The following is a 57,671-nucleotide window of genomic DNA, read 5'->3' on the forward strand; positions in this document are numbered from 1 at the left end:
CTCCACTTCCTGCAACTGCCCCGGCAGCGGCCGCACCCGGACGATGGCCTGCAACTGGTAGCCGAAGCACTTCGGGTCGATCTCCACGGTGTAGCCCTTGAGCACGCCGCGCTCTTCCAGCCGTTTCAGCCGCTCGGCGACGCTGGGGGAGGAGAGGCCGCTGATCTGCGCCAGGGCCTTGAGCGAGCGGCGCGAGTCCTCCATCAAGGCGCCGATGAGGATCTGGTCGATGTCGTCGGTCATGGTGCGGTTCCTGATTAGGCGGTGGAGGGCATCCACCCTCGATAAAAAAGGCGGATCTTGAGTTTAGCCTTCTTTTTGCGCTGGAGAGATGTCGGCGTGGCTTGGCATACTTTGGCCACAACACAGGAGATTTGAAATGGACAAGACCCTGCGCCGCGGCTCACTCGAAATGACCGCCGCCATGCTGATTTCCGGGACGATCGGCTGGTTCGTGCTGGTGTCCGGGCAACCGGTGCTGGACGTGGTGTTCTGGCGCTGCGTGTTCGGCGCCGGCACCTTGCTGCTGATCTGCGCCGCGTTCGGCTTTCTGCGGCCGGGCATCCTGACCCGCACCACCTTCCTGCTGGCGGTGCTCAGCGGACTGGCGATCGTCGGCAACTGGGTGCTGCTGTTCGCTTCCTACTCGCGGGCCTCGATCGCCATCGGCACGGCGGTGTACAACGTCCAGCCGTTCATGCTGGTGGGGCTGGCGGCGCTGTTCCTGGGCGAGAAGATCACGCTGCAGAAGCTGCTCTGGCTGGCGGTCTCGTTCATGGGCATGTTGGCCATCGTCAGTGCCCACGGCGGGCAGGGCGAAAGCGGCAACGACTATCTGACGGGCATCGCCCTGGCGCTGGGCGCGGCGTTTCTCTATGCCATCGCCGCGTTGATCATCAAGCGCCTCACCGGCACGCCGCCGCACTTGATCGCGTTGATCCAGGTCTGCACCGGCGTATTGGCGCTGGCGCCGTTCGCGCACTTCTCCGCGCTGCCCCAGACGCCGAACGCGTGGGCCAGCCTGGTGACGCTCGGCGTCGTCCACACCGGGCTGATGTATGTGCTGCTGTACGGCGCGATCCAGAAACTGCCGACCGCGCTGACCGGCGCCCTGTCGTTCATCTACCCGATTGCGGCGATCTTCGTCGATTGGGTTGCCTTCGGCCATCGCCTGGAGACTCTGCAATGGCTGGGCGTGGCGGCGATTCTGCTGGCCGCCGCCGGCATGCAGCAGGGCTGGGGCCTGAAGTCGCGGCGCCTGGCCGCGCAGTAGTCCTCAAAGGTTCCAGCGCGGGGCGGATGTCGCCAAGCGCTGGCGCATGTCGCCGATGTTGGCCGCCAGTTGCCGGGTCAGCAGCCGGTAGCCGTCCAGCGCGCTGTAGACCGGTGCGTCGAGGCTCGCGTCCGGCAGCGCCATCGGCCGTCCCAGACGCTGGACGGCGCCGGACTTCAGCGCCCGGGCCATGCCGACCAACTGCACGCGGACATGCCGGTGTTCGGCCTTCAGCGCCGCTTGCAGATGGGCCATGGCATGCGGGTCGTTGGCGTCCGGCCGGGTGTTGCCGAGGATCTCCAGGGTGCTGATGCACAGGCGCAGGTTGCGCTGGATCGCATCCAGTTCGGTCATCGACACGTTCACTTCCTTGGACACCGACGGCATCAGCGAGCGCAGCTGCACCATCGCCGCGTTCAAGCGGTTCATCAGCTTCAGGTGTTCGTCGGCGTTGACCGGCTGGCCGCCGATGATCCGTCCGTAGACCGTCGCGCAGTCGCGCAAGGCATCGGCCAGGTTGTAGCGCCACGAATACACCGCGTACAGCGGCAAGGCGAAGGAAAAGGCCAGGGCCAGGGCGATGCCGATCAGGATGTCGACCCCGCGCCACAGCCCGTCGGTGATGGGGTTGTCGCCGTGGCCGGCGACAATGAAAACGGTGATGGCCGAGAGCAGGGCGGTGTAGCCGCCCTTGCCGATGGCGTGATAGGAGAAGAAGCCGCAGACCACGGCCATGGCGAAGTAGGTCAGCCACGGCAGGCCGAGCCAGGCCTGCTGCGCCACCAGCGCCAGGCCCACGCCGGCGCCGATCAGGGTGCCGGTGGCGCGTTCGGCGGCTTTCTTGCCGATGTTGCCGTGGTGCTGCAAACCGCCGATCACCACCAGCATGGTCACCGACGCCCATTCGCCGTGGGGCAGGTTGATGCCGGTGGTCAGTGCGATGGTCGCCAGCAGCCCCAGCGCCACCCGCACGGCATGGATCAGCCGGGCATGCCGGTAGCGCCGGTACGGGTCCAGCAGCGGCCGCAGGATCCGCCGCAGCAGCGGCGGCCAGCGGTGAGGGCTGAAGGTGCTCAGCGGCGTTCGCTCCTCAGAAGATGTAGTCGGTGGCGATGAAGTTCGAGTCCCGCCCGCGGATGATCTCGCTGATCAGATCCTTATTGTTGTCCTGGAACTTGGTCGCCACCAGGGTGCGGATCGAAAACACCCGCAATGCGTCGTGCACCGACAGCGTGCCTTCGGCGGAGTTTTTCCGGCCGTTGAACGGGTAGGTGTCCGGGCCGCGCTGGCACTGGGCGTTGAGGTTGATGCGGCCGACCTGGTTGGCGAAGGTGTCCACGAGCCGGCCGATCGCCACCGGGTTGGTGCCGAAGAGGCTCAACTGCTGGCCGAAGTCCGATTCCAGCACATAGTCGATCACCGTATCGAGGTGGCGGTACGGCACGATCGGCACCACCGGGCCGAACTGCTCTTCCTGATAGACGCGCATCTGCGGCGTCACCGGGTACAGCACCGCCGGGTAGAAGAACGACGCGCGGGCCTCGCCGCCGTTGGGGTTGACCACCGCCGCACCCTTGCTCACCGCGTCGGCCACCAGGCCGTGCAGGTAATCGACCTTGCCCGACTCCGGCACCGGCGTCAGCGCCACGCCGCTGTCCCACGGCATGCCGGGTTTGAGGCTGGCCAGTTTGGCGTTGAATTTCTCGATGAAGCGATCGACCACGTCTTCATGGACGAAGAGGATTTTCAGCGCCGTGCAGCGCTGGCCGTTGAACGACAGGGAGCCGGTGACCGCTTCGCTGACCGCGTTGTCCAGGTCCACCTCCGGCAGGACGATGCCGGGGTTCTTCGCGTCCAGGCCCAGGGCCGCGCGCAGGCGGTGCGGCTTGGGGTGCAGCTTCTTCAGGTCGCTGGCGGCCTTGTTGGTGCCGATGAAGGCGAAGATGTCGATCTTGCCGCTGGCCATCAGGGCGCTGACGGTCTCGCGGCCGCTGCCGTAGATCACGTTGATCACGCCGGTCGGGAAGCTGTCGCGGAACGCCTCCAGCAGCGGACGGATCAGCAGCACGCCGAGCTTGGCAGGCTTGAACACCACGGTGTTGCCCATGATCAGCGCCGGGATCAGCGTGGTGAAGGTCTCGTTCAGCGGGTAGTTGTAGGGGCCCATGCACAACGCGACGCCCAGCGGCACGCGGCGGATCTGACCGAGGGTGTCCTGTTCCAGCTCGAAGCGGCTGGAGCGGCGGTCGAGCTCCTTCAGGGCGTTGATGGTGTCGACGATGTAGTCGCAGGTACGGTCGAATTCCTTTTCCGAATCCTTGAGGTTCTTGCCGATCTCCCACATCAGCAGCTTCACCACCGCGTCGCGCTGCTGGCGCATGCGGCCCAGGAACGCCTCGACGTGCTGGATGCGCTCGGCCACCCGCATGGTCGGCCACAGGCCCTGGCCCCGGTCATAGGCGCGCACGGCGGCGTCGAGGGCGGTGAGGGCGGTGTCGGCGTCCAGCAGCGGCGTGCTGCCGAGGATCACCTGTTCGTCGCCGTTGTCGCCGTGTAGGTACACCGGGCTGCGCACGGTGGCGAGAGGGCCGTCCCAGCGGCGCAGCTCGCCGTCGACCAGGTACTCGCGCTGCTCGGTCAGGCCGTCGAGGCGGTATTTATCCGGGATGTCGCTGACAGATGGGAACAGGTTGCCAAGGATGTTTGCTGAGGTCATGTCACTACCCTGTAGATGATGTCGGCGTACGGATTGGAAAAGGCTTCAGTGGTTATACGCCTGAACGGCCCCGGAGTTAAACCCGTGCGGGTCAGGCAAAGGCGCGAAACAGAGCCGCTTGCTCGCGATGGCGGTGTGTCGGGGACTTGGCGGCTGGCTGACCTGACGCCATCGCGGGCAAGCCCGCTCCCACAAGGTTCTCTGTCGTTCACAAGTGTTGTATGCGCCGCATAGCCTGTGGGAGCGGGCTCGCCCGCGATAGCGCCGGTCAGGGCGCTGCAAGGCAAATGCCGTTCGCGCAACAGCGCCATGGCCCCGGATGCCCCCTCGCTGGCCCGCAATGCCCTCAACCCCCGCGCGGCGCTGGCTTAAGGTTGACCCTGCCTTGACCACAACAACAAAGGTGCCGCCGCCATGGGCGCGGTGCCACACGCGAGGATTGCCATGGGGGCCGCCCGATTCCTGCTTCCGCTGCTGCTGGCCGTTGCCGTGGGGGGCTGCGGCGATGACGCCAAGGCGCCTGCCGCCGCCGGCATCGCCAGCACCGCCACGCCCGCCGACCCGGCACTGGCGCAGATCTACGCCAACAGCTGCCAGCTCTGCCACGCCAACCCCGCCGCCAACGCGCCGCTGACCGGCGACCGCAAGGCCTGGGAGCCGCGCATCCGGCAGGGCGGCGACACGCTGCTCGACCACGCCATCAACGGCTACAACGGCATGCCGCCGATGGGCCAGTGCGTGGAATGCTCGGAAGAGCAATTCCTGCAACTGATCGGCTTCATGGCCGACCAACCGATCCCACAGTAAGGGTGCCCGCATGACGATGGATCTGACACGGCGTCAGTTGTTGCAACGGGCGAGCATCGTCGGCGCGTTCAGCGCGCTGGCGGCGAACCCGGCATTGGGCCAGTTGATGCGTGCGCCACGGCTGATTCCCTGGCGCAACTGGTCCGGCGGGCAGAGCTGCCTGCCGGCGGCGCGGCTGGCGCCCAAGAACCTGGACGAGTTGAGCCAGGCCATCCGCCAGGCGCCGGGCAAGATCCGGCCGGTGGGCTCGGCGCATTCCTTCAGCGCGCTGGTGCCCACCGACGGCACGCTGCTGTCGCTGAGCTACTTCAACGGCCTGCTCGGCCACGACCCGAACACCCTGCAGGCCGAGTTCGCCGCCGGCACGCCGATGTCGCGCATGGGCCAGCCGCTCAAGGACATCGGCCAGGCCCTGCACAACATGGCCGACATCGACTACCAGACCCTGGCCGGGGCGATTTCGACCTCGACCCACGGCACCGGCAAAACCTTCCAGTCCTATTCCGCCCATGTCTGCGGGCTGCAACTGGTGGGCGCCGACGGCCAGGTGCTGGACTGCGACAGCCAGCGCCACCCCGAGGTGTTCAACGCGGCCCGCGTCTCACTCGGCGCCCTCGGCGTGGCCACGAAGATCCGTCTGCAGAACCGCCCGGCCTACCGCTTGCGCGAACGCCAGTGGATCGCCAAGACCGAAGAGCTGCTGGAGGACATCGACAAGAACACCTCGGAAAACCAGCACTGGGAAATGCTCGTGGTCACCCATTCCGACTACGCCTTGTCCATCGCCCTCAACGAAACCAGCGACCCGGCCACGCCGCCGATCAGCCCCGAAGAGGAGGGCGGCAACGAGTTCGTGACCCTGATCGAGAAGCTCGACAAGTACGGCAGCGACTTCCCCGAGCTGCGCAGCTCGCTGCTCAACAGCCTGCGCCACCTGGCCAGTTTCGATGACCGGGTGGGCGACTCGTTCGACATCTACGCCAACGTGCGCACCGTGCGCTTCAACGAGATGGAGTACTCGATCCCGGCGGAACACGGGCCGGCCTGCCTGCGCGAGATCCTCAAGCTGATCCGCGACAAGGACCTGCGCACCTGGTTTCCCATCGAGTACCGCTACGTCAAGGCCGACGACATCCCGCTGAGCATGTTCGAGGGCCGCGACAGCTGTTCGATCTCGGTGCATCAGCATTACCAGATGGATCACCACAACTTCTTCGCCGCCGTCGAACCGATCTTCTGGAAGTACAACGGCCGGCCGCACTGGGGCAAATTGCACACGCTCAACGCCCGCACGCTGCAGCCGCTGTACCCGCGCTGGCGCGAGTTCATCGACGTGCGCCAGGCGCTGGATCCGCAGGGCAAGTTCCTCAATGCCCATCTGTCGTCGATTCTGGGGGTGAACTGATGGCCGTCGACCGACGCAATTTCCTGCTGGGCACCTTGGGTGTCGGCGTGCTGCTGGCCGGCGTGGGTGCGTGGTTGCGGCCCGGTGACCGCGGCGGGCCCTACAGCGACTATTTCCGCGAGCTGAACCGCGAACTCAAGGCCCGCGGGCCGATGCGCCCGGTGATGCTGATCGACCTGGACCGGCTGGACCACAACATCGACGTGGTGGTGCGTTCGGTCAAACGGGCGGGCAAGCACCTGCGGCTGGTGGAGAAATCCCTGCCGTCGCCGGGGCTGCTGAGCTACATCGCCCAGCGTGCCGGCACCCAGCGGCTGATGTCGTTCCATCAGCCGTTCCTCAACCACGATGCGGTGACGTTCCCGCAGTCCGACATTCTGCTGGGCAAGCCGTTGCCGGTGCGTTCCGCCGAGCTGTTCTACCAGACCCACCAAGGCCCGTTCGATCCGTCGAAGCAACTGCAATGGCTGCTCGACGGCCCCGAACGTCTGCAGCAGTACCTGGCGCTGGCCCAAGGGCTGGGCACGCGGATGCAGGTCAACATCGAGCTGGATGTGGGCCTGCACCGGGGCGGGGTCGGCGACCTGGAAACGCTGGGGCAGATGCTCACGCTGATCGCCGCCAACCCGCAGCATCTGACGTTCGCCGGGTTCATGGGCTACGACCCGTTCGTGGGCATGGGCGTGCCGGGGATCCTCGGCTCGCCGCAGGAACTGTTCGCCAAGGTGATGGCGATCTATCAGCGCTGCGTGGATTTCACCCGCCAGCGCTTCCCGGCCCTGTGGCACGACGGCCTGTGCCTGAACACCGCCGGCAGCCCGAGCTACCGCATGCACGAAAACGAAACCCTGAGCACCGAGGTGTCGGTGGGCACGGCGATGCTCAAACCGACCCACTACGACCTGCCGTCGCTGGTCGAGCACGAACCCGCCGCCTACATCGCCACGCCTGTGCTGAAAAGCACCGGCGCGGTGAACATCCCGGCGCTGGACGACAAGTCGAAGCTGTTCTCCTGGTGGGACACCAACCAGCGCCAGACTTTCTTCATCTACGGCGGCAACTGGATGGCCGAGTTCGAATCGCCGCCGGGGCTGCAAAGCAACGGCGTCTACGGGCGCAGTTCCAATCAGGAGATGGTCAACGGCTCCAGCGCCGTGGGGTTGAACGTGGAGGACCAGGTCTTCCTGCGCCCGACCCAGACCGAGGCGGTGCTGCTGCAGTTCGGCGATTTGCTGGCGGTGCGCGGCGGCAAGATCGTCGACACCTGGCCGGTGTACGGCTGACATCCTTTCACCATTCCCCCTAGCAGGCGCGAGCCTGCTCGCGAAAGCGTTCTGCCGCCCGCTGGCAAGACGCTTTCGGGGCGGGCGCCACGCCCTTGCTTCCGTCCTGCGGTGCCTTGGCCGGCGCCATCGCCAGCAGGCTGGCGCCCACATTTGATGGGTGCACGTCTCTTCGGTAATGAAGCTTTTGTGACAAAAGTTCGGTAGCACATCGCCAGTCCGGTCATGCCTATGTAACGCGCTTGAGGGGCCCTTCGGGGCGGTCATCGCAAGCCGAGGCGGGACGCCGGGAGTGAGGCAATGGGGACTATGGAACGCTACTCGAAAGTGGGCATGCAGGAACTCGATCAACGCCTGTCGAAGATCGTCGAGGCCGCGCGCAAGAAGCCGGTGTCGGTGTACCGCTACGGTGCGCCGTGGGTCTGGATCGTGTCGCAGGACGACTGGCAGGGCGCCTTGAAGGAGGTCTCCAGCTACATTCCGCCGGGCCATTCGCTGGTGTTGCTGCGTCCGCAGATCGATGACCTGCTCGACGAGCACCGCGACCTCCTGCATGAACTCAATGCCGAGCCCGGCAGGGTCATTCCCGCGCAGACCGTCATGCACATCCTGCTCCTGCAGCTGCTGTATTCGGTGCCCAGCGAGCAGCAGTTGTTCGAGCAGCTCAACTACAACCTGCTGTTTCGCTGGTTCGTGGGGCTTGGCCTGAACCAGAAGGTCTGGAGCTTCAACACCCTCGGCCGTGACACCGCCACGCTGCTCAACAACCCGCGTGCGGTGCAGCTCATCCAGAAAATCATCGGCGAAGTGTTCTGCGGCGCGCTGCTGCAGATGCCCGAGTTCTCGTTGAACTTCGCCCTGCTGCACACGTGGCTGGGCAAGCACGCCGGGACGCCTGCCGCCAGCAATTGACCGACGCAGCACACAAGGCGCTTTCGCGCCGTAGACCATCGCGAATTCAGGGGAATGGTGTGGAACGGATTTTCAAGTCACGGCTGGCGCTGTGGGGCTGGCTGCTGGTGACGGCCGGCGCGCAGCCTGCGATCGCCGAAGAGGGCGCCGCGCCGCAGCGCCTGGTGGACGTCAACGAATACTTCGTGCGCGGCAACACCGTGCTCGACGCGCGGGCCATCGAAGAGGCGGTGTATCCGTTCCTCGGCCCGCAAAAGGCCCTGAGCGACATCGAAGGCGCGCGGGACGCGTTGCAGAAGGCCTATCAGGACCGCGGCTACCAATCGGTGTTCGTCGAATTGCCGGAACAGGCGGTGGCCGACGGCATTGTCTATCTGCAGGTCAGCGAGACCAAGGTCGGCCGGGTGCGGGTGGTCGGCGCCAAGCATTACTCGCCGCTGGACATCCGCGACAACGTCCCGGCGCTCAAGGAAGGCGAGGTGCCGGACTTCGCCAAGGTGCAGGGCGAACTGGCGCAACTGAACAAGACGCCGGGCCGCCAGGTCATGCCGCTGGTGCGCGAAGGCCAGCGCCCCGGCACGATGGACGTGGACCTGCAGGTCGAAGACCAGAACCCGTGGACCGCCAGCGTCGGCCTGAACAACGACTACAGCGCCGACACCGAAAAGCTCCGGGCTGTCACCAGCCTGGGTTACAACAACCTTTGGCAGCTCGGTCACAGCCTCAGCCTGACGTATTTCACCGCACCCCAGGACACCGACAACGCCAAGGTCTGGTCGGCGTCGTACACCGCGCCGCTGAGCGACCGCTGGAGCGTGCAGTTCTCCGGCTACCAGTCCGACAGCAACGTCGCCACCCTCGGCGGCAGCAACGTGCTGGGCAAGGGCCATTCCTACGGGGTGTCGGCGATCTACACGCTGCCGTCCAGCGGCAGTTGGTCGAACTCGCTGTCGGCGGGCATCGACTTCAAGGACTTCGACGAACGCCTGACCCTGGCCGGCGACAGCGACAAGGTGCCGCTCAAGTACGCGCCGTTCACCTTCGCCTACAACGGCTACCGCTACACCGAAAAGAGCCAGCTGGGCCTTGGTCTGAGCCTGGTGGCGGCCACCCGCAGCATTCTCGGCTACGGCAGCTCCGACGAAGAGTTCGACTACAAACGCTACCGCGCCAAGCCGAGCTTCGCGGTGGTCAAGGGCGACACGAATTTCACCTGGACCTTCGACAACGACTGGCAGAGCGCAAGCAAGGCCGCGTTCCAGCTCGCGTCCGGGCCGCTGGTCTCCAACGAACAGTTCTCCGCCGGCGGCGCGACCTCGGTGCGCGGCTACCTGGCGGCCGAACGCACCGCCGACGACGGCTTCCTGCTCAGCCAGGAGCTGCGCACCCCGTCGCTGGCCAAGTTCGTCGGCGGCTGGATGCAGGACTGGCGCTTCTACGCCTTCGCCGAAGGCGCGCAACTGTACCTGCGCGACGAGCTGCCGGACCAGGACGCCGACTACGCACTGGCCAGCGTCGGCCTCGGCACCCGCGCCAGCCTGAGCAAATGGCTGTCCGGCAGCCTCGACTGGGGCTACCCGCTACTCGAAGGGCCGAACACCTCGAAACAGGAATCGCGCCTGCATTTCAACCTTCAGGCCACTTTCTAACAGGAGCACTTTCCATGCAGCGCCTTTTCCTATCGTTGTTGATCTGCCTGGGCTTCGTGCTCCCGGCCACGGCCCAGGCCTGGTGGCAGGACGACTGGCACTACCGCAAGCAGATCGCCGTGGACACCACGCCCCAGGGCGCAGGCATTCCGCAGGCCCTGGGCCGTACCGCGCTGCTGGTGCGCCTGCACACCGGCAACTTCACCTTCGACGGCGTGAAGGAGGACGGCTCGGACCTGCGCTTCGTGGCCGCCGACGACAAGACTGTGCTCAACCACCAGATCGAAAGCTTCGATGCGCTGATGGGCATGGCGTTGGTCTGGGTCGATGTGCCGAACGTCGAGGGCGGCCAGCGCCAGGACATCTGGATGTACTACGGCAACCCGAAGGCCCCGGCCACCGGCAACGGCCAGCTGACGTTCGATCCGAACTACACCGCGCTCTATCACTTCGACGGCGCCACCGGCACGCCGGCCAAGGACACCACCGCCTACGGCAACACCGCCCAGAGCGCCACCGGCGCAAGCATCGACGGCGTGGTGGGGCGCGCCTTGCAGTTCAGCGGCCAGCCGCTGCTGTTGCCGGCCAGCCCGTCGCTGCAGCACAGCGCCGGCAGCGCGTTCACTTTCAGTGCCTGGCTGCGGCTGGATCAGGCCAACGGCGAGCAGTTGATCCTGGCCCGCCGCGAGGGCGCCGCCAGCCTGCTGGTGGGGGTCAATCAGGGTGTGCCGTTCGTGGAGATCGACGGCCAGCGCGCCGTCGCCGGCCAGGCGCTGAGCCCTGGCCAATGGCAACATCTGGCGGTGACCGCCGAGGGCGGCAAGACCGCGCTGTACGTCAACGGCCGCGAGAACGTCGCGCTGGCGCAAGCGATGCCGGCGTTCAACTCGGCCATGGCCATCGGCGCCGACCTTGCCGCCGGCCCGTACTTGCCGTTCGCGGGCGCCATCGACGAGCTGCGCCTGTCCAAGGTCGCGCGCCCGGCGGCGTTGCTGCTGGCCGACGCCACCGCCCAGGGCGCCGAGTCGAAACTGGTCGCCTACGGTGTCGATGAAGAACAGTCCGGCTTCGGCTTCGGCAGCCTGGGCTTTTTGCTCAACGCGGTGCCGGCGGACGCCTGGGTGATCATCGCGGTGCTGGTGCTGATGATGTTCCAGTCGTGGATCATCATGATCCGCAAGAACCGCACCCTGGGCCGCGTCACTGCCGCCAACGAAGATTTCCGCGTGCAGTTCGCCAAGGTCGGCACGCGCCTGGAGATGTTCGCCGACGACACTCAGCTCGCCCAGCGTCTGCAGCATTCGCCGCTGTGGCGCCTGTACCTGGTGGCCGTGAAAGAGATCCGCACCCGCCGCGAGCAGGGCGCCGACACCTCGTCGGTGTCGGCGGCCACCATCGAGGCCATCCGTTGCTCCATGGACGGCGTGCGCACCCGTGAGAACCAGGCCCTGAGCGCCAAGCTCTCGACCCTGTCCAACGCCATCGCCGGCGGCCCGTACATCGGCCTGCTCGGCACCGTGCTGGGGATCATGGTGGTGTTCCTCGGCACGGCCATGGCCGGTGACGTCAACATCAACGCCATCGCGCCGGGCATGGCCGCCGCGCTGCTCGCCACCGCCATGGGCCTGTTCGTCGCGATCCCGGCGCTGTTCGGCTACAACCGGCTGATCACCCGCAACAAGGAAGTCAGCGCCGACATGCGCGTGTTCGTCGACGAGTTCATCACCCGTCTGGCGGAGATGCACGGCGAAGGCCAGTCCAGTGAGGCGGCGCAGGTGCGCGGCCATCACGTCAACCACTCCGTACCGGCCTGAGGAGCACTGACATGGCGTCCGTAAATGCCTCCCACGACGATGACGAAGACGCAGCGGTGGACAGCATCAACATCACCCCGCTGGTGGACGTGCTGATGGTGGTGCTGGTGATGTTCATCCTCACCGCCACCGCCCAGGTGTCCGGGATCCAGATCAACCTGCCCAAGGCCAGCGCGGCGGTGTCGCTGTCCGAGGCCAAGACCAAGGCGATTTCGGTCAACGACGGCGGCCAGGTGTTCCTCGACGCCTACCCGGTGACCCTGGCGGAGCTGGAGGAGCGCCTGCGCATCGAGAAGGCGCAGAACCCGGACTTCCCGGTGATCGTGCGCGGCGACGCCACGGTGCAGTACCAGAAAGTCATCGAGGTGCTGGACCTGTTGCGCCGGCTCGAGCTGTCCCAGGTCGGTCTCGTCACCGGCAAACCGAGCCAGGGCTGAGCCATGACCGCACACAACCCGATCGAGCCGTTGCCGGTGAAGAAGGCCTCGCCGCTGCGCTACGTGAAGTGGGGCGCGGGGCTGATCGTCGGCGCGCTCGCGGCATATTTGCTGTGGCAGTGGGCCAACGACATGAGCGGCATCCGCCGCGAAGCGCCGAAGGTGCCGACCATCATTCCGTTGCCGCCACCGCCGCCACCGCCCCCGGAAAAGCCGCCGGAGCCGGAGCAGCCGGTGGAGGAAAAAGTCGTCGAGCCGGAGCCGACCCCCGAGCCGCAAGAGGTCAAGCCCGAGGAGGAAGCGCCGCCGTCGCCGGCGGACGACCTGGCCAACCCGATGCAGATCGACGGCGACGCCCAGGCCGGCAGCGACGCCTTCAACATCGGCGCGGGCAAGGGCGGCGGCATGGCCGGGGCCGGCGGCGGGCGCCTGGGCAACGGCACGTACAGCCAGTTCCTGGCGTTCACCTTCCAGAAGCTGCTGCGCGAGAACCCCGACCTGCGCAACCTGGCGTTTTCGCTGCAGGCCGATGTGTGGCTCAGCGGCGCCGGCGAAATCACCCGGGTGGAACTGACGAAGTCCAGCGGCAAACCGGACATCGACGCCCAGGTGCTGGCGGCGCTGCGTGCCGCGCCGGCCCTGAGCGAACGGCCGCCGGCCTCCATCACATTGCCTGTGCGCCTGTCCCTGCAGGGACGGCGTCCGGGCTGACCGAATTACTCAAGATTTGCCAAAAGGAGTTGTGTGCAGATGATTTCCCACGTGAACCGGTTGTCCCTGGCGGTCGGCATGGTCGTCGCGACCCTGGTCGGTCAGGCCGCGGCAGCGCCCGCGCCTTCGGAGAACGCCACGATCAACCTGATCCGCTTGCTGGTCGAGCAGGGCATCCTCAAGCAGGACAAGGCCGACGCGCTGATCGCCCAGGCCCAGAACGAGGCCGCCCAGGCGAAGCTGGCCGCCGCCTCGGTCGCCGTGGCGGCAGGCCCGGTCGCCGCGCCGGGGGACGTGCGCGTGCAGTACGTGCCGGCCGCGGTGCGCGACCAGATCCGCGATCAGGTCAAGGCCGAGGTCATGGCCACCGCCAAGCAAGAGAACTGGGCCCAGCCCAACACCTTTCCGGAGTGGGTCGCGCGCATCAGTTTCGACGGCGACATCCGCCTGCGCGACGAGTCGCGCTACTACTCGGGCAGCAACAGCAACGAGATCGTCGACTTCGCCAAGCTCAACAACAACGGCCCGTACGACGTGAACCCCAACAGCAGCACCAACCTGCCGCCGTTGCTCAACACCCGCGAGGACCGCGAGAACCTGTTCCGCCTGCGCGCCCGGTTGGGCATGAAGGCCGAGATCGCGCCGCAGTGGACCGCCGGCGTACGCATCGGCACCGGCTCGGACAACAACCCGGTGTCCACCACCCAGAACCTGGGCGGCGGCTTCGCCAAGAAAGACATCTGGCTCGACCAGGGTTACCTGACCTGGAAACCGTCGGATGAGCTGACCCTGACCGGCGGACGTTTCGCCAACCCGTTCATGTCCACCGACATGCTGTATTCCAACGACCTGAACTTCGATGGCATAGCGGCGATCTTCGACCGCAAGCTCAGCCGCGACTGGGGCGTGTTCGGCACCGTCGGCGCGTTCCCGGTGGACTACACCAACGACACCACCACCAGCAACGGCTTCGACAAGGAAGAAAGCGACAACAAGTGGCTGTACGGCGCGCAGATCGGCGCCAAGTGGGCGATCAACAGCGACAACCGGCTCAAGGGCGCGTTGGCGTACTACCGCTTCGACGACATCGAAGGCCAACGCTCCAGCCCTTGCCGGCCCTGGGCCGGGGAGCCGGGCTGCGACAGCGACGGCACCCGCGCCGCGTTCATGCAGAAGGGCAACAGCGTGTTCCTGCTGCGCGACATCACGCCCAACCCGCTCAACCCGGCGGGCACGCCGCAGCCGCAGTTCGTCGGCCTGGCGTCGGAGTTCAACCTGCTGGACCTGAACCTGGTCTGGGACGCGGATCTGCCGCAGGACTTCAAGCTGCGCGGCCAAGGCAACTACATCCACAACCTGGGCTACGACGAAGGCGACATGCGCAAGCGCTCGGCCGGGCAGATCGTCAACAACCTGGGCAGCGACGGCCAGATCAAGAGCGGCGCCAACGCCTGGATGGTGCAGTTCACCCTCGGCAACGCGCTGGATCTGAAGAAGCAAGGCGACTGGAACCTGTTCGCCGGCTACAAGTACATCCAGCCGGACGCCTTGCCGGACGGCTTCAACGATTCCTCGTTCCACCTGGGCGGCACCAACGCCAAGGGCTACATCCTGGGCGGCAACTACGGGCTGGCCAAGAACGTCTACGCCACCGGCCGCTGGATGAGCACCGAGGCGGTGTACGGCGCGCCGTTCGACATCGATGTCATGCAGCTTGAGATCAACACGCGCTTCTGAGGCGCCGGGAGAGGGTAATGGACACGCGTTTTCTGTGGCTCGGTCTGGGCCTGTTGGTCGCCACCGGCGCGAGCGCCGAAGGCATGGAGGAGCGCCTGCGCACCCAACTGCGCAGCACCGCCCAGCAATTGCAGGCCCTGCAGAGCCAGCAGGCCCAGGCCAGCGCCGCGCAGTTGGCGGCGCAGAACGAGGCCAAGGCGGCGCAGGCGCAGATCAAGCAATTGACCGCCGAACTGGCCAAGGCCAAGGGCGTCGCCGAGCAGTTGGCCGGCCAGCAGCAGAGCCTGCACAGCCAGGCTCAGGCTCAGGTGGCCGCCAGCAACGAGCAGGTCGGCAAGTTCAAGAAGGCCTATGACGAGCTGCTGGCCATGGCCCGTGCCAAAGAGGCGGAACGGTCTAAGCTTCAGGCGCAATTGGCCGAACGTGACACACAAGTGCAGCAATGTTCGGTCAAGAATCAGCAAATGTACGGCGTCGCCAAGGAGATCCTCACCGCCTACGAAAACATCGATGTGGCCCAGGTGATGAAGATCCGTCAGCCCTTCGCGGGCAGCGCCCGGGTCAAGTTCGACGAACTGGCCCAGGGCTTCGGCGACGAGCTCTACAAGACCCATTTCGATGCGCCGAAAACGGCGCTCGCCCAGTGATTTGACAAGGAAGCGACCATGACTCAATTGATCAGCCACGTGACCCCGGCCTCGTTGACCGAAGTGCTGCAAGCCGCCGGTTACCGGGTCAACCGGACCGAACAGAACGGCATCGTCCAGTTGCTCAGCGCAAGCCAAGGCATCGGCTACGCGGTGCGCTTCGGCAACCCGGCGCCGGAGGCCGGCGGTTTCGTGGACTTCACCTTTAGTTGCGCGCTGCGGGTGCAGGGCGAGCTGCCGGCCGGGGTGGCCGAGCAGTGGAACGCCTCGCGCCGCTTCGCAAGGCTGTCGTTGCAGGGTGAATTCCTGGTGATGGAAATGGACGTGGTGGTGGCGGCGGGCGTCAGCGCGGCGCACCTGCGCGGCAACCTGGAACTGTGGGACCGCCTGCTTCAGGAATTCATCGTGTACCTGCGTGATTTCAGCCAGCAGGCTGCCGCGCCGGCGGTGAACGCCGAAGCGGCCGCGCAAGAGGAAGCCGTGCTGTGAAAAAGCCTGCCATGGTGATGGGCGCCGCGACGGTGGCGCTGCTGGTGGTGGCCGTGGCGTTGGCGGTGCGGCCGGGCAGCGACCCGGTCGCCGCTCAGCAGCCGGCGCCGTCGATGCAGGCCGAGGCGGGGCCAGCGCTGGCCCGCCTGGGCAATCAGCAGGTGTCGCCGCAGGAGGTGCAGGCGCTGTTGGCCAGCCTGCCGCCGGCGTCCCGCGCACAGCTGCAAGGCAACCGCGAGGCGCTGGAGCGCTGGATCCGTTCGCGGCTGGCCGAAAAGGCCGTGCTGGAGCAGGCGGACGCTCAGGGTTGGGCGCAGCGTCCCGACGTCGCCCGGCAGACCCGCGCGGCCACCGAGCAGATCGTGTTCCGCGACTACTTGCGGTCGGTCAGCGAGGTGCCGGCGGACTACCCGAGCGCCGCCGAACTGCAGCAGGCCTACGAGGCCGGCAAGGCCGACTGGGTGACCCCGGCGCTGTACCGGGTCAGCCAGATTTTCCTCGGCGTGGGCGATCCGCAGAACCTCGACGCCGTGCGCAAGCAGGCGTCGGAGCTGAGCAAGAAAGCCCAGGCCGCGCCGGGGGAGTTCGCCGCATTGGCCGGCCAGTATTCCCAGGATCGCACCACGGCCGAGCGGGGCGGCGACAGCGGCCTGCAACCGTTGCAGCAACTGGTGCCGGAGGTGCGTGGCGCGGTGGCGCGGCTGAAGGTCGGCGCGGTGTCGGAGCCGGTGCAGAGCGCGGCGGGCTTTCACGTGATCAAGCTCACCGAACTGCAGCCGGCCCGCACCGCGACCCTGGACGAGCTGCGTGACCAACTGACCCAGGCCCTGCGCGCCCGGCGCCAGGAGCAGATCGCGCAGGCGTACCTGGACGGCATGCTCAACACCGCGACGCTGAGCATCGACGGGGCTGAACTCAACAAGGTGCTGGAGGGAAAACGGTAATTCGGATCCACCGCTGAACCTTGTGGGCACTGGCTTGTCGGCGATGGCTGCGTGTCAGTCACCAGACAGGTTGGATCGGCCGACCGCATCGCTGGCAAGCCAGCGCCCACGAAGGACGAGTGCACAGGCAAACAACAAAGATCGACAGGGAGTCATCGATGTCATTCACCGAACCCGCAGGACGACAGGGCAGCCCCGAATACCGCTGGCCGCAGGACAAGGAGGAACCCTGGCAGGCCCGGGCCGCCGCCCTCGACGGCGACGTGGCGCAATACTTCCTAGTAAGCGCCCGCTGCGGTTGCTTCATGCAGGCGGCCCGCAGCCTCAACGTGCGTTCGACCTTGCTGCGCAAGCAACTGGCGCAGTTGGAGCAGCAACTGCAATGCGCGCTGTTCAGCTTCCAGGGCAGCGCCCTGAGCCTGACCCGCGAAGGCCAGCAGTTGCAGGCGCGGCTGATCGCCCTGGCCCACGAACGCAAACTGCCGGTGGTCGAGCAGCCGCTGGTGCGCCTGGCCGTGGCCGAGTCGATCCTGCACGACATCCTGGGCCGCGACCTGATCGCGCTGCTGCGCCGCAACGCCAGCGTGCGCCTGGAGATCATCTCGGTGGACAGCGAACTGGCGCTGCGGGCAGTGAGCGCCGACGTGGTGCTGTGGCTGGCCCCCGGCGACAGTCCCCATCCCGGCCCGACCTTCGCCACCGACGAACCGCAACGCCTGGCGACCCTGGACTACCTGCCGCATATCGCCAAGCGCTATTCGCGGGTGACGGCGCGCCCGGACACCCTCGACGACCTGGCCGACTTCATGCTGGTGCAGTGGCGTCACGACCGTCAGATCGACGGTTTTCGCCCCTGGAACAACCTGGTCGAACAACGCCTGGCCGGGGTGGTGCAGATGCAGTCCTATGAGCTGATGCTGGAGATGATCCGTTGCAGCGCCTGCATCGGTCTGCTGCCGATGTACATGGGCCGCTTCGACCGGGGCCTGGTGGCGTTGCCGGGGCTGTTCGACGAGCCGATGCGGTTGCAGGCGTGGCTGGCGGTGAATGCCGAGTCGCAGGCATCGGCCGAGGTGCAGGCGTTGGCCGGACTGATCCGCCACACGTTCAGCGAGCGGCAGGAATGGTTCGAATAGCCTGACGCTGGATCACATGATGGGTGGCGGATTAGAGTGAACCGCCATGCAACCGATCCAGGAGGGATCCACCATGCCTGACAACGTCGCCATCCACCTCGAACGCTTCAACGAATCCCACGTCGAGGGTGTCACCGCGCTCTACAACGATCCGGCCGTGGGTCGGCAGGTGCTGCAGATGCCGTTTCAGTCCAGCGAGGTCTGGCGCCAGCGGCTGCTGGCGGACAACGAACGGGCGGTGAAGCTGGTGGCGCTGCATCAGGGTGCGGTGATCGGCAACCTGGGGCTTGAAGCGTACTCGCGGATGCGCCGCAGCCATGCCGCCAGTTTCGGCATGGCCGTCGCCTTGGCGTGGCAGGGCAAGGGCGTCGGTTCCCGGCTGCTGGCGGCGGCGCTGGACGTCGCCGACAACTGGATGAACCTGCACCGGGTCGAGCTCACCGTGTACGCCGACAACGACGCCGCCATCGGCCTGTACCGCAAGTTCGGCTTCGAGACCGAGGGGCTGTTGCGTGACTACGCCGTGCGCGACGGGCAATGGGTCGACACCCTGAGCATGGCCCGCCTGCGCCCGCGCCCCAAGGCGTGACTCAGTCGTCCAGGGCGAACGCCACCGCCGCCTGCGCATGCAGCGCGGTGGTGTCGAGCAGGGGCAGGGCGCTGTGCTCGGGCTTGATCAGCAGGCCGATTTCCGTGCAGCCGAGGATGATCGCCTGGGCGCCCCGGGCGGTCAGGGATTCGATCACCCGCTGATAGGTCTGCCGTGACGTTTCGCTGATCACGCCGACGCAAAGCTCTTCGTAGATGATCCGGTGCACCGCACGGCGTTCGGCTTCGTCCGGCACCAGCACGTTCAGGCCCTGGGCGTGCAGCCGCTGCTTGAGGAAGTCCTGCTCCATGGTGAACGCCGTGCCGAGCAGGCCGACGGTGTTGGCGCCGATCTCCAGGGCCGCATGGGCGGCGGGTTCGGCAATGTGCAGGAACGGAATGCCGACGGCGGCCTGGATCGGCTCGGCCACCTTGTGCATGGTGTTGGTGCACAGCACCACGCATTCGGCGCCGCCGGCCTCCAGCCGGCGCGCGGCATCCACCAGGATCGCCGCCGCGTCGTCCCAGCGCCCGGCGTGCTGGGCCTGCTCGACCGGACCGAAATCCACGCTGTGCATCAGCAGCTGCGCAGACCGCAGCGGCCCGAGCCGGTCACGGACCTGCTGGTTGATGAGGCGATAGTATTCGGCGCTGGATTCCCAGCTCATGCCGCCGATCAGGCCGATGGTGCGCATTGGATGTCCTCAGGCTGTGGCCTGCGCGGATGCGCCAGGCCTGAGGGGAGTTTCCGGCGGTTCGGCGGCGGATGCCAGCGCAAATCAACTGTAGCGCCCATTCAGTTGCAAAGTGTTGCGCAGCGTCATCCGCCCCGAAGCGGTTTCCCGGCGCACGCCGGGCTTACGGTGTCACAGCTTGATCGGCCGGATCGTAGGAAAACGATGAATCGACGCCTGGCGTGGAGGGCGGCGTCAGCCGGATGATCGGCACGAGGATCTTCGGGTCGGTCGAGTTGTAGAAGTCCCTTTGGTTGTACTGGGCCTCGGCCAGTCCGGCATCGCTTCCGCCGTAGATGTAGAAGAACGCCATGAGCGGGAACTTGTTCGGCGGGAAGCTCTGGGCGCACGACTTGGCAGGGTCTGCCGACAGCGGGTCGCACCAGGTCTTGATCAGGATTTCATTGTGTTCGTTGACCCCGGACACGTTGGCGAGCGCTCTGGCCCGGATGGACTGATAGAACGCCGGGCCCGCGAGTTGGTTGCGGTCATCCGATATGTCGAAGCCGCACTGGCGCTGGTTCCGGTTGCCGCCGGCGATCGACCACACGTCATACCACTGCTCCGCCGTGGTCACGCCGGCGTTGTGGCAGAGCTGGCTCTGTTGGGGATAGTCGGGGTGGGCCACGCAGACCTCCGTCGCCGAGCGGGTCCAGGTCCAAGCGTCGTAAGGGTAGGAGCACAGGTAATCCAGGTCATACTTGTCGGCCGGTGCTTCGAAAATCGGATAGACGATGAATCCGTTGCCGTGCCCCCAGGCCAGGCGTCCGAAATTGGCATCGGCCCGCAGATAGGAAAACGAGACGCCACCGTTCTTCACCGAGTTGGGGCTCGGATCCCAGACCTTGTACTGATTGTTGGGATCCTTGACCGTCACCCGCAGCGTCACCCCCGAGCAGAGGAACGCCGGCTGCGAGTCGGAGTTGAAGCAGTTGGGGAATTTCCGGCCGTAGAGCGTCTTCAACTGCGTGACGATGGCCGGGCCGTCGAGCACCTGGGTGCCGCTGGCGCTGACGTTGACGGTCGCCGGCGGCTGCGTCGCGACTTGCGAGCAACCGGCCAGCAGGACGAACAAGAAGATTCCGATGGCTTTGCGCATGACGTGCTCCTTCGCCCGGTCGGGCACTTTGGTGTTTCGTGTGGCGCGTCCCTAGATCGTCACCCGCAGATACCAGGAAAAGATGATCGGCTCGCTGGTGCCGGTACGGTGCAGGGTGTAGTTGAACAGGCCGGTCTTGCCCCGGTTGTTGCTGATCCAGGCGGGGGGGACGGCGACGTCGGTGTACTGCGGCTGGGTGATGCCGAACTCGTCGCTGTGGTGGCGGATGGTGCCCACCGTCAGAGAGATGCGCACCTTGTGGCTCCCTTCCAGAGGAGGGTAGTAGGCGCGCAGGTTTGTCTTGTTGGCGTTGAGAGTCGGTTCACCCAGCAGGTGCTTTTGCGCGGTGACGTTGATGTCTAGGTTTCTCGACGGTATGTCTGGCTGGGTGCCCGGCAACCGCACGGTATAGGAGATTTTCGCGCTGTTGGCGATGCAGTCGACCACTTCCTCGCGGGGCACACGGAAGGTCAGGGTCTGGCCTGCGGTGGTGACGGTCTGGATTTCGCTGCCGAAGGTCGAGTTGCGCCCCACCCAGTACACTTTCACGGTCTGGCCCGGCGCCGATCCGGTGTAGTTCACCTCGACCGTGGCGTACTGGGCCTCGTAGAAGTCGCGCACGAAGTTCAGCACGGTTCCGTTGGCGTCCTTGGCCTCCAGCACTTTCGGCGGTCTGAGGTCCAGTGCCGGCGTGCGGATGTGCACGTCGATCTCGGTGGTCGCGGACCAGATCGCCAACGGGCCTGAGGTGTTGCCGATCTGGTCGGTGACGCGGTACTTGAGCTGGAACCTGGGGTTGTCCTGCCAGAACGCCTCGGTGAACAGGGTGATCACCACGCTGCCGGCCGCCGCTTGGGCGGCCGTCACGGTGTGGGTGGTTTCACGGCCGTCGGCGCTCAAGGTGATGACATCGCGTTCGCGCAGGTGGATGTAGCGCAGGGTGACGGCCACGCCTTGCGCCGCGCGCGCGGCATCCACGCCGTTGGCGATGACATCCGCCGGCAGGGTCATGAGCAGGTTCGGGTTGTCGCCCGTGCCCGTGACTTCGCCGCCGGGGCGCGGGGTGTGGAAGAGCGCCACCAGCGGTTGCGAGGTTTCGGGGTCGGGTTGGCTGATGCGGGTGACCCGCAGGCTCAGGCGGTTGATCCCGTCGCGCAGGAGGGCGGCCGGCAGGTTCAGGTCGAAGCGCAGGTTTTCTTCACCCGGCTGAATGGTCTTGCTGACGGCGGCGGTGGCCGATTCATTGAGCAGCAGTTCGGCGAAGTCGCGCGGTGCCATGTTCAGCCACGGATCGCACGACACACGGAGTATGCCGTTACTGATGAGCGACAGCGCAATGCCGCCGTCGGGGGCCTCAGGATGAACCACCGGAACCGTCAGGCCGGGAATGGCGGGCCGGTCGATGACCAACGGCTGATTGTTGTTGTCTGGCGTGTTCATGGTCGCGCTCCTGTCGTGCCGATATCGCGTTGACGAGTCAGCGATATCAAACACCCGCAGGCGCGGCCGGGCACCTGTCAGATCTGACAGGTGCCCTCTCAAAGTACGCAGAAAAGACCACCGTCGGTCGTTTTCCGGATCTGTGCAGAAACGGTGGGAGCCCCCCATCGCCGGCACCGGCTTCATCGCGGGCAGGCCCGCTCCCGCAGGGTCACATGTCCATGTTGACCCAGCCCGGCTTGGCCTCCTCCGGCGCCACGGCCTTCACTGTCTTGCCGGTGGCTAGCTCCACCCGCCGCGCCACTTCCGGGTCGTCGGCGAACGGCGTGAGGCTGGCGTCGTCGAGGCTTTGGGCGGTTTCGTGGCGCAGGCAGTACTCCACCGACAGCCACAGAAACAGCACCCCCAGCCCATTCAGGAACATCTCGAACATGGCCGCCTCCTTGCCTAGGCGATCTGCGCGTCGCGATGGGCCAACGCCACGTCCGCCACCCGCACGGTGCGCCACACGTTGTAGGCCATCAGCAGCATGCCGCTGAGGAAGAACACCCCGCCGGCGAAGCGCACGATGAAGCCCGGATGGCTGGCCTGCAGCGCTTCGACGAAGGAGTACGTCAGCGTGCCGTCTTCGTTGATCGCGCGCCACATCAGGCCCTGGGTGATGCCGTTGACCCACATCGAGGCGATGTACAGCACGGTGCCGATGGTCGCCAGCCAGAAGTGCAGGTTGATCAGCGGCGTGCTGTGCATGCGTTCGCGGCCGAACACTTTGGGCACCATGTGGTAGGTGGCGCCGAAAGTGATCATCGCCACCCAGCCCAGCGCCCCGGCGTGCACGTGGCCGATGGTCCAGTCGGTGTAGTGGGAGAGGGCGTTGACGGTCTTGATCGCCATCATCGGGCCTTCGAAGGTGGACATGCCGTAGAACGCCAGCGACAGCACCAGGAACCGCAGGATCGGGTCGGTGCGCAACTGATGCCAGGCGCCGGACAGCGTCATCATGCCGTTGATCATGCCGCCCCAGCTCGGCGCCAGCAGGATCAGCGACATCGCCATGCCCAGCGACTGCGCCCAGTCGGGCAGGGCGGTGTAGTGCAGGTGGTGGGGACCTGCCCAGATGTACAGGGTGATCAGCGCCCAGAAGTGCACGATCGACAACCGGTACGAATACACCGGCCGGTTCACTTGCTTGGGCACGAAGTAGTACATCATCCCCAGGAACCCGGTGGTCAGGAAGAAGCCCACCGCGTTGTGGCCGTACCACCACTGCACCATGGCGTCGGTGGCGCCGGAGTACACCGGGTAGGACTTGAACCAGTCCACCGGGATCGACAGGTGGTTGACCACGTGCAGCATCGCGATCACCAGGATGAACGCGCCGAAGAACCAGTTGCCGACGTAGATGTGCTTGGTCTTGCGTTGCACCACAGTGGTGAAGAACACCACGCCGTAGGCCACCCAGACCACCGCCATCCAGACCGCGCCGGAGAATTCGATCTCGGCGTACTCCTTGGTGGTGGTGTAGCCCATCGGCAGGGTGATGAACATGATCACTATCACCGCCTGCCAGCCCCAGAAGGTGAACGCCGCGAGCCGGTCCGAATACAGCCGCACCTGGCAGGTGCGCTGCACCGCGTAGTAGCTGGCGGCGAACTGGGCGCTGCCGGCGAAGCCGAAGATCACCAGGCTCGTGTGCAGGGGCCGCAGGCGGCCGAAGGTGGTCCACGGCAGGTCGAGGTTCATGTCGGGCCAAACCAGTTGCGAGGCGATCCATACCCCCATCGCCATGCCGACCACACCCCAGAAAACGGTTGCGATGACAAATTGGCGGACGACCTTGTAGTTGTAGGCCTGTCCGGTTGCTGCTGTGCTCATGGTCGATTCATCCACGGTTGCAAAGGCTTGCCGGACCACCCGGCCCGGCATGGGCTGCACTGTAGGAACCCTGCCGAAAACAAAACAGGCTCAGGAATCTTTCATTTGTACGGATCAGATTTAAAGGCTGCCTGCGGCTATCTGCCGCGCTCTGATACGGTTTTTATGGTTTCAGGTGAATCTGTAACGGCCTGCGCCGCATCGGCATAGTTCAGCAAAAGCAATAACTGTGGGAGCGGGTTGGGTCGCGATTGCGGTGTGTTAACTGACACACCGCAATCGCGACCCAACCCGCTCCCACAGAAAACCCTGATGAGGTAGCCGATGTATCAGTACGACGATTACGACCGGGCGCTGGTGTTCGAGCGTGTGGCGCAGTTCCGTGACCAGGTCGCCCGGTTCCTGGCCGGCGAGTTGAGCGAAGAGGAGTTCCTGCCGCTGCGCCTGCAGAACGGCCTGTATATGCAAAAGCACGCGTACATGCTGCGGGTGGCGATCCCCTACGGCACCCTGAGCGCCGGGCAGATGCGCACCCTGGCCGGCATCGCCAGCGACTACGACCGGGGCTACGGCCACTTCACCACCCGGCAGAACATGCAGTTCAACTGGATCAGGCTGGAGGAGGTGCCGGACATCCTCGAACGCCTGGCGCAGGTGAACATGCATGCGATCCAGACCTCCGGCAACTGCGTGCGCAACATCACCACCGAAGCCTTCGCCGGGGTGGCGGCGGACGAACTGATCGACCCGCGTCCGCTGGCCGAGATCCTGCGGCAGTGGTCGACGATCAACCCGGAGTTCCTGTTCCTGCCGCGCAAGTTCAAGATCGCCATCTGCTCGGCCAGGCAGGACCGCGCGGCGATCATGATGCACGACATCGGCCTGTACCTTTACCCCGGCCGGGACGGCCAGATGCTGCTGCGGGTGATCGTCGGCGGCGGGTTGGGGCGCACGCCGATCCTGGGCCTGCAGATCCGCGACGGCTTGCCCTGGCAGCACCTGCTGTCCTACGTCGAGGCGGTGTTGCGGGTCTACAACCGCCACGGCCGGCGCGACAACAAGTACAAGGCGCGGATCAAGATCCTGGTCAAGGCGCTGGGCATCGAGGTGTTCGCCAAAGAGGTCGAAGCCGAATGGCAGCACCTCAAGGACGGCCCGGCGCAACTGACCGACGCCGAGTACCAGAGGGTCGCCAGTGCCTTCGTGCCGCCGGCCTACCGGTCGCTTGCCGGCACCGACCTGGACTTCGGCACGCACCTGGCCGAGAGCCCTGCGTTCGCCCGTTGGGTCGCGCGCAACGTGCAGCCGCACAAGGTGCCGGGCTACGTCAGCGTGGTGCTGTCGACCAAACCGGGCGCGGCTGCCGCGCCGGGTGACGTCACCGGCCAGCAGATGCTCGCGGTGGCCGACTGGTCCGAGCGCTTTGGCTTCGGCGAGATCCGCATCGCCCACGAGCAGAACGTCGTCTTGCCGGACGTGCCCAAATCCGAGCTTCACGCCCTGTGGCTCGAAGCGCAGGAGCGAGGGCTGGGCAGCGCCAACGTCGGCTTGCTCACCGACATCATCGCCTGCCCCGGCGGCGACTTCTGCGCGCTGGCCAACGCCAAGTCGATCCCGGTGGCCCAGGCGATCCAGGCGCGCTTCGAGGACCTCGACTACCTGCACGACCTGGGCGACATCAGCCTGAACATCTCCGGCTGCATGAACGCCTGCGGCCACCACCACATCGGCAACATCGGGATCCTGGGCGTCGACAAGAACGGCAGCGAGTGGTACCAGATCACCCTCGGCGGCGCCCAGGGCAAGCACAGCACGTTGGGCAAGGTCATTGGGCCTGCGTTCAGCGCCGCCGAAGTGCCGCAGGTGATCGAGCGGATCATCGCCACCTTCGTGCGCTACCGCGAAAGCGAGGAACTGTTCATCGATACGCTGGCGAGGATCGGCCTGGAGCCGTTCAAGGAACGGGTCTACCCCAAGGCGCTGGAGGCAACGGCATGAACAATCTGCTGCGGCTGGAAGAGGGCGGGGCGCGGATCGTGGCGGACGACCCGTGGACGCTCGTGCGTGAGCCGGCAGGCACGCGGCCGGCGGGGCTGCTGATTCTGCCGCTGGCCCACTGGCTGGAGTCGCCTTCCACCCACGCGGTGTGGCTGGGCCCGGACGACGAGGTCGAAAGCCTCGTCCCGTGGCTGGCCTCGCTGCCGCTGATCGCCCTCGACTTCCCGAGCTTTCGCGACGGCCGCGCCTACAGCCAGGCCTACCTGCTGCGCAGCCGCTTCGGCTGGGCCGGTGAACTGCGGGCCATCGGCGACGTGCTGCGCGACCAGCTCAGCCACATGCGCCAGTGCGGCTTCGACAGCTTCGCCGTGCGCGAGGACAAGTGCGCCGAAGACGCGCTCAAGGGCCTGGCCGGGATGAGCGTGCAGTACGGCCGCTCGGTGATCGAACCGCGGCCGCTGTTCCGCCGGCGGTAGCCACAGCAACCCCTGCACAGGGGAAACCCCTAGAACCGCCTTCAATCGGGGATTTTTCCTTGGGTCGGTGATGGCCTTTTGGTAGAGTCCTTGGCGCCAGCGGGTTTTCGGCTGGACGACGGAACGAAGAAGGGAGTCTGTTTGTGGCTGCGGGCAAAAAAATCCTCGGCCTCACTGCGTTGCTTTTGATGCTGACGCTGTGGGCCAGTTACTTTTATGTGTTCAACGAAAACCGCGACGGCCAACTGGGCGGCGCCGGCGACAGCCGGGCCTGGTGCGGCACGCCGCCGTCCGGCGAAGCGGCGTTGCTGGGCAAGGACCAGTTGACCCTGCGCATCACCAACAACCTGCGCGGCGAGTTCATGCTCAGCGGTTCGGTGGTGGTGTCCGAACGCACCTTCAACCGCTACGACCTGGGCCGCAACGAACTGCGCCTGCGCCTGGAGCCGCTGCAGTGGTCCTACGGCGTGACGCCGATCTTCCTCGAACAGGTGAAGGTGCAGCCCCTGAGCCGCAACCTGTCGGCGACCGACAAGAGCGCCTTCGCCGAGCTTGAGCCGCGCCCCATCGGGGTTCAGGGCCAGGTCGCCGCGTTTCCCTTCGACACTTACCGCTACGGCTACAAGCCGGTGCTGTATTACCTCAAGGGCAACGAGCGCATCGACCTGCGCTTCAAGAACATCACCACGCAGATGGAGATGTCCAACACCTTCACGCCGATCCAGAAGTACAACCGCGTCGAGTACATCAACGAGAAGAACTCGATGATCCGCGACGAAGACTACAAGGCCTACGGCCCCCACGAATGCGCCTTCAGCGTCGAGCGCAAGGGTGCGTTCAAGGTGGTGGTGCTGTTGCTCCTGCTGATCCTGTGCCTGCCGCTGATGCACGTGTTCTACCGCGACGAGCCGGGGATCGACTTCCTCGCCACGCTGGTGGGCATCGCCGTGGTGCGCACGGTGCTGGTGGGGCCGGTGAAAGATTTCGAGCTGTACAACATCGACTTCCTGTTCGGCGCGGCGATCCTGCTGGTGGGGTCGGTGTCGCTGATCAAGGCGATGAAGGCCCACAGCCGGCGGGAGATGGCGTTGCGGAGCGGGGCGACGTCGTCCTGGTGACCGGGGCCGGGGCCTGCCGTGGTTGTGCAGGCCTTGGTTCTGCCCCGCAGCGTCCTCACCGGCGCCATCGCCAGCAGGCTGGCTCCCACAGATCCAGTGGGCCCGCAGTCATTTCAGGGCCGGGTCGCCGGGGTTCAGCTGCTTCCAGCCCTGCATGACGGCCTGGGCCTTGGGCTCCTGTCCGCTGTCGAGGTAATACTGGATCAGCGACAGCCGCGCATTGCGGTTCGCCGGCTGCGCCTTGAGCACCTGTTCCAGCTGTGCGCACGCCTCGTCGACCTTGCCGCTCTCATGCAGCGCCACGCCCAGCACATAACCGTACTGGGCGTTCTGCGGCTCCAGCCTGGCGGCTTCGCGCAGCGCCGGCATCGCCTCGCCGGGCTTGCCGGCGCGGATCAGCGCCAGCCCTTGGGCGTGCTGCAGCAAGGCGCTGTCGGGATGCGCCTTGAGGCTGGCGGCGAGCTGCGTTTGTGCCTCCTGCCGTCGGCCGTTGGCCTCCAGCCACTGCACCAGCGTCACTTGCGCCGGATGGAAGTCCGGATCGCGCTTGAGCGCCGCGCGCAGCAACCCTTCGACCTCCGCGCTGCGGCCGCTGGCCTGGTACAGCAGGGCCAGGTTGAGATTGGCTTCGGCCCGTTCGGCGAGGTGCTTCTGTACGTCTTCGTATTCGCCGATCGCCGCGTCCCACCGGGCCTGCGCGGTGCCCTGGCCGCCGCGCGCGCTGCCGAGCAGTTCCCTGGCGGTGGCGATGCGCACGGCCTTCACCGGGTCGGCCAAAAGCGCTGTCAGCAGCGGTGCGCGCTCCGCCGGCGGCACGAATGCGCTGACCGCCCGCACGGCGCTTTCGCGCACTTGAGGGGCGGGGTGCTTGAGGTCCTGCGTCGCCAGTTTCAAGGCCTGTTCGCTCGGGTACAGCGGCAGTTCCGCCAGGAGGGTCGCGCGTTGGATCGCCGGCAGGTTGCTGCGCTGCAACTGTGCCTGCAACGCCTGGGCGGCGCCCGGCAAGCCGTTGCGGACCAGGTGCAGGCTCTCGTCGTAGCGCGGCGCCTGCGGACCGTTTGAGGCGTTCCACTGCCTGAACTGTGCCGTGACCTTGTCGCCGTCCTTGCCCTGGTGACAGTTCAGGCAGGCATCCGGTGTGCCGAGGCGGGCGGCCCGCTCGGGGTTCGGCAGGCTGAAGCTGTGGTCATGGCGAAAGTCGTTGCCCATGTAGAACTTGCCCGGCATGTGGCAATCCACGCATTGCGAACCGGGCTGGCCCATGGCGTGGCGGGTGTGTTCGACGGCGTCGTAGCGCTTGGCCTGCAGCCCCTTGCCGTCCACGCCTTGAACCGGCGTCGTGCCCGCCGGGTTGTGGCATTGCAGGCACACGCCGTTGCCGGGGGCCTTGAGTGCGCCGCTGTGAGGGTTGTGACAGTCGCTGCAGCGCACGCCCTTGTCGAACATTTTGCTCTGGGCGAACGAGCCGTGCTCGAACACCTCGTCCTTGATCTTGCCGTCCAGGGCATAGAGCTCGCGGGTGAGCACGCTGGGCAGGTAATCGTCCATCAACCGTTTGCCCGCGGTGTAGCCGTCGCCCAGCGGTGCGCGGCGGGCGTGGCAACGGGCGCAGGTCTCGATCTCGACGGTGGCGTCGCGGTTCTTCAGGTCCTCGGCGAATCCGGCGTGGATCAGGTCGCCTTTCTGCGCCGTCCATTGCAGGTGGTTCGACGCCGGGCCGTGGCAGGCCTGGCAACCGACGCCCAGGCTGTTCCATTGGCTGGCGAAGGTGTCGGACGCGGCATCGAAGTTGCGCCTGTAGCCGGTGGTGTGGCATTCGACGCACATGAAGTTGGCGTTCTGCGCTGGTTTGCTCCAGTGCAGCGGGTTCTTGAAGTCCACGCCCTGGCCCGGATAGAGGTGGAACCAGCGCCGCTGCTCGGTATCCCAGGCCACGCCGAGGGCCTGCAGGCGGCCGTCGCCGACGTCGATCAGGTACTGTTGCAGCGGCGCGATGCCGAAGGTGTAGGCGACCTTGAAATCGGCGTTCTTGCCGTCGGCTCCCGGCGTATTGACCCAGAAGGCATCGCCCTTGCGCAGGAAGCGGGTGGTCTCGTGCTCGCCCTGGAAACCGGCGTCGTTGAAGTCGCCCAGCACCGTCTCGGCGGTCGCCGACTGCATTGCCAATTGATGGTGGGAGCCTTGCCAGTCCTTGGCCTCGGCGCTGTGGCAACCCTGGCACTGGCGCTCGTCCACGAACGTGGCCGGTCCGGCGGGTGCCGGTTTGACGGTCGAGGCGACGGGCACAGGCCGACCCGGCGACGGGGCGGGGGTGAACAGATACCAACCGATGGCCGCCACGGTCATCAGCAGCAGGCCGATGGCGGCAGGAAACAGACGATATGAAATCAGGTTCGGTGAGGCATCAGGCTGCTGCGGCGCGGCTTTGTCTTTGGGCTTGGGCATTGCGGCTTCCGTGATCCGTGTGCAGGGGCCGTCTGGCGCGCGTTCAAGCTTGATGGAGCTTTGTCGCAGGCCGGGCTTCTGTCAAATGCCGGAGCCGAACCCGAGCGAATGTTGCCGCATGCAAGAGCAAACCGTGCGGTTTTAGCTATACCTGTAACTCCCCTCAAGCAATATTTCCGGCCTTCTGACAGGAGTTACAGACATGAAGCTTGCATTGATGATGAGCACCGTGTGCGTCGCTGCGCTTGCCGTGACGGGGTGTTCCAGCAAAGTCGTCGAGCCGGATCAGTACTCCGGCTTCCTCAAGGACTACAGCCAGCTGAAGGAGGCCAAGTCGCCTTCCGGCGCCACGGTGATGCGCTGGGTCGATCCGAAGCTGGACATCAACAAGTTCAGCAGCGTCTACGTCGAACCGACCCAGCTGTACCCCAAGCCGCAGCCGACGGCGAAGATTCCGCAGCAGACCCTCAACGGCATCACCGGCTATTACGATCAGGCGCTCAAGCGTGAGATCGGCAAGTCGTTGCCGCTGGCCAACGGCCCGGGCCCTGGCGTGATCGTGGTGCGGGCGGCGATCACCGCCGTGAGCAGCAAGACCGAAGGCCTCAAGCCCTATGAAGTGATCCCGATCGCCCTGGTGGCCGCTGCGGTCAGCACCGCCAGCGGCGTCCGCGACCAGGAAACCACCCTGGCCACCGAGGCGGTGTTCCTCGACGGCGGCAACAACAAGGTGGTCGCCCAGGTGGTGCGCAAAGGCACCGGCAAGCCGCTGGAGAACGACGCCCAGGTGATGAAGGCCGACGACGTGAAAGCCGTGATCGACGGCTGGGCGGCGGACATGCACCAGTCCTACCTCAAGCTCAAGGCCAAATGACGGAACGGGCCTTCATGCGCGGCGGCTCGTTGCGCCGCGCTGTGGCCTGACGCTCGGTCTGGCTCCCGGAAGATCGCAGGAGCCGGCCTGCCGACGCTGCACGCGCGGCCTCACTGCCCGGTGAACCAGCGGAAGTAAGGGTTCCCGCCATCGCCCTGCATGACCTCCCGGATATCCCGGCCCCACGCCTCGCGGTCGCCGTCGTAGGCGTGCAGGCTCGCCCGGTAGAACTGCATCAGGCGCTGGCGGTGCACTTGCAGGCGGGTGTCGAATCCGGCGTCGGCGTTCACCAGCGGCGGCTCGACGTGCAGATCCAGCAGCGCCGGCAGCACCCGGCTGATCTCCTTGGCGCGCACCCACGGTGCGTATTCGATCCGGGGGCGGTCGTCGGTCACCGCCGGCGCGTCGGCGGCAAAGCGTTCGAGCCCGGCGCGGTCGGTGACCCAGGTCGCCAGCAACGCCGGCGCCGAGCCGATGCCCACCTCCTGCAACGCGCTGCGCACGCTGTCCTGTTCGAGGCGCCGGGTGATGGTCGCCGCGTCCAGGGCGATCGGTTCGAGGGAACCCACCAAGAGCATTTCATGGAACTCGCTGGTCCATAGCGTGGCGTGGGGAAACACGTCGAGGAAGCTGCGCACCAGGGAACGAGTGTCGTCGATGTTCTGGGTCGGCAACGGCAGCCATTGGGCGACCAGGCCTTTGCGTTCGAGGCGACTGGCGGCCAGTCGGTAGAAGTCCCGGGAATACAGGTTGACCACTCCGGCGGCGGAGGGCGGCGGCGGTTCGAGGGTGATCAGGTCGTAGGTCTGCGGGCTGCGCAGCAGTTCCTGGCGGCCGTCGCGCAGGCGCACTTCGACGCCGGGATCGGCGGCGGCATTGAAGTTGCCCTTGAACAACGGCGCCGCCTTGAGCACCGACGGCAGCAGTTCCGCGACGACCCGGTGCTCAAGCCCCGGATAGCGCAGCAGCGCGCCGGCGGTGATGCCCGTGCCGAAGCCGATCACCAGCGCCGAGCGCGGTTCGCCGTTGTGGATCAGCAACGGCAGCAACGCCTGGATCCGCATATAGCGCAGCGACGGCATGGCATCGCCGGTGTTGGACACGCCTTGAATGTACAGGCGCCGGAACGCGTTCTGACCTTGGCCCTGGGTGACCACGGCCACCGTGCCGCCCCGGCCTTCCTCATAGAACGCCAGCGTGCCGTTGCGCGCACCGGGCAGCAGCGCCGCGAGCCTGTCGGCGGGGATCAGCAGGGCCAGCGCGACGGACACCAGCCCCAGAGCGGCCACAGCCTGGCGCCGGCCTTTCTTGACGTGGTGCCCCTTGCGCACCGCCAGCCAGCCCACGGCGGCCGCCACCACGGCCAGCAGCCCCAGCGTGCGGATCAGCCCCAGCCACGGGATCAGCGCAAAACCGCAGAGCATCGCCCCGACGATCCCGCCCAGCGTGTTGAACGCCACCACCGCGCCGACGTCCCGGCCGACGTGGCCGGGGCCGACGCTCAGGCGTAGCGCCAACGGAAACGCCGCCCCCAGCAACAGGGTCGGCACGAACACGATGCTCACCGCGGCCACCGCAAAGCGTGCGCTCATGCCGGCCAGTTCGCTGGCGCCCAGGGCCAGCAGCCAGACTTCGGCCTGGCCTTGCGCGATCACCAGCCAGCGGCCCAGCACGGCGAACTCCAGCAGCGCCAGCAGCCCGGCGCCGGTGATCAGCAGACCGAATGCGCCCCACGGATCGCGGATGCGCTCCACCCGGCGGGCGAGCAGGGCGCTGCCCAGGAACAGGCCGCTCAGGTAGGTGGCCAGGACCACGGCGAAGGCATAGGTGCGGGTGCTCATGAACGGCACGATCGACTGCGACCAGACCACCTCATACCCCAGCGCCACGCCGCCGGCGACGCCATACAGCCACAGGGCGGTGCGATCCGGGACGACCTTGCTTGCATGGGATTTGGCCGGCGCTTCGTCCGGCACCGGGCAGCGGCGTTGCCATCCCAGCGCACCGGCGGCGGCCAGCAGGTTGAGCATCGCCGCCGCCCACGCGCTGCCGCGCACACCGAGGGCGGCGATCAGCACGAACGCGGCGAGCAGGGTGCCGACAATCGCGCCCAGGGTGTTGGCCGCATACAACTGGCCACCGGCCTTGCCCGGATCCGCCGCCAGCGCCCGCACCAGCACCGGCAGGGTGCCGCCCATCAGCACCGCCGGCAGGCCGACCAGGGCGAACGGCAACAGCCAGGCCGCCAGGCCAATGTGCTGCTGCAGCCAGGCGAAGGCCGGGGCGCTCAGGCTAAGCGCGAAGGTGGCGGCGACGCCGGTCACGGCCACCAGCACTTCGAGCCCGGCGTACAGCGGCACGGGGGCGGGCAGGCGGTCCGCCCAGCGTCCGAAGGCCCATCCGCCCAGTGCCAGGCCGGCGAAGAAGGCGCTGATGCCGAGGGTGATGGCGAAGACCTCGACGCCGACCACCAGGGACAGCTGCTTGATCCACAGCACCTGGTACACCAGGGCGGCGGCGCCGGAGAGGCACAGCAGCAAGGCCGGGATCGACAGCGCGGGGGCGCGGGCGACGGCGAGGGTCGGGGTCTTGCTGGCGGTGCGTGTGGGCATGCGCGGGCCTTGATCGGGTTTGGAAGTCTCGGTGACTGCGCGGGCCTCATCGCGGGCAAGCCCGCTCCCACAGGGTTTTGCGGTGAACACAGAGGCTGCATTCACCCGAAACTTCTGTGGGAGCCAGCCTGCTGGCGAAGGGCGCCGACGCGGTCTCCAACGAATGGGGGCCGCCCGCCGCAACGGGCGGGCGGCAGTCCGGCGTTGTTACTTGGTGGCCTTCATTTTCTCGGCGATTTTCTTGTCCACCTCCTCACGAATCTGGTCGATGCTGAAGCTCGCCGGGCGTTGGCTCGGCGGGTACTCGACGAAGGTCTGCAGGAACGCGGCGGAACGGCGGATGGCGTCGAACAGCAGGTAGTCGTTCTTCGCCAGCCAGTCGTAGTACTGGTCCGACACGACGTCGGCGCGTTCGTACGGATCCATGCGCAGGTTGAAGATCTTCGGCACACGCAGGCAGGTGAACGGTTCGCTCCAGACCTTGAACCCGCCGGGGGCGCGCTGTTCGCAGAACACGATCTTCCAGTTGTCGTAGCGCATGCTCACCAGTTCGCCGTCGTCGTTGAAGTAGTAGAACTCGGTGCGGGCGCTCTTGTCGGTCTTGCCGGTCAGGTAGTCGAGCTGGTTGAAACCGTCCAGGTGCACCTTGAAGTTCTTCCCGCCGACGTCGGCGCCTTTAAGCAAGCGTTCCTTGATGTCGGTGTCGCCGACGGCGGCCAGCAGGGTGGGGAACCAGTCCAGGCCGGAGACCATCTGCGTCGACACTTCGCCGGCCTTGACCTTGCCCGGCCAGCGGATCATCGCCGGCACCCGGTAGGCGCCTTCCCAGTTGGAGTTCTTCTCGTTGCGGAACGGGGTGGTCGCCGCGTCCGGCCACGACCATTGGTTGGGCCCGTTGTCGGTGGTGTAGACCACGATCGTGTTGTCGGCGATCTTCAGGTCGTCCAGGGTCTTGAGCAGCTTGCCCACGTCGCCGTCATGTTCGAGCATGCCGTCGGCGTACTCGTTGCCGGGCATGCCGCTTTGCCCCTGCATGGACTCGCGCACATGGGTGAAGGCGTGCATGCGGGTGGTGTTCATCCAGACGAAGAACGGCTTGTCCGCCTTGGCCTGCTTCTCGATGAACGCCTGGGCGGCGGCGGTGGTTTCGTCGTCGATGGTTTCCATGCGTTTCTTGTTCAGCGCGCCGGTGTCTTCGATCTTGCCGTCGGCGAAGCTGTGGATCACGCCACGGGGGGACGCGGCCTTGACGAAATCGGCGTCATCCTTCGGCCAGTAGGGGCGCTCAGGCTCCTCCTCGGCGTTGAGGTGATAGAGGTTGCCGAAGAACTCGTCGAAGCCGTGGTTGGTGGGCAGGTACTCGTCCTTGTCGCCCAGGTGGTTCTTGCCGAACTGGCCGGTGGCGTAGCCGTGGGCCTTGAGGGCCTGGGCGATGGTCACGTCCCTGGCCTGCAGGCCGACCGGCACGCCCGGCATGCCGACCTTGGACAGGCCGGTGCGCAGGGCCGACTGGCCGGTGATGAAGGTCGAGCGGCCGGCGGTGCAGCTGTTTTCCGCGTAGTAGTCGGTGAACAGCATGCCTTCCTTGGCGATGCGGTCGATGTTCGGCGTCTTGTAGCCGACCACGCCCATCGAGTAGGCACTGATGTTGGTCTGGCCGATGTCGTCGCCGAAGATCACCAGGATGTTGGGTTTGTCCGCCGCTGCGGCGGTTGCCGACAGCGCCATCACCGATGTCGCCACCAGGGCGAGCCTCGGTATCCACTTGCGTATGCGAGTCATGTGACTTGCTCCTTTTGCGCGGGGGTGGGTGGTGCGACAAGCGTTTGTTGCGGTCTTGCGTGGCTCACTGCGTTTGCTCGGGCACGGGCGGATCGAACGGGTAGATCCGGCGCCAGTCGGCGGCCATGTCCACCACGATCCAGCCACGGGAATTCGCTTCGTCGAGGGCCTTGTCCAGCCGGCCGATGTCGGACTTTCGGTCGTAGGCCCATTCGCGCTTGGCGTCGGTGTGGTGCACCAGGCCCATGAGGCGCTTGCCGGGGCTGGCGGCGGTCCACTGCAGCATCTGCAGGTCGCCGTCGGAGTTGCCGAACGCGAGGATGGGCCGGCGGCCGATGACGGCGTCGATGCTCACCGGCTTGCCCGGCCCGTCGTCGTTGTGCGCAAGCTTGGGCGTGCGCAGGATCGAGGCCCGGCCGTCCTTGTATTCGAACGCGGTCACGAACGTAGTGCCGATGACCTGCTCCGGCGGGACGCCGTACACCGTTTCGGCGAAGGCGCGCATGAAGGCGGTTTCGCCGCCGGACACAATGTAGGTCTTGAAGTCCTGGCTGCGCAGGTAGTCGAGCATCTCCAGCATCGGCTGGAAGATCATCTCGGTGTAGGGCTTGCCGGTCCTGGGGTGGCGGGCCTGGCTCAGCCAGGTTCTGGCGTTGTCGTCGAAGGCCTCGGCGGTCATGCCGGTGTGGGTGGCGGCGAAGATCTTCAGCAGGCCGTCCATGCCCGCTGCGGCCAGCGCCTGGTGGTCGTTCTCCAGCACGGCCTTGAACGGTTGGGTGGTCTTCCATTGCGGGTGCTGCGCGGCGGTGCGCTTGACCTCGTCGAAGGCGAACAGCAGCTCGAAATACGCCGGCTGCTCGCTCCACAGCGTGCCGTCGTTGTCGAACACGGCGATGCGTTCGGCGGGTTTGACGAAGTCCTTGCTGGACCGGTCCGTCACCGCTTGCACGAACTCGATGATGCCGCGCTTGGCCGGCCCTTCGTTCCACGAGGGCAAGGGTTCGCTGGCGGGTGCCGACAACGGGAGCAGCAGAGCGAAGATCAGGGCCAGGCCGAATCGCTGGCGGTGCAGCACCGGGGCATTCATGGGAAATCCTTCTCGTGAACGGGGTTGAGCGGGCGCAGGGCCGGCGCCGGTCCGGCCCCCTGTCGGTCAGCCTGACTATGCAGGGTAGCCAAGGATCGGCGCAGTCGGTCCAGCGCCGGATCTACGGCAGGTTCGCGGCCGTAGCAGCCGCGCAGCACCGCTTGCAGGCCGGGGCTGGCGCTGGCCAGTTTCAGTCCGCCACGGCAGCGGCGCAGCCACAGGTACAGCGCGCTCAACTGCGCCGGCCGGTGTTCGAGCTGCGGTCTGATCTGTTGCCAGGCGCAGTCGGCCGATTGCCGCCAGGCGAGTTGCCGTGCCTGCCGGCGAGCCTGCCAGCCACGGTAAGCGCGCAGCAGCGCAGGGCGGGCGAGCGCGCCCAGGCCGATCAACGCACCGAGCGCCGCCAGCCAGCCGAGCCAGCGTGTGGAGACAGACAAACGACCTTCGCCCAGCCGCCGCAGATCCTCGGCGATGGAGAACACGGGTCGATAGGCGCTGTCGGCGCCGGCCTCGAAAGTCACCGCCGGAACCTGCGCCGTGCGCATCTGCCGGGTGCCGCTGTCCCACCACTTCACCACTACGGCGGGCAGGGTGTGCGTGCCGGCCGTGTCGATGCGGTAGCTGACGGCATCGATCCGTTGCCCGCCCAGCCGATGGCCGCGGCCGTCGTCGAGGTCGCTGACCTGTGGGGGCTGCGGGTACCGGCTCAGCCCGGCGACTTCGCCCAGTTCAGGCGGCGGCAGGGTCATGGCCAGGGTGTCGTCGGCCTGCAGGGTCAACCGCCGGGTGAGGCTGTCGCCGATCTTGAGCGGGGTGTCTGGTTTGTCGACGGATTGGCTCAGGCGCAGGGCCGAGGCCACCAGCGGCGTTTCCCCCGGAAGGAAGCCCGGCGGGGTTGCCGCTTCGAAATGCAGCGGCTGGCTTTGGCCGCTCAGTTCGGCCGTGGCCTGGCCGGGTGTGGCGCGCACGGTCAAGGCCGGGATGTCGAAGCCGCCTGCGGCGGTCGGGGTGATCAGGTAGGTGAACCGCATGCCGGTGAACGCCTGGCCGTCGAGGGTCTGGTTCAGGTGGTCGGCCTGGCCGTCCGGCGGCAGCACCCGGGCGCCGTCGAGCTTGAGCTCGGGCAGGGTCGGGGCGCCGGTGAACCAGGTGTCGGTGAGCACGTCCAGTTGCAGCGCCACCTGCCCGCCGACCAAGGCACCGTCGGCGGGCAGGAGGCGGGCCTGGATTTTGAGTTGCGGGTCGGCGAGGGCATTGAGGCAGAACAGCGCGAGCGCGAGCAGGGTGCAGAACCTGGCGGTGGATGGGCGGGCCTCATCGCGGGCCAGCCCGCTCCCACAGGTGGGCGCATTGCGAAGGTCGGACGCCGGTGGTGTCTTCACGGGCGCCATCGCCAGCAGGCTGGCTCCCACAGGGTTCATGGCAAGGTTCATGGCCGGGCCTGCGCTTGATCCTGCAGGCTGAACTTCTGCCTGAGGAACTTTGCCGGGGACGTGGTGAGGTTCTGCAGCCACAGCGCATCGGACGTCGCCTGTTGCGTGGCGACCGGTTTGCTCTCGCCCTTGCCCAGGGTCTTGTCGAACTTCACCTCGTCGGGTGGAGTCTGCGGCGTGTTCTGGTCGGCGCTTTCTGTGTCCTTCTGCAAGGCGATGGCCAGGGCCAGGTTGGCGCTGGCTTCGGGGAACTGCGGTTGTCGTTTCAGGGCCAGGGTGTAGGCGGCGATCGCCTGGTCGAACTTGAAGCGGCGCACATGGATGTTGCCCAGGTAGAAATACGCTTCAGGCGTGTCCAGCCGCGCGAAGGTCGCCAGGGCCAGATCGTAGTCGGCGGCATGGTAGGCGGCGATGCCTTTCCAGTACGGATCGGTGAACAGCGCGGCGGCCTGCGGATAGTGCTGGTGCTCGAAGGCCCAGCGTCCCTGCTGGTCGCGGGTGAAGAAGGCATCGGTCAAGCCGTTGGCCTGCGCCGGAGCCGAGGGCCAGCCGACCGCGGCCGTCAGCAGCACGGCGGGCATCCAGTTCACGCTCCAGCCCTTGCGCACATTGACCAGCGCAAGCAGCAGCAACGGCCAGCACAGCCAGTAGCCGGCGTCCTTCCAGCGCAGGTCGCGCTGTTCGGCGCTGGCGCTGCGAAAATGCTGGCGGGCGTGCAGTTCGATCCAGTCCAGGTCGTCATCGTCCGGCCTCAGGCTGCCCAGCGGCCCGTCGACCGCCGAGGCCAACTGTTCGATCGCCGCCTGCTCGAACCGGCCCAGCGCCGGGCGCCCGGCGGCATCGGCACGGGGCTGGCCGTCGGTGTTGCGGATGATTCCGCCGTCCTCGTTGCCGACCGCCAACACCAACACTTGCAGGTCGCTGCCCTGCAGCGCTTTGCCGAGGCTGTCGAACTGCGCGCGGTCGGCGCCGTCGGTGATGAGCAAGAGGCTGCCGGGAGATTTCTCGGCGTCGAGCAGGCGTTTGGCCTGGCCGATCACCGCGAGGACGTCTTTGCCCGGTTTGTCGATCAGGCCGGTGCCCAGGGCCTGGATAAACGTGTCGAGCAAGGCCGGATCGTCCGTGGGCGGCAACACCAGATGGGCGCTGCCGGCATAGGCGATCAGGGCGGTACGGGCCCCGGTGCGGCGCTGGATCAGGTCGTGCAGCTTGTGCTTGGTCGCCTCCAGGCGGGTGGGCGGTACGTCGCTGGCGTCCATCGACGGGGACAGGTCCACCGCCACGATCAGCGGCGCGCGGTTCTCCAGAAAGTCGGGCCGGTCCTGTTCCCACGTCGGGCCGGCCGCCGCCACACCGCCGAGCACCGACAGGGCGCACAGCAGGTGCACCGGCCGCCAGCGTTGGCGGTCGCTCGGGGTCACCAGCAGATGCGTCAGCAGGTGTTCGGCGATGTCGCCGCGCAGGCGCCGCTGCAGATCCCGGCCGCGTCGCCAGAGCCACGGCGACAGCGCCCCGGCCGCCGCCAGCGCCAGCCACCAGGGCCGCAGGAAATGGAAGTCGCCCAGGCTCAATTCCATCTCAAGCCTCCTGCCGCTGGTGCAGCAGCGCCAACCGTGGCCGCAGCGCCGCACCGAGGTGATACACCGCCAGCAGCGCGAGCGCCGCACCCAGCGGCCACTGGAACAGCGCCCGTTTCGGCCGGTGGCTGAGGGTCTTCACCTGATGCGGGGTGAGGCGGTCCAGGGTGTCGTAGACCTCATCCAGGGCTGCGCGGTCCTCGGCGCGGAAGAACCGGCCGCCGGTGGTCTTGGCGATCTGTTCCAGGCTGCGCAGATTGACCTTGGCTTCCCCGGACGCGTCCGGATCGCCGATGCCGATGGTATGGATCACTACACCTTTGTCCGCCGCCATCTCGGCGGCATGGTTCGGGGTGATGGCGCTGCTGGTGTCGTTGCCGTCGGTGAGCAGGATCAGCACTTTCTCCTGTTCGTGGGCCTGCTCCAGCAGTTTCAGGCTCAGGCCGATGGCGTCGCCGATGGCGGTGTTGGGGCCGGCCATGCCGATGCCGGTGTCGTCCAGCAGCAGCGACAGGCTGGCGTGGTCGAGGGTCAGCGGGGCCTGGGGGTAGGCGCCGCTGCCGAACACGATCAGGCCCAGGCGGTCGTCCTTGCGCTTGTCGATGAAGCCGCGCACCACGTCTTTGACCGCCGCCAAGCGATTGGTCTTGCGGCCTTCGGGATCGGTGAAGTCTTCGGTTTCCATCGACTGCGAGAGGTCGATGGCCAGCATCAGGTCGCGCACCGGCTGACGGCGTTCGAGGGGGGATTCCACGTAGACCGGGCGGGTGGCGGCGAGCAGGAGCAACCCCCACACCACGACATTGAGGGCCAGTTGTGCGCGGTTGCGGCGGCTGCCGGCGGTGTCGGGCCTCTGGCCCACGGCGCGGCTCAGGGCGCCGAAGAAGGGCACACGCACCGCGCTGCGGGCTTCGCGGTAGGGCGGCAGCCAGCGGTAGGCCAGCCACGGCAGCGGCAGCGCAAGCAATAGCCAAGGGTAGTCAAGCTGCCACATGATGACGCTCCACCCAGGTCTGGCAGAGGTCGAACAGCGTTTGCCGCTGCGCCTCGGGGAGGGCTTGCAGCACCGTGTCCGGGGCGTAGGCGAGCTGGCCCAGGCGGTGGCTGAAGTCAGGGGGGAGCGGACTGGCGCAATGCTGCTCCAGAAAACGCTGCCATTCACGGTCGCCCAGCGCCGCAGGCCCCTGTGGGAGCGGGCTTGCCCGCGAAGGCGTCCGCTCAGACAACACCGATGCCGAATGTACCGGCCTCTTCCCGGGCAAGCCCGCTCCCGCAAGGTGGGTTTTGCGGGCGGGAGCGGGCATGGAGAGGGCGACGCGCTTGAGCAGCTCCGGCAGTTCGCGCAAGGCGCGCAGGTCGTCGCTGCGGCTGCGCAGTTGCGCCAGGCGCAGCAGCGCTTCGCGACGGTAGCGGTTGCGCTGCCACTGCCGGTAACGGCGAAAGCCGATCAGGGCCGTGGCCGCCAGCAGCAGCGCCAACAACGCCCACCAGCCCCAGGTCTGCGGCGCATAGCTGACCGGCGCGGGCAGGCCCAGCTCCTTGAGCTGGGCGATGTCCGGCACGTTCGGATTCATGGCCGCGGGCCGGCGGATTTGCCGAGTTCGCTGCGCAACTGCACAGACGCCTCTTCGGCGGTGCTGAACATCATCAGCGGCACCTGGCTGCGCCGCAGCAGGTCGGCGACATCCTTGAGCCGGCCGCTGAAGAAATCCTCCAGCGGCTGGTGAACGTGGCGTTGCCCGACGGCCAGCTCCACCTGCAAGCGGCCTTGGGTCACCCGCAACCGGCCCCGGTCCGGCAGCTTCAGGGCCATCGGGTCGTAGACCTGCAAGGCAATCACATCGTTGTGCGCCGCCAGTTGCCGCAGCCGTTGCAGGGTGCGGTCGCCGGCCCCGGCGAAGTCGCTGACGATGCAGATCAGATGGTCGTGGCCGGCCAGCGCCAGGCAGCGCAGCAAAGCCTTGTCCAACTGATCCTCGTCCTCGGCGTCCGGATTGCCGGCATTGAGGGCGTTGTTCTGCTCGACCATGCGGCTGCACAGCGCTTGCACCCGCTGGCGGCTGCGCAACGGTGCGACGGTTTCGATTGAGCGGTCGTTGAACACCAGCCCGCCGACCCGGTCGCCGGCGTGAAACACCATCCACGCCGCCAGCGCGCCGAGTTCGGCGGCGAGGGCGGACTTGAAGCTGCGGCGGGAGCCGAAGAACATCGACATGCGCTGATCGACCACGATCAGCGCCGGCCGGTCGCGCTCCTCGGTGAAGGTGCGCACCACCGGTCTGCCGGTGCGCAAGGAGGCGCGCCAGTCCAGGTGGCGCAGGTCGTCGCCGGGTTGGTAGCGGCGCAACTCATCGAAGTTCAGGCCGCGCCCGCGCAGGCGCGAGGCATGGCTGCCGGACAGGATGCTGCTGCGCGGCTGGCGGGCCGGAAAGCTCAGGCCACGGGCCTGAAACTCCAGCGCCATCAGTTGCGCCAGCGACACGTAGACCCGTCCGTCGCTGCTGTCCATAGGTCACCTCAGGCGGGAATCGCCACGCGGTCGAGGATCCGGTCGAGCACCTGATCGGCGCTGACGCCGTCGGCCACCGCGTCGTAGCTCAACTGCAGACGGTGGCGCAGCACCGGGTGCAGCACGGCGCGCACATTGTCCGGCGACACGAAGTCCTGGCCCTGCAGCCAGGCGTCGGCCCGGGCGCAACGGTCCAGGCCGATGCCGCCCCGGGGGCTGGCGCCGATGGCGATCCAGCGGCCCAGGTCTTCGTCGTAGTCGGCGGGATGGCGGGTGGCGTTGATCAGGTCGATCAGGTAACGGTCGATCGCCGGGGAGACGTGCACCGCGCTGACTTCCCGGCGGGCGGCGAAGATCACCTCCTGGGCCAGGTTGAAACCGTTGGCCGGGCAGGCGTTCGCGACCTGGGCGGACTCCTCGGCGCGCAGCAGGCGCAGCACCTGGCTTTCGTCCTCGGCGCTGGGGTAGTCCAGCAGCACCTTCATCAGGAACCGGTCCATCTGCGCTTCCGGCAGCGGGTAGGTGCCTTCCTGTTCGATGGGGTTCTGGGTGGCCACCACGATGAACAGATCCGGCAGCGCATGGCTGTTGCCGGCCACGGTGATCTGCCGTTCCTCCATGGCTTCGAGCAGGGCGGCCTGCACCTTGGCCGGGGCGCGGTTGATCTCGTCGGCGAGGATCAGGTTGCCGAACAGCGGCCCCGGCTGGAAGCGGATCTCGTTGCGGCCCTCGACCTGGTGCAGCACTTCGGCGCCGGTGATGTCCGAGGGCAACAGGTCCGGGGTGAACTGAATGCGGCTCATCTTCGCGTCCAGGTGCCGGGACAGCGCCTTGACCGTGCGGGTCTTGGCCAGCCCCGGCAGGCTTTCCAGCAGCAGATGACCGTTGGCGAGCAGGCCGAGCAGGATCTGGCGGATCACCCGGTCCTGGCCGAGCACCGCTTCGGCCATGTTCGCTTGCAGCGCGTTGAGGTCAGTCAGTGCAGTCATGAGGCGTTTCCTTAACTCAGGACATCGTACAAAAACCGGCACCGCCCGGCGGAACTAGAAAAACGCCAGCGTCAGGTTGACCGCGACGCCGTTGCCCTCCGGACGGTTCTTGGTGTCAAACTCCGGCACCCAGCGGGCGTTGACGCTGGCCTGGGCGTCGGCGAACTTGCCGCGCCAGCCGACCACGGGGCCGGCGCCCACGGAGCGCCCGCGAAAGCCGTTGAGCGTGTCGGCGGTGTCGCCCTTGTCGTCGCTGATCTGCTGCACGTAACCGGCTGCCAGCCCGGCGTTCCAGCCGTTGCCCAAGCCGTGCGTCCACATCGCATCGAGGGTGAAGAGGGTGCCGTTGCGGTAGTCGGTGGCGTCGTTGCGGGTGTAGAACTCCAGCCCGCTTGAGACGGTGAACTCGCCGCCCTTGCCGTCCAGGTGGGTGAAGGCCACGGTGGGCATGAAGGTGTAGGTGTTCTGCCCGGCGTTGGCGAGCCGGTCTTTGTCGTAGGCCCCGGTGGGCACGTAGACCGGCAGGGAAAAGGCGATGTGGTTGAGTTCGTCGAAGTGATAGCCGGCGGCGATCGGCGTCACCAGCGCATCGGCGAACTGGGTGGCGGCATCGCCCGTGCCGAGGGTGCGTCCGCGCGGGCCGGTGACGCTGGCGGTGACGTCGGTGTACTGCACCGGCACGCCGATGGCCGAGGCATAGTTCCAGCGGCCCTGGCCGGTGTCCCAGACGTGGGTGAGGTTGGCCAGGGTGTAGGAGACTTTCATGTCGATCCCGGCACTGACCGCGCCGGAGATCGGCGCGCCGCGGCTGCCCTTGATGTCGCCGTCGTACCAGATGCTGGTCAGCGACATGACCCAGCCGGGCGCGGGCGGCACCACCCCGGCGTTGGAGAACACCTGCTGGCTGGTGATGGGGCGGCCGACGCCGCCCTCGACCGACCAGGCCATCGCCGGGCAGAACATGCACAGCGCCAGCAGCGGGCGCACGACGCAGGGTTTGGCCATGGACGGCTCCGCTCAGGGGTGTGGAAGGGTCGTGGAGGGAGCGGTGCGTTCAGCGGTGGCGACGTGCGGAGCGGCCTGGGAACCGGCGGTGAAGTCACGGGCGCCGACGCCGCAACTGACGAACGTGAGCATCAGGCCGTAGCCGGCGAGCCTGAGGGCCAGCCCAGGCCGGCCGCACGCAGCGGCCGCTGGCGAAGGCGTCGACAGCAAGGCGAAGATTTCCACTGTCTTCGACATAGTTCCCGATTCCCTGGTGGCGTACTGGAAGGCACGGAATTCCTGGGTGCAGCGATGTGAACCTTTTCCATTCACGCCGGTGGATAGTGTCTGTTGACGCTAGCAGCAAATGAGGGGTTATCCAGTCGCAGGGATTAATTCTTTGGGAGGGGAGACGTCGGGCAAGGGCAGGGGACGGCGCCCCCGCCCTGAAGGGTTCAGTGCTTTTTCGCCTGTTCGCGGATGCGCTCTTCCTGCTCGCGCAGTTCGGGGGTGAACTCGGCGCCGAAGTCCTCGGCGCTGAACACCTGGCGGATCTCGATTTCGGCGTCGGTGCCCGGCATCGGGTTGGGGCAGCGCTTGACCCATTCGATGGCTTCGTCCCGGGATTTCACCTCCCAGATCCAGTAGCCGGCGATCAGCTCCTTGGTTTCGGCGAAGGGGCCGTCGATCACCGTGCGCTTCTCGCCGGAGAAACGCACCCGAGCGCCCTTGCTGCTGGGGTGCAGGCCGTCGGCCGAGACCAGGATCCCGGCCTTGGCCAACTCCTCGTTGTAGTTGCCCATGGCGGTGAGCAGCTCTTCGCTGGGCATGACGCCGGCTTCGGAGTCCTGGCTGGCTTTGACGATGATCATGAATCGCATGGTGTGAATCTCCGCTGGGGGTGGGATATTTGCCACTTAGTCGAACGCCGGGGGCCGGAATCGACAACGTCGCTAAATAAAAGATGCCCGCCTGCGTTTTGACAAATGCCGGCCCATCCAAGGAACCCTCCGCCATGCCCGTTCTGGAACTCACCACCCTGATTCCCGGCCGTACGCCGTCGCAGGTGCTGGACTTCTGCCTGGAAGGCGTCAATTTCCCGAAGATCTTTCCCGAACGCATCGCGCCGTTGGGCGACATCGACCTGAACGACCTGCGGATCGAGGCCGGGCGGCAGTTTCGCTTTCGCCACTGGATGTTCAACCTCATCCCGTCGGACTGGACGGTGACCATCCGCGAGGCCGGGGACAGCCATTTCGTCGATGAAATGCTCAAGGGGCCGTTGCGCGCCTTCCGCCACGAACACCGGGTGGCGCCGGGCGAGGGCGGTACGCTGTACACCGACCGGGTGACCTACTCGGCCATCGGCGGCGCCTTCAGCGAACGCCTGCTGGTGAACGGCTACATGCGGCGGATCTTCGAGGCGCGGCACCGCAACATGCTGCGGTTGCTCGCATAGCCCTGTAGGCGCGAGCCTGCTCGCGATGGAGCCGGATCGGTCACTGCGACGGTGGCGGTCGGACATCGCGAGCAGGCTCGCTCCTACAGATGAATGGGGGCAGTTGTATCCAGTTTTGTGTGCCGAAACATGACAATTTCAGTCCGGGCATAGGTCGCCGGCGCATTTCGTGGTTAACTTCGGCCTCTTGCATGCTGTCCAACAAAACATTCAATACGTTCAGAAGGATTCCGTTCATGGCTCAAGTCACCCTCAAAGGCAACCCGGTTCAAGTCGACGGCCAGTTGCCGCAAGCCGGTTCCCAGGCGCCCGCCTTTTCTCTGGTAGGCGAAGGGCTGGCCGACGTTTCCCTGTCGAACTTCGCCGGCAAGCGCAAAGTGCTGAACATCTTCCCGAGCGTCGACACCCCGACCTGCGCCACCTCGGTACGCAAGTTCAACGCCCAGGCCAACGACATCGCCAACACCGTGGTGCTGTGCATCTCGGCTGACCTGCCATTTGCCCAGGCTCGCTTCTGCGGCGCTGAAGGTCTGACCAATGTGAAGAACCTGTCGACCCTGCGCGGTGCCGAGTTCATCCAGAACTACGGCGTTGCCATCGCCGAAGGCCCGCTCAAAGGCCTGACCGCCCGCGCCGTCGTGGTGCTGGACGAGAACGACAAGGTGCTGCACAGTGAACTGGTCGGCGAAATCGCCGATGAGCCAAACTACGAAGCGGCCCTGGCTGTCCTGAAGTAACCCACGCTTCGAACACCGCTTTTACAATTGTTAACGGCCTGGCCCTGTCCAGGCCGTTTTCATTTGTGTATCAGTCTCTTGGCTCACACCTTGAAACGTAAGTTGAAGGTAAATTGCCGGTAAAGCCGCTTTGCTTAATCCCCACCAGTGCTTATCGTTCAGCCTCCCGTAACAGAAGCCCACGCGCCCTATGGTCAATCACTCCATGCAATCGTCCCCCCGTCATTCCCGTCGCTGGCTGCTCAGCCTGCTTGTGTTGGTGGCCGTCGCCGGCCTGTGCTGGAAATTCTGGCCCGCCGGCACCGCCCACAAGGAGGGCGGCGAGAAGGCCCAGGCCGGCCACACCGGCCGTTCGGGGATGATGCGTCCGGGGTTCGGCGGCGGCTCGGGGCCGGTGCCGGTGCGTGTCGCGCCGGTGGTCAAGGGGGATTTCCCGCTGTACTACAAGGCGCTCGGCACGGTGACCGCGCTCAACACCATCAACGTGCGCAGCCGGGTCGGCGGCGAGGTGGTGAAGATCTGGTTCGAAGAGGGGCAGATGGTCAAGGCCGGCGACTTGCTGGCTGAAATCGACCCGCGCCCGTACCAGAACGCCTTGCTCCAGGCCGAGGGCACCCTGCTGCAGAACCAGGCGCAGCTGAAGAACGCCCAGGTCGATGTCGAGCGCTACCGCGGCCTGTACAAGGAAGACAGCATCGCCAAGCAGACCCTGGACACCGCCGAGGCGCTGGTCGGCCAGTACCTGGGCACGGTCAAGACCAATCAGGCGGCGGTCAACGACGCCAAGCTCAATCTCGAATTCACCAAGATCCGCGCGCCGATCGCCGGCCGCGTCGGCCTGCGTCAGCTCGACGTCGGCAACCTGGTGGCGGCCAACGACACCACGGCCCTGGCGGTGATCACCCAGACCCAACCGATCAGCGTCGCCTTCACCTTGCCGGAAAACAGCCTCGACACCGTGCTCGCCCGCTACCGCAGCGGCGCCAAGCTGCCGGCCGAGGCCTGGGACCGCGGCGACACCCGCCTGCAGGCCACCGGCGTGCTGCAGAGCCTGGACAACCAGATCGACGTGGCCACCGGCACCCTCAAGTTCAAGGCGCGCTACGACAACCGCGACCAGTCGCTGTTCCCCAACCAGTTTGTCAACGTCCACCTGCTGGCCGACACCCTCAAGGGCGTGCTGCTGGCCCCGTCGGCGGCGATCCAGTTCGGCACCAACGGCACCTTCGTCTATGCCATGGACGGGGACAAGAAGGTCACTCTGCGTCAGTTGAAGATCGGCGCCAGCGACGGCGACAACACCGTGGTCACCGAAGGCCTGGCGCCCGGCGACCGCGTCGTGCTGGAAGGCACCGACCGCCTGAAGGAAGGCAGCGAGGTGGAAGTGGTCAACGACAGCCAGGACGTGCCGGCCACCCCGACCGGGCACCTGCAGGGCAAGTCCGCGTCCGGCGCCCCTGAAGCGCCCGCCGGCGACAAGGCCAAGAGGGGCGCATGAACATCTCACGGCTGTTCATCCTTCGCCCGGTCGCCACCACCCTCAGCATGCTGGCCATCGTTCTGGCCGGCCTGATCGCTTACCGCTTGCTGCCGGTGTCGGCCCTGCCTCAGGTCGACTATCCGACCATCCGGGTCATGACCCTGTACCCCGGCGCCAGCCCCGACGTGATGACCAGCGCCGTGACCGCACCGCTGGAGCGCCAGTTCGGGCAGATGCCCGGCCTGACGCAGATGGCTTCCACCAGTTCCGGCGGCGCCTCGGTGCTGACCCTGCGCTTCAGCCTCGACATCAACATGGACGTCGCCGAACAGCAGGTGCAGGCCGCGATCAACGCCGCCACCAACCTGTTGCCGAGCGACCTGCCGGCGCCGCCGGTGTACAACAAGGTCAACCCGGCGGACACCCCGGTGCTGACCCTGGCCATCACCTCCAAGACCATGCTGCTGCCCAAGCTCAACGACCTGGTCGACACGCGCATGGCGCAGAAGATCGCCCAGATCAGCGGCGTCGGCATGGTCAGCATCGCCGGCGGCCAGCGCCAGGCGGTGCGGATCAAGGTCAACCCCGAGGCACTCGCGGCCAACAGCCTGAACCTGTCGGACGTGCGCACCCTGATCGGCGCGTCCAACGTCAACCAGCCCAAGGGCAACTTCGACGGCCCGACCCGGGTGTCGATGCTCGACGCCAACGACCAGCTCAAGTCCCCCGAGGACTACGCCAACCTGATCCTGGCCTACAAGAACGGCGCGCCGCTGCGGCTCAAGGACGTCGCGCAGATCGTCGACGGCGCCGAAAACGAACGGCTGGCCGCCTGGGCCAACCAGAACCAGGCTGTGCTGCTCAACATCCAGCGCCAGCCCGGCGCCAACGTGATCGAGGTGGTCGACCGGATCAAGGCGCTGCTGCCGAGCATCACCGACAACCTGCCGGCGGGCCTTGAGGTCACCGTGCTCACCGACCGCACCCAGACCATCCGCGCCTCGGTCACCGACGTGCAGCACGAACTGCTGATCGCCATCGCCCTGGTGGTGATGGTGACGTTCCTGTTCCTGCGCCGGGCCAGCGCCACGGTGATCCCGTCGGTGGCGGTGCCGCTGTCGCTGATCGGCACCTTCGGCGTGATGTACCTGGCCGGGTTCTCGGTGAACAACCTGACCCTGATGGCCCTGACCATCGCCACCGGTTTCGTGGTGGACGACGCGATCGTGATGCTGGAGAACATCGCCCGGTTCATCGAGGAAGGCGACAGCCCGATGCAGGCCGCGCTCAAGGGCGCCAAGCAGATCGGCTTCACCTTGATCTCCCTGACCCTGTCGCTGATCGCCGTGCTGATTCCGCTGCTGTTCATGGCCGATGTGGTCGGCCGGCTGTTCCGCGAGTTCGCCATCACCCTGGCCGTGGCCATCCTGATTTCCCTCGTGGTGTCGCTGACCCTGACGCCGATGATGTGCGCCCGCCTGCTCAAGCGCGAGCCGGAGGCCCACGAGCAGGGCCGCTTCTACCGGGCCAGCGGCGAATTCATCGACTGGATGATCGCCGTCTACGGCCGGATGCTGCAGTGGGTGCTCCGGCACCAGCCGCTGACGCTGCTGGTGGCTGTCGGCACCCTGGCGCTGACCGTGTTCCTGTACATGGCGGTGCCCAAGGGGTTCTTCCCGGTGCAGGACACCGGGGTGATCCAGGGCATTTCCGAGGCGCCGCAGTCGATTTCCTTCGCCGCCATGGGCGAGCGCCAGCAGGCGCTGGCCAAGGTGATCCTCGACGACCCGGCGGTGGAAAGCCTGTCGTCCTACATCGGCGTGGACGGCGACAACGCCACGCTCAACAGCGGCCGCCTGCTGATCAACCTCAAGCCGCACCGCGAACGTGACCTGAGCGCCGCCGACGTGATCGCCCGGCTGCAGCCCCAGGTGGACAAACTGGTGGGCATCCGCCTGTTCATGCAGCCGGTGCAGGACCTGACCATCGAAGACCGGGTCAGCCGCACGCAGTACCAGTTCAGCATGTCCTCGCCGGACGCCGACCTGCTGAGCCTGTGGAGCAAGCGCCTGGTCGATGCCCTGGCCCAGCGCCCGGAGCTGACCGACGTCGCCAGCGACCTGCAGGACAAGGGCCTGCAGGTGTACCTGGTGATCGACCGCGACGCGGCCTCGCGCCTGGGCGTGTCGGTGTCGAACATCACCGACGCGCTGTACGACGCCTTCGGCCAGCGGCAGATCTCCACCATCTACACCCAGGCCAGCCAGTACCGCGTGGTGCTCCAGGCCCAGGCCGGGGAGAAGATCGGCCCGCAGGCGCTGGACCAGATCCACGTCAAGACCACCGACGGGGCCCAGGTGCGCCTGTCGAGCCTGGCCCGTGTCGAGGAACGCCAGGCGCAACTGGCGATCACCCACATCGGCCAGTTCCCGGCGGTGATGATGTCGTTCAACCTGGCGCCGGGCGTGGCGCTGGGGCAGGCGGTCGACATCATCGAGCAGGTGCAGAAGGACATCGGCATGCCGCTGGGCGTGCAGACCCGCTTCCAGGGCGCGGCCGAGGCGTTCCAGGCCTCGTTGTCGAGCACCTTGCTGCTGATCCTGGCGGCCGTGGTGACCATGTACATCGTGCTGGGCGTGCTGTACGAGAGCTACATCCACCCGGTCACGATCCTCTCGACCCTGCCGTCGGCGGCGGTCGGCGCCTTGCTGGCGCTGCTGCTCAGCGGCAACGACCTGGGCATGATCGCGATCATCGGCATCATCCTGCTGATCGGCATCGTCAAGAAGAACGCGATCATGATGATCGACTTCGCCCTCGACGCCGAACGCCATCAGGGCATGGCGCCCGAGCAGGCGATCTACCAGGCGGCGCTGCTGCGCTTCCGGCCGATCCTGATGACCACCCTGGCCGCGCTGTTCGGTGCGGTGCCGCTGATGCTGGCCACCGGCTCCGGCGCCGAGCTGCGCCAACCGCTGGGCCTGGTGATGGTCGGCGGCCTGCTGGCCAGCCAAGTGCTGACGTTGTTCACCACACCGGTGATCTACCTGTACTTCGACCGGTTGGGGCGTCGCTTCGGCAAGTCCGCAACCGAAGAAGAGGTGGCGGTGTGAGCCTGTCCAACCGCAAACCCAGTGGGAGCGGGCTTGCCCGCGAAGGGGCCGTGAGGTTCGGCACCGGCGCCGGGAGCGCAGGCCGATGAACCTGTCCGGCCCATTCATCAAGCGCCCCGTGGCGACCATGCTGCTGAGCCTGGCGATCATGCTGCTGGGCGGCGTGAGCTTCGGCCTGCTGCCGGTGTCGCCGCTGCCGCAGATGGACTTCCCGGTGATCGTGGTGCAGGCCAGCCTGCCCGGCGCCAGCCCCGAGGTCATGGCCTCGACGGTGGCCACGCCGCTGGAGCGCTCGTTCGGCGCCATCGCCGGCGTCAACACCATGAGCAGCCGCTCCAGCCAGGGCTCGACCCGGGTCATCCTGCAGTTCGACCTCGACCGCGACATCAACGGCGCGGCGCGGGAAGTGCAGGCGGCGATCAACGCCTCGCGCAACCTGCTGCCCAGCGGGATGCGCAGCATGCCGACCTACAAGAAGGTCAACCCGTCCCAGGCGCCGATCATGGTGCTGTCGCTGACCTCCGACGTGCTGGAGAAGGGTCAGCTCTACGACCTGGCCTCGACCATCCTGTCCCAGAGCCTGTCCCAGGTGCAGGGCGTGGGCGAGGTGCAGATCGGCGGCAGTTCCCTGCCGGCGGTGCGCGTCGAGCTCGAGCCCCAGGCCCTGAACCAGTACGGCGTGTCCCTGGACGACGTGCGCAAGACCATCGACGGGGCCAACGTGCGCCGGCCCAAGGGCTCGGTCGAAGACGGCCAGCGCCTGTGGCAGATCCAGGCCAACGATCAGTTGGAGAAGGCCAAGGACTACGAGTCGCTGATCATCCACTACGCCGACGGCGCGGCCCTGCGCCTCAAGGACGTGGCCAAGGTCAGCGACGGCGTCGAGGACCGCTACAACAGCGGGTTCTTCAACGATGACGCGGCGGTGCTGCTGGTGATCAACCGCCAGGCCGGGGCCAACATCATCGAGACGGTCAACGAGATCAAGGCCCAACTGCCGGCGTTGCAGGCGGTGCTGCCGGCCAGCGTCAAACTCAACCTGGCGATGGACCGCTCGCCGGTGATCAAGGCGACCCTGCACGAGGCCGAGATGACCCTGCTGATCGCCGTGGCGCTGGTGATCCTGGTGGTGTTCCTGTTCCTGGGCAATTTCCGCGCCTCGTTGATCCCGACCCTGGCGGTCCCGGTGTCGCTGGTGGGCACCTTCGCGGTGATGTACCTGTACGGCTTCTCGTTGAACAACCTGTCGCTGATGGCGCTGATCCTCGCCACCGGGCTGGTGGTGGACGACGCCATCGTGGTGCTGGAGAACATTTCCCGGCACATCGACGAAGGCATCAAGCCGATGCGGGCGGCGTACCTGGGGGCCAAGGAAGTCGGCTTCACCCTGCTGTCGATGAACGTGTCGCTGGTCGCGGTGTTCCTGTCGATCCTGTTCATGGGCGGGATCATCGAAAGCCTGTTCCGTGAGTTCTCCATCACGTTGGCGGCGGCCATCGTCGTTTCCCTGGTGGTGTCCCTGACCCTCACGCCGATGCTCTGCGCCCGCTGGCTCAAGCCCCATGTGCCGGGGCAGGAGAACCGCCTGCAGCGCTGGAGCCGGCGCACCAACGACTGGATGGTCGGCAAGTACGCCACCAGCCTCGACTGGGTGCTGCGCCACCGGCGCCTGACGCTGTTGAGCCTGATCGTCACCGTCGGCGTCAACGTCGCGCTGTACGTGGTGGTGCCCAAGACCTTCATGCCGCAGCAGGACACCGGCCAACTGATCGGTTTCGTGCGCGGCGACGACGGCCTGTCGTTCAGCGTGATGCAGCCCAAGATGGAGATCTTCCGTCGGGCGGTGCTCAAGGACGAGGCGGTGGAGAGCGTCGCCGGCTTCATCGGCGGCAGCAACGGCACCAACAACGCGTTCATGCTCGTGCGCCTGAAGCCGATCAAGGAGCGCAACCTGTCGGCGCAGAAGGTCATCGAGCGCCTGCGCAAGGAAATGCCCAAGGTCGCCGGTGCGCAACTGATGCTGATGGCCGACCAGGACCTGCAGTTCGGCGGCGGCCGCGAACAGACCACCTCGCAGTATTCCTACATCCTGCAGAGCGGCGATCTGGGTGCGCTGCGCGAGTGGTATCCGAAAGTGGTCACGGCGCTGCGGGCCTTGCCGGAACTGACCGCCATCGACGCCCGCGAGGGCCGCGGGGCGCAGCAGGTGACGCTGATCGTCGACCGCGACCAGGCCAAGCGCCTGGGCATCGACATGGACATGGTCACCGCCGTGCTCAACAACGCCTACAGCCAGCGGCAGATCTCCACCATCTACGACAGCCTCAACCAGTACCGGGTGGTGATGGAAGTCAATCCGAAGTACGCCCAGGATCCGGTGACGCTCAACCAGGTGCAGGTCATCACCGCCGACGGCGCACGGGTGCCGCTGTCGACCATCGCCCACTACGAAAGCAGCCTGGAAGACGACCGGGTCAGTCATGAAGGCCAGTTCGCCTCCGAAAGCATTTCCTTCGACATGGCCGAAGGCGTGACGGTGGAGCAGGGCACCGCCGCCATCGAGCGGGCCATCGCCAAGGTCGGCCTGCCGGAAGACGTGATCGTGAAGGTGGCCGGCACTGCCGACGCCTTTGCCGCCACCCAGAAGAGCCAGCCGTTCATGATCCTCGGTGCGCTGCTGGCGGTGTACCTGGTGCTGGGCGTGCTGTACGAAAGCTACATCCACCCGCTGACCATCCTGTCCACGCTGCCGTCGGCCGGGGTCGGCGCGTTGCTGTCGATCTACGCGCTGGGCGGCGAGTTCAGCCTGATTTCGCTGCTCGGGCTGTTCCTGCTGATCGGCGTGGTGAAGAAGAACGCGATCCTGATGATCGACCTGGCGCTGCAACTGGAGCGCCATGACGGCCTGTCGCCGCTGGAATCGATCCGCAGCGCCTGCCTGCAACGCCTGCGGCCGATCCTGATGACCACGCTGGCGGCGATCCTCGGCGCCTTGCCGCTGCTGCTCAGCCGGGCCGAAGGCGCCGAAATGCGCCAGCCGCTGGGCCTGACGATCATCGGCGGGCTGGTCTTCAGCCAGGTGCTGACCCTTTACACCACCCCGGTGGTCTACCTCTATCTCGACAAGCTGCGCCACCGCTTCAATAAATGGCGTGGCGTGCGCACCGATGCCGCTCTGGAAACTCCGCTATGACTGACCGTTCGCTTATCCAACTGGCCACCGTCCGCGGCTCGCGTCTGCTGAGCCTGTCGCTGTGCGTGGCGATGCTCAGCGCCTGCGCCGTCGGCCCGGACTACCAGCGCCCGCAGACCGCCGAGATCGCCCAGTACAAGGAAGCCGAGGGCTGGCGCCAGGCCAGCCCCAGCGACTCGCTGGCCCGCGGCGCCTGGTGGGAGCTGTACGGCGACCGCCAGCTCAACGAACTGATCGAGAAGCTCAACAGCGCCAACCAGACCGTCGCCCAGTCCGAAGCCCAGTACCGCCAGGCCCAGGCCCTGGTGCGTGACGCGCGCGGCGCGTTCTACCCGAGCATCGACCTCAGCGCCGGCAAGACCCGCTCCAGCCAAGGCACCGGGAGCAGCAGTTCAAGCCTGAGCAGTTCCTCCAGCGGCATCCGCGATACCTACAACACCCAATTGGGCGTGAGCTGGGAGGCCGACATCTGGGGCAAGCTGCGCCGTGGGCTGGAGGCCGACGAGGCCAGCGCCCAAGCCAGCTTTGCGGACCTTGCGGCGATGCGCCTGAGCCAGCAGTCGGAACTGGTGCAGAACTACCTGCAACTGCGGGTGATCGATCAGCAGAAGCGTTTGCTGGAGTCGACCGTGGCGGCCTACGAGCGCTCGCTCAAGATGACCATGAACCAGTACAACGCCGGCGTCTCCGGGCGTGACGCGGTGGCCCAGGCCCAGACGCAGCTGAAGACCACCCAGGCCGATCTGGTGGATCTGATCTGGCAGCGGGCGCAGTTCGAGAACGCCATCGCGGTGCTGACCGGCCAGCCGCCGGCGCAGTTCAAGCTGGCCGAGACCCAGGACATCCCGAAACTGCCGCAGATTCCGTTGAGCCTGCCGTCGCAACTGCTGGAGCGGCGCCCGGACATCGCCTCGGCCGAACGCTCGGTGATGGCCGCCAACGCCAACATCGGCGTGGCGAAGGCCGCCTATTACCCGGACCTGACCCTGAGCCTGAGCGGCGGCTACAGCAGCAGTACGTCCAGGGACCTGATCAGCCTGCCGAACCGCTTCTGGTCGGTGGGCCCCAAGCTCAACCTGCCGCTCTTCGACGGCGGCCGCCGCTCGGCGGAGGTCGACCGCACTGAGGCCGTATACGACCAGACTGTGGCCAAGTACCGGCAGACGGTGCTGGACGCCTTCCGCGAGGTGGAGAACTACCTGGTGCAGCTCAAGGTGTACGAGAACGAGGCGGGCGTGCGCCAGGAAGCCCTCGACGCGGCGCGGGACTCCCTGCGCCTGACCGAGAACCAGTACAAGGCCGGCCTCATCGCCTACATCGACGTGGTGGTGGTCCAGGCCACCGCGCTGAGCAACGAGCGCAGCGTGCTGAACGTGCTGCAGAGCCGCCTGATCGCCAGCGTGCAACTGATCGCGGCGCTCGGGGGCGGTTGGGACGGTCAATTGGAGATGAGCGACAGCCGCTGAGGGCGCTTGTGGATCGCCAAGGCGTTCACAGACTTTCGGGGGCTGCTGCGGGAGCAAACTGCCTCGCCGCGGTCAGCCCCCAAACGTCGTTCCAGAGCCGTTCACACTCATCAAACAAGCGTTTCATCGGCTTGATGGCCAATTGATTACTTAGTCAGTGCGTTCTTCCGCGCAATCAGTACAATCGGCGCATTTGCCCCGACCCTAATGGACTGACCGCGGCGGGGTGGCCACGAGAATCGTCATGCTCATCGGTAGCTATTCCTTCACCCTGGTTTTCATTTCGCTGTGTGTCGCGATCCTGGCGTCCTACACCGCCCTCGACCTCACCGGGCGCATCGCCACCGCCAAGGGGCGGGCCGTGCATCTGTGGACCGCAGGCGGTGCGTTCGCCATGGGCATCGGCGTCTGGTCGATGCATTTCATCGGCATGCTCGCCTTCAAGCTGCCGATCAGCCTGGGCTACGACATTGCGATCACGGCGCTGTCGCTGCTGATCGCGGTGCTGTCCAGCGGCTTTGCCCTGTGGCTGGTCAGCCAGCCGAAGCTCCCGGCCTGGCAGTTGGGCGTCGGCGCCTTGGTCATGGGCGCCGGCATCAGCGCCATGCACTACACCGGCATGGCGGCCATGCGCATGACGCCGGGGATCGACTACGACCCGACGCTGTTCGGCGCCTCCCTGATGATCGCCGTCGGCGCCTCGGCGGCGGCGCTGTGGATCGCCTTCCGCCTGCGCCAGCATTCGCCCTACGTGCGGCTGTTCCGCGCCGGGGCGGCGATCATCATGGGCATCGCGATCGTCGGCATGCACTACACCGGCATGGCGGCGGCGCGGTTTCCCGAAGGCAGCTTCTGCGGCGCCGCGCTCGACGGCCTGAACGGCAACGGCCTGGACAACCTGGTGCTGATCACCACCCTGGCGGTGCTGGCCATCGCCTTGCTGACCTCGATCCTCGACGCCCGCCTTGAGGCGCGCACCGCCGACCTGGCCCATTCCCTGACCGTGGCCAACCGCGAACTCACCCAACTGGCCCTGCACGACACCCTGACCGGCCTGCCCAACCGCATGCTGCTGGACGACCGGATCAATCAGGCCATGAAAAAAGTGCAGGAGCAGGGCGCCTGCTTCGCCCTGATGTTCATTGACCTGGACGGCTTCAAGCCGGTCAACGACGCCTTCGGCCACCACATGGGCGACCAGTTGCTGCGCGAAGTGGCCGCGCGCCTGCGCCAGGACCTGCGCAGCATGGACACCCTGGCGCGCATCGGCGGCGACGAATTCGTCCTGCTGGTGCGCCTGAACGAGCCCGACGATGCCCTGGGCCTGGCGGCCCGTCAGGTGGGGCTGATCGCGCAGTCGTTCCGGGTGGCCGACCACGAGCTGCAGATTTCCGCCAGCGTCGGCATCGCCCTGTACCCAGGCAACGGCCAGAGCGCCCAGGAACTGCTGATGAACGCCGACGCGGCGATGTATCACGCCAAGGGCGGCGGCAAGAACGGCTACAGCTTTTTTGACGCCTCGATGAACAGCAACGCCCGCAAGCAATTGCAGCTGTTGCAGGATCTGCGCGCGGCCCTGGAGCACCACCAGTTCAGCCTGCATTACCAGCCCAAGTTCGACGCCGCCGACGGCCGCCCGGTCGGCGCCGAGGCGCTGTTGCGTTGGCAGCACCCCACCGACGGCATGCTGATGCCGGACAAGTTCATCGACCTGGCCGAGAAGACCGGTCTGATCATTCCCATCGGCGAGTGGGTGCTCAACGAAGCCTGCCGGCAGATGCGCGAATGGTATGTGCTGGGCTACACCGACTGGCGGATCGCGGTGAACCTCTCGGCGCTGCAGTTCTGCCACTCGGGCCTGGTGCAGAGCGTGGCCAAGGCTCTGGCCACCCATCATCTGCCGGCCAACAGCCTGACCCTGGAAATCACCGAGACCACGGCCATGAACGATGCCGACGCCAGCATGACGGTGCTGCAGGAGCTTTCGGACATGGGCGTCGACCTGTCCATCGACGACTTCGGCACCGGCTATTCGAGCCTGATGTACCTCAAGCGCCTGCCGGCCAACGAGCTGAAGATCGATCGCGGTTTCGTGCGTGACCTGGAGCACGACAGCGATGACGCCGCCATCGTCTCGGCGATCGTCGCGCTGGGGCAGGCGCTGGGGCTGCGGATCGTCGCCGAAGGGGTCGAGACCGGTGTGCAGCAGGACTTCCTCACCCAACTGGGTTGCGATTCGCTGCAGGGTTACCTGCTGGGGCACCCGATGCCGGCGGAGCACTTCCTGCAAGGCGTGCACCAGCGCAGCGAGCGTCAAGCGACGGGCTGACCCGGCGCGAGCAAGCGCCCTCGCCACGGCGATCGCCCGTGGGGCAATGTGCAGCCATGCAAAACCCGCCGATGACGGTTATTCTTGCCTCGACTGTCACGTGTGCATCGGGGGATAGCCAGCATGGATAAAGTCATTGTGATCACCGGCGGGGGGCGCGGGATCGGAGCCGCCACGGCGCTGTTGGCCGCCGCGCAGGGCTACCGGATCTGCATCAACTACCAGGCCGACGAGCAGGCTGCCCACCAGGTGCTCGACCAGGTGCGGGCCATGGGGGCGCAGGCCATCGCGGTGCGGGCCGATGTCAGCATTGA

48 protein-coding genes (2 of these 48 running past the window's edge) are annotated in these 57,671 nt (G+C 66.6%); 27 read left to right on the forward strand and 21 right to left on the reverse strand.

Going from position 1 to position 57,671, the window contains the following annotated elements; all coding sequences use genetic code 11:
- Positions 1-243, reverse strand: the 5' portion of a protein-coding gene (locus CAG31_RS15035) for an Lrp/AsnC family transcriptional regulator (protein ID WP_085582410.1). The gene continues 195 nt to the left of window position 1, outside the view; only the first 243 of its 438 coding nucleotides appear in the window; it begins with the start codon at positions 241-243; the stop codon falls past the left edge of the window.
- Between the two features lie 136 nt (positions 244-379).
- On the opposite strand from CAG31_RS15035, the gene CAG31_RS15040 reads away from it, so the two are divergent.
- Entirely contained in the window at positions 380-1,273 is an 894-nt protein-coding gene (locus CAG31_RS15040) for a DMT family transporter (protein WP_085582412.1), read from the forward strand.
- Positions 1,274-1,276: 3 nt separating this feature from the next.
- Here CAG31_RS15040 and CAG31_RS15045 read toward each other — a convergent pair whose 3' ends face one another.
- On the reverse strand, positions 1,277-2,317 hold the full coding sequence (locus CAG31_RS15045) for an FUSC family protein (protein ID WP_170930297.1): 1,041 nt from the start codon (positions 2,315-2,317) through the stop codon (positions 1,277-1,279).
- 46 nt (positions 2,318-2,363) lie between these two features.
- A complete protein-coding gene (locus CAG31_RS15050; protein WP_085582416.1) occupies positions 2,364-3,989 on the reverse strand; it encodes an NADP-dependent glyceraldehyde-3-phosphate dehydrogenase in 1,626 nt (541 codons plus the stop codon).
- Between the two features lie 444 nt (positions 3,990-4,433).
- Between CAG31_RS15050 and CAG31_RS15055 the strand changes: the two genes are divergently transcribed.
- The 14 genes from CAG31_RS15055 (at position 4,434) to CAG31_RS15120 (ending at position 18,549) form a co-directional block, all read left to right on the forward strand.
- A complete protein-coding gene (locus CAG31_RS15055) occupies positions 4,434-4,796 on the forward strand; it encodes a cytochrome c5 family protein (protein WP_085582418.1) in 363 nt (120 codons plus the stop codon).
- Positions 4,797-4,872: 76 nt separating this feature from the next.
- A complete protein-coding gene (locus CAG31_RS15060; RefSeq protein WP_176243881.1) occupies positions 4,873-6,201 on the forward strand; it encodes a D-arabinono-1,4-lactone oxidase in 1,329 nt (442 codons plus the stop codon).
- 74 nt (positions 6,202-6,275) lie between these two features.
- Complete coding sequence (locus CAG31_RS15065) at positions 6,276-7,484, forward strand: DSD1 family PLP-dependent enzyme (RefSeq protein WP_176243880.1); 1,209 nt, start codon at positions 6,276-6,278, stop codon at positions 7,482-7,484.
- A gap of 309 nt (positions 7,485-7,793) precedes the next feature.
- A complete protein-coding gene (locus CAG31_RS29015; protein WP_371856120.1) occupies positions 7,794-8,396 on the forward strand; it encodes a transposase in 603 nt (200 codons plus the stop codon).
- A 59-nt stretch (positions 8,397-8,455) separates the two neighbouring features.
- Positions 8,456-10,045, forward strand: a complete 1,590-nt coding sequence (locus CAG31_RS15075) for a ShlB/FhaC/HecB family hemolysin secretion/activation protein (protein WP_085582426.1) — start codon at positions 8,456-8,458, stop codon at positions 10,043-10,045.
- Between the two features lie 14 nt (positions 10,046-10,059).
- Positions 10,060-11,859 carry a DUF2341 domain-containing protein gene (locus CAG31_RS15080; RefSeq protein WP_085582428.1) on the forward strand — a complete coding sequence of 600 codons (1,800 nt, stop codon included), beginning with the start codon at positions 10,060-10,062 and terminating at the stop codon, positions 11,857-11,859.
- Between the two features lie 11 nt (positions 11,860-11,870).
- Complete coding sequence (locus CAG31_RS15085) at positions 11,871-12,296, forward strand: biopolymer transporter ExbD (RefSeq protein ID WP_025110048.1); 426 nt, start codon at positions 11,871-11,873, stop codon at positions 12,294-12,296.
- Positions 12,297-12,299: 3 nt separating this feature from the next.
- The gene (locus CAG31_RS15090) at positions 12,300-13,007 is read left to right on the forward strand and encodes a TonB C-terminal domain-containing protein (protein WP_085582430.1); all 708 of its coding nucleotides are present in this window, start codon (positions 12,300-12,302) and stop codon (positions 13,005-13,007) included.
- A 39-nt stretch (positions 13,008-13,046) separates the two neighbouring features.
- Positions 13,047-14,744, forward strand: a complete 1,698-nt coding sequence (locus CAG31_RS15095) for a putative porin (RefSeq protein ID WP_085582432.1) — start codon at positions 13,047-13,049, stop codon at positions 14,742-14,744.
- A 17-nt stretch (positions 14,745-14,761) separates the two neighbouring features.
- Positions 14,762-15,391, forward strand: coding sequence for a DNA repair protein (locus tag CAG31_RS15100; RefSeq protein ID WP_085582434.1), 630 nt, complete (start codon positions 14,762-14,764; stop codon positions 15,389-15,391).
- Positions 15,392-15,409: 18 nt separating this feature from the next.
- Complete coding sequence (locus CAG31_RS15105; RefSeq protein WP_085582436.1) at positions 15,410-15,880, forward strand: YbjN domain-containing protein; 471 nt, start codon at positions 15,410-15,412, stop codon at positions 15,878-15,880.
- Positions 15,877-16,824: a peptidylprolyl isomerase gene (locus CAG31_RS15110; protein ID WP_085582438.1), complete on the forward strand. Its 948-nt coding sequence runs from the start codon at positions 15,877-15,879 to the stop codon at positions 16,822-16,824. Before CAG31_RS15105 ends, CAG31_RS15110 begins: the two co-directional genes overlap by 4 nt.
- A 158-nt stretch (positions 16,825-16,982) precedes the next feature.
- Positions 16,983-17,960: a LysR family transcriptional regulator gene (locus CAG31_RS15115; RefSeq protein ID WP_085582440.1), complete on the forward strand. Its 978-nt coding sequence runs from the start codon at positions 16,983-16,985 to the stop codon at positions 17,958-17,960.
- 73 nt (positions 17,961-18,033) lie between these two features.
- The gene (locus CAG31_RS15120; RefSeq protein ID WP_085582442.1) at positions 18,034-18,549 is read left to right on the forward strand and encodes a GNAT family N-acetyltransferase; all 516 of its coding nucleotides are present in this window, start codon (positions 18,034-18,036) and stop codon (positions 18,547-18,549) included.
- Between the two features lies 1 nt (position 18,550).
- Here the strand turns inward: CAG31_RS15120 and CAG31_RS15125 are convergent, their stop codons facing one another.
- From CAG31_RS15125 to ccoN, 5 genes are all read right to left on the reverse strand, one after another.
- The gene (locus CAG31_RS15125; protein WP_085582444.1) at positions 18,551-19,243 is read right to left on the reverse strand and encodes an aspartate/glutamate racemase family protein; all 693 of its coding nucleotides are present in this window, start codon (positions 19,241-19,243) and stop codon (positions 18,551-18,553) included.
- A gap of 163 nt (positions 19,244-19,406) precedes the next feature.
- On the reverse strand, positions 19,407-20,381 hold the full coding sequence (locus CAG31_RS15130) for a halovibrin HvnC (RefSeq protein WP_085582446.1): 975 nt from the start codon (positions 20,379-20,381) through the stop codon (positions 19,407-19,409).
- A 51-nt stretch (positions 20,382-20,432) separates the two neighbouring features.
- Positions 20,433-21,821 carry a hypothetical protein gene (locus CAG31_RS15135; protein ID WP_085582448.1) on the reverse strand — a complete coding sequence of 463 codons (1,389 nt, stop codon included), beginning with the start codon at positions 21,819-21,821 and terminating at the stop codon, positions 20,433-20,435.
- A 211-nt stretch (positions 21,822-22,032) separates the two neighbouring features.
- Positions 22,033-22,254 (reverse strand): CcoQ/FixQ family Cbb3-type cytochrome c oxidase assembly chaperone, encoded by a 222-nt coding sequence (locus CAG31_RS15140; RefSeq protein ID WP_085582450.1) that lies wholly within the window; start codon positions 22,252-22,254, stop codon positions 22,033-22,035.
- A gap of 14 nt (positions 22,255-22,268) precedes the next feature.
- Positions 22,269-23,696, reverse strand: a complete 1,428-nt coding sequence (ccoN, locus tag CAG31_RS15145; protein ID WP_085582452.1) for a cytochrome-c oxidase, cbb3-type subunit I — start codon at positions 23,694-23,696, stop codon at positions 22,269-22,271.
- A 324-nt stretch (positions 23,697-24,020) separates the two neighbouring features.
- Here ccoN and CAG31_RS15155 point away from each other — a divergent pair, with 324 nt between their 5' ends.
- From CAG31_RS15155 to CAG31_RS15165, 3 genes are all read left to right on the forward strand, one after another.
- Positions 24,021-25,694 carry a nitrite/sulfite reductase gene (locus CAG31_RS15155; RefSeq protein WP_085582454.1) on the forward strand — a complete coding sequence of 558 codons (1,674 nt, stop codon included), beginning with the start codon at positions 24,021-24,023 and terminating at the stop codon, positions 25,692-25,694.
- Complete coding sequence (locus tag CAG31_RS15160) at positions 25,691-26,170, forward strand: DUF934 domain-containing protein (protein WP_085582456.1); 480 nt, start codon at positions 25,691-25,693, stop codon at positions 26,168-26,170. The genes CAG31_RS15155 and CAG31_RS15160 overlap by 4 nt, the downstream gene beginning before the upstream one ends.
- A 143-nt stretch (positions 26,171-26,313) precedes the next feature.
- A complete protein-coding gene (locus tag CAG31_RS15165; RefSeq protein ID WP_085582458.1) occupies positions 26,314-27,288 on the forward strand; it encodes a hypothetical protein in 975 nt (324 codons plus the stop codon).
- A 108-nt stretch (positions 27,289-27,396) separates the two neighbouring features.
- Here the strand turns inward: CAG31_RS15165 and CAG31_RS15170 are convergent, their stop codons facing one another.
- Positions 27,397-29,733 (reverse strand): tetratricopeptide repeat protein, encoded by a 2,337-nt coding sequence (locus CAG31_RS15170; protein ID WP_085582460.1) that lies wholly within the window; start codon positions 29,731-29,733, stop codon positions 27,397-27,399.
- 202 nt (positions 29,734-29,935) lie between these two features.
- Between CAG31_RS15170 and CAG31_RS15175 the strand changes: the two genes are divergently transcribed.
- The gene (locus CAG31_RS15175; protein WP_085582462.1) at positions 29,936-30,607 is read left to right on the forward strand and encodes a DUF3313 domain-containing protein; all 672 of its coding nucleotides are present in this window, start codon (positions 29,936-29,938) and stop codon (positions 30,605-30,607) included.
- Between the two features lie 110 nt (positions 30,608-30,717).
- On the opposite strand, the gene CAG31_RS15180 is transcribed toward CAG31_RS15175, so the two are convergent.
- The 12 genes from CAG31_RS15180 to CAG31_RS15235 form a co-directional block, all read right to left on the reverse strand.
- Positions 30,718-33,219 (reverse strand): fused MFS/spermidine synthase, encoded by a 2,502-nt coding sequence (locus CAG31_RS15180; protein WP_085582464.1) that lies wholly within the window; start codon positions 33,217-33,219, stop codon positions 30,718-30,720.
- Between the two features lie 207 nt (positions 33,220-33,426).
- A complete protein-coding gene (locus CAG31_RS15185) occupies positions 33,427-35,001 on the reverse strand; it encodes an arylsulfatase (protein ID WP_085582466.1) in 1,575 nt (524 codons plus the stop codon).
- Between the two features lie 64 nt (positions 35,002-35,065).
- Entirely contained in the window at positions 35,066-36,088 is a 1,023-nt protein-coding gene (locus CAG31_RS15190) for an HAD family phosphatase (protein WP_085582468.1), read from the reverse strand.
- Positions 36,085-37,509: a BatD family protein gene (locus CAG31_RS15195; RefSeq protein ID WP_085582470.1), complete on the reverse strand. Its 1,425-nt coding sequence runs from the start codon at positions 37,507-37,509 to the stop codon at positions 36,085-36,087. The genes CAG31_RS15190 and CAG31_RS15195 overlap by 4 nt, the downstream gene beginning before the upstream one ends.
- 8 nt (positions 37,510-37,517) lie before the next feature.
- On the reverse strand, positions 37,518-39,098 hold the full coding sequence (locus CAG31_RS15200) for a VWA domain-containing protein (RefSeq protein WP_085582472.1): 1,581 nt from the start codon (positions 39,096-39,098) through the stop codon (positions 37,518-37,520).
- A gap of 1 nt (position 39,099) precedes the next feature.
- Positions 39,100-40,092 (reverse strand): VWA domain-containing protein, encoded by a 993-nt coding sequence (locus CAG31_RS15205; RefSeq protein ID WP_085582475.1) that lies wholly within the window; start codon positions 40,090-40,092, stop codon positions 39,100-39,102.
- Positions 40,079-40,672: a DUF4381 domain-containing protein gene (locus CAG31_RS15210; RefSeq protein ID WP_085582476.1), complete on the reverse strand. Its 594-nt coding sequence runs from the start codon at positions 40,670-40,672 to the stop codon at positions 40,079-40,081. The genes CAG31_RS15205 and CAG31_RS15210 overlap by 14 nt, the downstream gene beginning before the upstream one ends.
- Positions 40,669-41,607: a DUF58 domain-containing protein gene (locus tag CAG31_RS15215; protein WP_085582478.1), complete on the reverse strand. Its 939-nt coding sequence runs from the start codon at positions 41,605-41,607 to the stop codon at positions 40,669-40,671. The genes CAG31_RS15210 and CAG31_RS15215 overlap by 4 nt, the downstream gene beginning before the upstream one ends.
- Positions 41,608-41,615: 8 nt before the next feature.
- Positions 41,616-42,596: a MoxR family ATPase gene (locus CAG31_RS15220; protein ID WP_085582480.1), complete on the reverse strand. Its 981-nt coding sequence runs from the start codon at positions 42,594-42,596 to the stop codon at positions 41,616-41,618.
- A gap of 54 nt (positions 42,597-42,650) precedes the next feature.
- The gene (locus tag CAG31_RS15225) at positions 42,651-43,601 is read right to left on the reverse strand and encodes a transporter (RefSeq protein ID WP_085582482.1); all 951 of its coding nucleotides are present in this window, start codon (positions 43,599-43,601) and stop codon (positions 42,651-42,653) included.
- A gap of 12 nt (positions 43,602-43,613) precedes the next feature.
- The gene (locus CAG31_RS15230; protein WP_085582484.1) at positions 43,614-43,838 is read right to left on the reverse strand and encodes a hypothetical protein; all 225 of its coding nucleotides are present in this window, start codon (positions 43,836-43,838) and stop codon (positions 43,614-43,616) included.
- A gap of 197 nt (positions 43,839-44,035) precedes the next feature.
- Positions 44,036-44,461, reverse strand: a complete 426-nt coding sequence (locus CAG31_RS15235; protein WP_085582486.1) for a YciI family protein — start codon at positions 44,459-44,461, stop codon at positions 44,036-44,038.
- A 134-nt stretch (positions 44,462-44,595) separates the two neighbouring features.
- Between CAG31_RS15235 and CAG31_RS15240 the strand changes: the two genes are divergently transcribed.
- From CAG31_RS15240 to CAG31_RS15275, 8 genes are all read left to right on the forward strand, one after another.
- Positions 44,596-45,039, forward strand: a complete 444-nt coding sequence (locus CAG31_RS15240) for a polyketide cyclase (RefSeq protein ID WP_085582488.1) — start codon at positions 44,596-44,598, stop codon at positions 45,037-45,039.
- A gap of 236 nt (positions 45,040-45,275) precedes the next feature.
- A complete protein-coding gene (gene tpx / locus CAG31_RS15245) occupies positions 45,276-45,776 on the forward strand; it encodes a thiol peroxidase (protein WP_085582490.1) in 501 nt (166 codons plus the stop codon).
- A gap of 190 nt (positions 45,777-45,966) precedes the next feature.
- Positions 45,967-47,274, forward strand: coding sequence for an MdtA/MuxA family multidrug efflux RND transporter periplasmic adaptor subunit (locus CAG31_RS15250; protein ID WP_085582492.1), 1,308 nt, complete (start codon positions 45,967-45,969; stop codon positions 47,272-47,274).
- Positions 47,271-50,369: an MdtB/MuxB family multidrug efflux RND transporter permease subunit gene (locus CAG31_RS15255; RefSeq protein ID WP_085582494.1), complete on the forward strand. Its 3,099-nt coding sequence runs from the start codon at positions 47,271-47,273 to the stop codon at positions 50,367-50,369. Before CAG31_RS15250 ends, CAG31_RS15255 begins: the two co-directional genes overlap by 4 nt.
- A gap of 85 nt (positions 50,370-50,454) precedes the next feature.
- Complete coding sequence (locus CAG31_RS15260; protein WP_085582496.1) at positions 50,455-53,562, forward strand: efflux RND transporter permease subunit; 3,108 nt, start codon at positions 50,455-50,457, stop codon at positions 53,560-53,562.
- On the forward strand, positions 53,559-55,028 hold the full coding sequence (locus CAG31_RS15265; protein ID WP_085582498.1) for an efflux transporter outer membrane subunit: 1,470 nt from the start codon (positions 53,559-53,561) through the stop codon (positions 55,026-55,028). Before CAG31_RS15260 ends, CAG31_RS15265 begins: the two co-directional genes overlap by 4 nt.
- 244 nt (positions 55,029-55,272) lie before the next feature.
- Positions 55,273-57,357, forward strand: coding sequence for a bifunctional diguanylate cyclase/phosphodiesterase (locus tag CAG31_RS15270; protein WP_085582500.1), 2,085 nt, complete (start codon positions 55,273-55,275; stop codon positions 57,355-57,357).
- Between the two features lie 123 nt (positions 57,358-57,480).
- Positions 57,481-57,671, forward strand: partial view of an SDR family oxidoreductase gene (locus tag CAG31_RS15275; protein ID WP_085582502.1) — the beginning only. The gene runs 556 nt beyond the window's last position; 191 of the gene's 747 nt are visible here — the first part of the coding sequence; the start codon lies at positions 57,481-57,483; its stop codon lies off the right edge, out of view.

Source organism: Pseudomonas sp. R25(2017) (assembly GCF_002112565.1).
GTDB lineage: Bacteria > Pseudomonadota > Gammaproteobacteria > Pseudomonadales > Pseudomonadaceae > Aquipseudomonas > Aquipseudomonas ekonensis.

Coding starts and splice junctions, on each gene's coding strand:
- CAG31_RS15250 (WP_085582492.1), top strand. CDS start 45,967: ATGGTCAATCACTCCATGCAATCGTCCCCCCGTCATTCCCGTCGCTGG.
- CAG31_RS15125 (WP_085582444.1), bottom strand. CDS start 19,243: ATGCGCACCATCGGCCTGATCGGCGGCATGAGCTGGGAATCCAGCGCC.
- CAG31_RS15100 (WP_085582434.1), top strand. CDS start 14,762: ATGGACACGCGTTTTCTGTGGCTCGGTCTGGGCCTGTTGGTCGCCACC.
- CAG31_RS15255 (WP_085582494.1), top strand. CDS start 47,271: ATGAACATCTCACGGCTGTTCATCCTTCGCCCGGTCGCCACCACCCTC.
- CAG31_RS15055 (WP_085582418.1), top strand. CDS start 4,434: ATGGGGGCCGCCCGATTCCTGCTTCCGCTGCTGCTGGCCGTTGCCGTG.
- CAG31_RS15135 (WP_085582448.1), bottom strand. CDS start 21,821: ATGAACACGCCAGACAACAACAATCAGCCGTTGGTCATCGACCGGCCC.
- CAG31_RS15215 (WP_085582478.1), bottom strand. CDS start 41,607: ATGGACAGCAGCGACGGACGGGTCTACGTGTCGCTGGCGCAACTGATG.
- CAG31_RS15200 (WP_085582472.1), bottom strand. CDS start 39,098: ATGGAATTGAGCCTGGGCGACTTCCATTTCCTGCGGCCCTGGTGGCTG.
- CAG31_RS15220 (WP_085582480.1), bottom strand. CDS start 42,596: ATGACTGCACTGACTGACCTCAACGCGCTGCAAGCGAACATGGCCGAA.
- CAG31_RS15230 (WP_085582484.1), bottom strand. CDS start 43,838: ATGTCGAAGACAGTGGAAATCTTCGCCTTGCTGTCGACGCCTTCGCCA.
- CAG31_RS15160 (WP_085582456.1), top strand. CDS start 25,691: ATGAACAATCTGCTGCGGCTGGAAGAGGGCGGGGCGCGGATCGTGGCG.
- CAG31_RS15040 (WP_085582412.1), top strand. CDS start 380: ATGGACAAGACCCTGCGCCGCGGCTCACTCGAAATGACCGCCGCCATG.
- CAG31_RS15225 (WP_085582482.1), bottom strand. CDS start 43,601: ATGGCCAAACCCTGCGTCGTGCGCCCGCTGCTGGCGCTGTGCATGTTC.
- CAG31_RS15155 (WP_085582454.1), top strand. CDS start 24,021: ATGTATCAGTACGACGATTACGACCGGGCGCTGGTGTTCGAGCGTGTG.
- CAG31_RS15260 (WP_085582496.1), top strand. CDS start 50,455: ATGAACCTGTCCGGCCCATTCATCAAGCGCCCCGTGGCGACCATGCTG.
- CAG31_RS15265 (WP_085582498.1), top strand. CDS start 53,559: ATGACTGACCGTTCGCTTATCCAACTGGCCACCGTCCGCGGCTCGCGT.
- ccoN (WP_085582452.1), bottom strand. CDS start 23,696: ATGAGCACAGCAGCAACCGGACAGGCCTACAACTACAAGGTCGTCCGC.
- CAG31_RS15140 (WP_085582450.1), bottom strand. CDS start 22,254: ATGTTCGAGATGTTCCTGAATGGGCTGGGGGTGCTGTTTCTGTGGCTG.
- CAG31_RS15170 (WP_085582460.1), bottom strand. CDS start 29,733: ATGCCCAAGCCCAAAGACAAAGCCGCGCCGCAGCAGCCTGATGCCTCA.
- CAG31_RS15090 (WP_085582430.1), top strand. CDS start 12,300: ATGACCGCACACAACCCGATCGAGCCGTTGCCGGTGAAGAAGGCCTCG.
- CAG31_RS15235 (WP_085582486.1), bottom strand. CDS start 44,461: ATGCGATTCATGATCATCGTCAAAGCCAGCCAGGACTCCGAAGCCGGC.
- CAG31_RS15105 (WP_085582436.1), top strand. CDS start 15,410: ATGACTCAATTGATCAGCCACGTGACCCCGGCCTCGTTGACCGAAGTG.
- CAG31_RS15085 (WP_025110048.1), top strand. CDS start 11,871: ATGGCGTCCGTAAATGCCTCCCACGACGATGACGAAGACGCAGCGGTG.
- tpx (WP_085582490.1), top strand. CDS start 45,276: ATGGCTCAAGTCACCCTCAAAGGCAACCCGGTTCAAGTCGACGGCCAG.
- CAG31_RS15050 (WP_085582416.1), bottom strand. CDS start 3,989: ATGACCTCAGCAAACATCCTTGGCAACCTGTTCCCATCTGTCAGCGAC.
- CAG31_RS15185 (WP_085582466.1), bottom strand. CDS start 35,001: ATGACTCGCATACGCAAGTGGATACCGAGGCTCGCCCTGGTGGCGACA.
- CAG31_RS15130 (WP_085582446.1), bottom strand. CDS start 20,381: ATGCGCAAAGCCATCGGAATCTTCTTGTTCGTCCTGCTGGCCGGTTGC.
- CAG31_RS15115 (WP_085582440.1), top strand. CDS start 16,983: ATGTCATTCACCGAACCCGCAGGACGACAGGGCAGCCCCGAATACCGC.
- CAG31_RS15205 (WP_085582475.1), bottom strand. CDS start 40,092: ATGTGGCAGCTTGACTACCCTTGGCTATTGCTTGCGCTGCCGCTGCCG.
- CAG31_RS15195 (WP_085582470.1), bottom strand. CDS start 37,509: ATGAACCCTGTGGGAGCCAGCCTGCTGGCGATGGCGCCCGTGAAGACA.
- CAG31_RS15175 (WP_085582462.1), top strand. CDS start 29,936: ATGAAGCTTGCATTGATGATGAGCACCGTGTGCGTCGCTGCGCTTGCC.
- CAG31_RS15270 (WP_085582500.1), top strand. CDS start 55,273: ATGCTCATCGGTAGCTATTCCTTCACCCTGGTTTTCATTTCGCTGTGT.
- CAG31_RS15210 (WP_085582476.1), bottom strand. CDS start 40,672: ATGAATCCGAACGTGCCGGACATCGCCCAGCTCAAGGAGCTGGGCCTG.
- CAG31_RS15120 (WP_085582442.1), top strand. CDS start 18,034: ATGCCTGACAACGTCGCCATCCACCTCGAACGCTTCAACGAATCCCAC.
- CAG31_RS15080 (WP_085582428.1), top strand. CDS start 10,060: ATGCAGCGCCTTTTCCTATCGTTGTTGATCTGCCTGGGCTTCGTGCTC.
- CAG31_RS15240 (WP_085582488.1), top strand. CDS start 44,596: ATGCCCGTTCTGGAACTCACCACCCTGATTCCCGGCCGTACGCCGTCG.
- CAG31_RS29015 (WP_371856120.1), top strand. CDS start 7,794: ATGGAACGCTACTCGAAAGTGGGCATGCAGGAACTCGATCAACGCCTG.
- CAG31_RS15180 (WP_085582464.1), bottom strand. CDS start 33,219: ATGCCCACACGCACCGCCAGCAAGACCCCGACCCTCGCCGTCGCCCGC.
- CAG31_RS15095 (WP_085582432.1), top strand. CDS start 13,047: ATGATTTCCCACGTGAACCGGTTGTCCCTGGCGGTCGGCATGGTCGTC.
- CAG31_RS15190 (WP_085582468.1), bottom strand. CDS start 36,088: ATGAATGCCCCGGTGCTGCACCGCCAGCGATTCGGCCTGGCCCTGATC.